This is a genomic window from Thalassospira marina (assembly GCF_002844375.1).
Classification (GTDB): Bacteria; Pseudomonadota; Alphaproteobacteria; order Rhodospirillales; family Thalassospiraceae; genus Thalassospira; species Thalassospira marina.
Window position 1 is genome coordinate 2,693,356 of sequence record NZ_CP024199.1, and the last position, 57,671, is coordinate 2,751,026.

Annotated in this window: 52 protein-coding genes (2 of these 52 only partly in view); 27 read left to right on the forward strand and 25 right to left on the reverse strand. The window is 54.9% G+C overall.

Annotated elements, in window-relative coordinates; genetic code table 11:
- The 3 genes in view from CSC3H3_RS12275 to CSC3H3_RS24830 are tightly spaced (at most 17 nt apart) and all read left to right on the forward strand, a layout consistent with a single transcriptional unit that may run on beyond the window.
- Positions 1-1,341 carry the 3' portion of a cytochrome ubiquinol oxidase subunit I gene (locus CSC3H3_RS12275; RefSeq protein ID WP_101264570.1) on the forward strand. The gene continues 45 nt to the left of window position 1, outside the view, so only the last 1,341 of its 1,386 coding nucleotides appear in the window; the start codon falls outside the window, past its left edge; its stop codon occupies positions 1,339-1,341.
- A gap of 17 nt (positions 1,342-1,358) precedes the next feature.
- Positions 1,359-2,351 (forward strand): cytochrome d ubiquinol oxidase subunit II, encoded by a 993-nt coding sequence (cydB, locus tag CSC3H3_RS12280; protein WP_101264571.1) that lies wholly within the window; start codon positions 1,359-1,361, stop codon positions 2,349-2,351.
- Positions 2,352-2,353: 2 nt separating this feature from the next.
- Positions 2,354-2,476 carry a DUF2474 family protein gene (locus CSC3H3_RS24830; RefSeq protein WP_114281400.1) on the forward strand — a complete coding sequence of 41 codons (123 nt, stop codon included), beginning with the start codon at positions 2,354-2,356 and terminating at the stop codon, positions 2,474-2,476.
- Positions 2,477-2,566: 90 nt separating this feature from the next.
- Here CSC3H3_RS24830 and CSC3H3_RS12285 read toward each other — a convergent pair whose 3' ends face one another.
- A complete protein-coding gene (locus CSC3H3_RS12285; RefSeq protein WP_101284992.1) occupies positions 2,567-3,760 on the reverse strand; it encodes an MFS transporter in 1,194 nt (397 codons plus the stop codon).
- Between the two features lie 425 nt (positions 3,761-4,185).
- Positions 4,186-5,406 (reverse strand): aminotransferase-like domain-containing protein, encoded by a 1,221-nt coding sequence (locus CSC3H3_RS12295; protein ID WP_101284994.1) that lies wholly within the window; start codon positions 5,404-5,406, stop codon positions 4,186-4,188.
- A 230-nt stretch (positions 5,407-5,636) separates the two neighbouring features.
- Between CSC3H3_RS12295 and CSC3H3_RS12300 the strand changes: the two genes are divergently transcribed.
- The 8 genes from CSC3H3_RS12300 to cysN all read left to right on the forward strand — a co-directional run bounded on the left by CSC3H3_RS12300 (position 5,637) and on the right by cysN (position 16,084).
- A complete protein-coding gene (locus CSC3H3_RS12300) occupies positions 5,637-6,878 on the forward strand; it encodes a hydrolase (RefSeq protein WP_101284995.1) in 1,242 nt (413 codons plus the stop codon).
- Positions 6,879-6,881: 3 nt separating this feature from the next.
- Entirely contained in the window at positions 6,882-7,901 is a 1,020-nt protein-coding gene (locus tag CSC3H3_RS12305) for an arginine N-succinyltransferase (RefSeq protein ID WP_101264574.1), read from the forward strand.
- 89 nt (positions 7,902-7,990) lie between these two features.
- A complete protein-coding gene (astD, locus tag CSC3H3_RS12310; protein ID WP_101284996.1) occupies positions 7,991-9,472 on the forward strand; it encodes a succinylglutamate-semialdehyde dehydrogenase in 1,482 nt (493 codons plus the stop codon).
- On the forward strand, positions 9,469-10,845 hold the full coding sequence (gene astB, locus CSC3H3_RS12315) for an N-succinylarginine dihydrolase (RefSeq protein WP_101284997.1): 1,377 nt from the start codon (positions 9,469-9,471) through the stop codon (positions 10,843-10,845). Before astD ends, astB begins: the two co-directional genes overlap by 4 nt.
- A gap of 128 nt (positions 10,846-10,973) precedes the next feature.
- Positions 10,974-12,383: an aminotransferase gene (locus CSC3H3_RS12320; RefSeq protein ID WP_101284998.1), complete on the forward strand. Its 1,410-nt coding sequence runs from the start codon at positions 10,974-10,976 to the stop codon at positions 12,381-12,383.
- Between the two features lie 214 nt (positions 12,384-12,597).
- Positions 12,598-13,059, forward strand: coding sequence for an Lrp/AsnC family transcriptional regulator (locus CSC3H3_RS12325; RefSeq protein ID WP_101264576.1), 462 nt, complete (start codon positions 12,598-12,600; stop codon positions 13,057-13,059).
- Positions 13,060-13,271: 212 nt separating this feature from the next.
- Positions 13,272-14,165: a sulfate adenylyltransferase subunit CysD gene (cysD, locus tag CSC3H3_RS12330; RefSeq protein WP_245881382.1), complete on the forward strand. Its 894-nt coding sequence runs from the start codon at positions 13,272-13,274 to the stop codon at positions 14,163-14,165.
- Positions 14,165-16,084: a sulfate adenylyltransferase subunit CysN gene (cysN, locus tag CSC3H3_RS12335; protein WP_101284999.1), complete on the forward strand. Its 1,920-nt coding sequence runs from the start codon at positions 14,165-14,167 to the stop codon at positions 16,082-16,084. Before cysD ends, cysN begins: the two co-directional genes overlap by 1 nt.
- Before the next feature lie 354 nt (positions 16,085-16,438).
- On the opposite strand, the gene CSC3H3_RS12340 is transcribed toward cysN, so the two are convergent.
- Positions 16,439-17,335: a hypothetical protein gene (locus tag CSC3H3_RS12340; RefSeq protein WP_101285000.1), complete on the reverse strand. Its 897-nt coding sequence runs from the start codon at positions 17,333-17,335 to the stop codon at positions 16,439-16,441.
- Positions 17,336-17,805: 470 nt separating this feature from the next.
- On the opposite strand from CSC3H3_RS12340, the gene CSC3H3_RS12345 reads away from it, so the two are divergent.
- Positions 17,806-18,999 carry an acyl-CoA desaturase gene (locus CSC3H3_RS12345; protein ID WP_101285001.1) on the forward strand — a complete coding sequence of 398 codons (1,194 nt, stop codon included), beginning with the start codon at positions 17,806-17,808 and terminating at the stop codon, positions 18,997-18,999.
- A gap of 133 nt (positions 19,000-19,132) precedes the next feature.
- Here CSC3H3_RS12345 and CSC3H3_RS12350 read toward each other — a convergent pair whose 3' ends face one another.
- Positions 19,133-20,335 carry a pyridoxal phosphate-dependent aminotransferase gene (locus tag CSC3H3_RS12350; protein ID WP_101285002.1) on the reverse strand — a complete coding sequence of 401 codons (1,203 nt, stop codon included), beginning with the start codon at positions 20,333-20,335 and terminating at the stop codon, positions 19,133-19,135.
- Positions 20,336-20,677: 342 nt separating this feature from the next.
- Between CSC3H3_RS12350 and CSC3H3_RS12355 the strand changes: the two genes are divergently transcribed.
- The 11 genes from CSC3H3_RS12355 (at position 20,678) to CSC3H3_RS12405 (ending at position 34,981) form a co-directional block, all read left to right on the forward strand.
- On the forward strand, positions 20,678-22,414 hold the full coding sequence (locus CSC3H3_RS12355) for a SulP family inorganic anion transporter (RefSeq protein WP_101285003.1): 1,737 nt from the start codon (positions 20,678-20,680) through the stop codon (positions 22,412-22,414).
- 265 nt (positions 22,415-22,679) lie between these two features.
- Positions 22,680-23,801: an ABC transporter ATP-binding protein gene (locus CSC3H3_RS12360; RefSeq protein WP_101285004.1), complete on the forward strand. Its 1,122-nt coding sequence runs from the start codon at positions 22,680-22,682 to the stop codon at positions 23,799-23,801.
- A gap of 4 nt (positions 23,802-23,805) precedes the next feature.
- Positions 23,806-24,696, forward strand: a complete 891-nt coding sequence (locus CSC3H3_RS12365; protein WP_101285005.1) for an ABC transporter permease — start codon at positions 23,806-23,808, stop codon at positions 24,694-24,696.
- Entirely contained in the window at positions 24,693-25,487 is a 795-nt protein-coding gene (locus tag CSC3H3_RS12370) for an ABC transporter permease (RefSeq protein WP_101285006.1), read from the forward strand. Before CSC3H3_RS12365 ends, CSC3H3_RS12370 begins: the two co-directional genes overlap by 4 nt.
- 107 nt (positions 25,488-25,594) lie before the next feature.
- Entirely contained in the window at positions 25,595-26,647 is a 1,053-nt protein-coding gene (locus tag CSC3H3_RS12375; protein WP_172963421.1) for an extracellular solute-binding protein, read from the forward strand.
- A gap of 13 nt (positions 26,648-26,660) precedes the next feature.
- Entirely contained in the window at positions 26,661-27,788 is a 1,128-nt protein-coding gene (locus tag CSC3H3_RS12380) for a nitrilase-related carbon-nitrogen hydrolase (RefSeq protein ID WP_245881104.1), read from the forward strand.
- 143 nt (positions 27,789-27,931) lie between these two features.
- Positions 27,932-28,657, forward strand: a complete 726-nt coding sequence (locus CSC3H3_RS12385; RefSeq protein ID WP_101285007.1) for a GNAT family N-acetyltransferase — start codon at positions 27,932-27,934, stop codon at positions 28,655-28,657.
- Between the two features lie 189 nt (positions 28,658-28,846).
- Entirely contained in the window at positions 28,847-29,482 is a 636-nt protein-coding gene (locus tag CSC3H3_RS12390) for a CDP-alcohol phosphatidyltransferase family protein (protein ID WP_101285008.1), read from the forward strand.
- Positions 29,483-29,643: 161 nt separating this feature from the next.
- The gene (locus CSC3H3_RS12395) at positions 29,644-31,908 is read left to right on the forward strand and encodes a two-component system response regulator (RefSeq protein WP_101285009.1); all 2,265 of its coding nucleotides are present in this window, start codon (positions 29,644-29,646) and stop codon (positions 31,906-31,908) included.
- 17 nt (positions 31,909-31,925) lie between these two features.
- Positions 31,926-33,035 (forward strand): ABC transporter substrate-binding protein, encoded by a 1,110-nt coding sequence (locus CSC3H3_RS12400; protein ID WP_101285010.1) that lies wholly within the window; start codon positions 31,926-31,928, stop codon positions 33,033-33,035.
- Positions 33,032-34,981, forward strand: a complete 1,950-nt coding sequence (locus tag CSC3H3_RS12405; RefSeq protein ID WP_101285011.1) for a sensor histidine kinase — start codon at positions 33,032-33,034, stop codon at positions 34,979-34,981. The genes CSC3H3_RS12400 and CSC3H3_RS12405 overlap by 4 nt, the downstream gene beginning before the upstream one ends.
- A gap of 158 nt (positions 34,982-35,139) precedes the next feature.
- On the opposite strand, the gene CSC3H3_RS12410 is transcribed toward CSC3H3_RS12405, so the two are convergent.
- From CSC3H3_RS12410 to cyoA, 13 genes are all read right to left on the reverse strand, one after another.
- Positions 35,140-35,487, reverse strand: coding sequence for a hypothetical protein (locus CSC3H3_RS12410; RefSeq protein ID WP_101285012.1), 348 nt, complete (start codon positions 35,485-35,487; stop codon positions 35,140-35,142).
- Between the two features lie 76 nt (positions 35,488-35,563).
- Positions 35,564-35,824: a GIY-YIG nuclease family protein gene (locus CSC3H3_RS12415; RefSeq protein WP_101285013.1), complete on the reverse strand. Its 261-nt coding sequence runs from the start codon at positions 35,822-35,824 to the stop codon at positions 35,564-35,566.
- 8 nt (positions 35,825-35,832) lie between these two features.
- Positions 35,833-36,615 (reverse strand): SDR family NAD(P)-dependent oxidoreductase, encoded by a 783-nt coding sequence (locus tag CSC3H3_RS12420; RefSeq protein WP_101264593.1) that lies wholly within the window; start codon positions 36,613-36,615, stop codon positions 35,833-35,835.
- 73 nt (positions 36,616-36,688) lie between these two features.
- Positions 36,689-37,306: a 2-dehydro-3-deoxy-6-phosphogalactonate aldolase gene (locus CSC3H3_RS12425; RefSeq protein WP_101285014.1), complete on the reverse strand. Its 618-nt coding sequence runs from the start codon at positions 37,304-37,306 to the stop codon at positions 36,689-36,691.
- 43 nt (positions 37,307-37,349) lie between these two features.
- Positions 37,350-38,294 carry a 2-dehydro-3-deoxygalactonokinase gene (locus tag CSC3H3_RS12430; RefSeq protein WP_245881105.1) on the reverse strand — a complete coding sequence of 315 codons (945 nt, stop codon included), beginning with the start codon at positions 38,292-38,294 and terminating at the stop codon, positions 37,350-37,352.
- A gap of 281 nt (positions 38,295-38,575) precedes the next feature.
- Positions 38,576-39,568 carry an Ldh family oxidoreductase gene (locus CSC3H3_RS12435; protein WP_101285015.1) on the reverse strand — a complete coding sequence of 331 codons (993 nt, stop codon included), beginning with the start codon at positions 39,566-39,568 and terminating at the stop codon, positions 38,576-38,578.
- A 164-nt stretch (positions 39,569-39,732) separates the two neighbouring features.
- Positions 39,733-40,383 carry a TetR/AcrR family transcriptional regulator gene (locus CSC3H3_RS12440; protein WP_101285016.1) on the reverse strand — a complete coding sequence of 217 codons (651 nt, stop codon included), beginning with the start codon at positions 40,381-40,383 and terminating at the stop codon, positions 39,733-39,735.
- The gene (locus CSC3H3_RS12445; protein WP_245881106.1) at positions 40,383-40,859 is read right to left on the reverse strand and encodes a MaoC family dehydratase; all 477 of its coding nucleotides are present in this window, start codon (positions 40,857-40,859) and stop codon (positions 40,383-40,385) included. The genes CSC3H3_RS12440 and CSC3H3_RS12445 overlap by 1 nt, the downstream gene beginning before the upstream one ends.
- A gap of 238 nt (positions 40,860-41,097) precedes the next feature.
- On the reverse strand, positions 41,098-41,862 hold the full coding sequence (locus CSC3H3_RS12455) for an SURF1 family protein (protein ID WP_101285018.1): 765 nt from the start codon (positions 41,860-41,862) through the stop codon (positions 41,098-41,100).
- Positions 41,863-41,959: 97 nt separating this feature from the next.
- A complete protein-coding gene (cyoD, locus tag CSC3H3_RS12460; protein ID WP_101264599.1) occupies positions 41,960-42,358 on the reverse strand; it encodes a cytochrome o ubiquinol oxidase subunit IV in 399 nt (132 codons plus the stop codon).
- Complete coding sequence (gene cyoC, locus CSC3H3_RS12465) at positions 42,355-42,960, reverse strand: cytochrome o ubiquinol oxidase subunit III (RefSeq protein ID WP_425444962.1); 606 nt, start codon at positions 42,958-42,960, stop codon at positions 42,355-42,357. Before cyoC ends, cyoD begins: the two co-directional genes overlap by 4 nt.
- 28 nt (positions 42,961-42,988) lie before the next feature.
- Complete coding sequence (gene cyoB / locus CSC3H3_RS12470) at positions 42,989-44,992, reverse strand: cytochrome o ubiquinol oxidase subunit I (protein ID WP_101264601.1); 2,004 nt, start codon at positions 44,990-44,992, stop codon at positions 42,989-42,991.
- 75 nt (positions 44,993-45,067) lie between these two features.
- The gene (gene cyoA / locus CSC3H3_RS12475) at positions 45,068-46,180 is read right to left on the reverse strand and encodes a ubiquinol oxidase subunit II (protein ID WP_101285020.1); all 1,113 of its coding nucleotides are present in this window, start codon (positions 46,178-46,180) and stop codon (positions 45,068-45,070) included.
- A 393-nt stretch (positions 46,181-46,573) separates the two neighbouring features.
- Here cyoA and CSC3H3_RS12480 point away from each other — a divergent pair, with 393 nt between their 5' ends.
- A complete protein-coding gene (locus CSC3H3_RS12480) occupies positions 46,574-47,914 on the forward strand; it encodes an MFS transporter (RefSeq protein WP_101264603.1) in 1,341 nt (446 codons plus the stop codon).
- Positions 47,915-48,087: 173 nt separating this feature from the next.
- Here the strand turns inward: CSC3H3_RS12480 and CSC3H3_RS12485 are convergent, their stop codons facing one another.
- The 3 genes from CSC3H3_RS12485 to CSC3H3_RS12495 all read right to left on the reverse strand — a co-directional run bounded on the left by CSC3H3_RS12485 (position 48,088) and on the right by CSC3H3_RS12495 (position 51,163).
- A complete protein-coding gene (locus tag CSC3H3_RS12485; protein WP_172963422.1) occupies positions 48,088-49,293 on the reverse strand; it encodes a methyl-accepting chemotaxis protein in 1,206 nt (401 codons plus the stop codon).
- 170 nt (positions 49,294-49,463) lie between these two features.
- Positions 49,464-49,931 (reverse strand): RrF2 family transcriptional regulator, encoded by a 468-nt coding sequence (locus tag CSC3H3_RS12490; protein ID WP_101286225.1) that lies wholly within the window; start codon positions 49,929-49,931, stop codon positions 49,464-49,466.
- A 329-nt stretch (positions 49,932-50,260) separates the two neighbouring features.
- Positions 50,261-51,163, reverse strand: a complete 903-nt coding sequence (locus tag CSC3H3_RS12495) for a LysR family transcriptional regulator (RefSeq protein ID WP_101285022.1) — start codon at positions 51,161-51,163, stop codon at positions 50,261-50,263.
- Positions 51,164-51,302: 139 nt separating this feature from the next.
- Here CSC3H3_RS12495 and CSC3H3_RS12500 point away from each other — a divergent pair, with 139 nt between their 5' ends.
- Positions 51,303-52,151 (forward strand): oxidoreductase, encoded by an 849-nt coding sequence (locus tag CSC3H3_RS12500; RefSeq protein WP_101285023.1) that lies wholly within the window; start codon positions 51,303-51,305, stop codon positions 52,149-52,151.
- 105 nt (positions 52,152-52,256) lie between these two features.
- Here CSC3H3_RS12500 and CSC3H3_RS12505 read toward each other — a convergent pair whose 3' ends face one another.
- Positions 52,257-52,475: a DUF3126 family protein gene (locus tag CSC3H3_RS12505; protein ID WP_101285024.1), complete on the reverse strand. Its 219-nt coding sequence runs from the start codon at positions 52,473-52,475 to the stop codon at positions 52,257-52,259.
- Positions 52,476-52,778: 303 nt separating this feature from the next.
- On the opposite strand from CSC3H3_RS12505, the gene CSC3H3_RS12515 reads away from it, so the two are divergent.
- Both CSC3H3_RS12515 and hpt read left to right on the forward strand, forming a co-directional pair.
- Positions 52,779-53,522: a glutathione S-transferase gene (locus CSC3H3_RS12515; RefSeq protein ID WP_101285026.1), complete on the forward strand. Its 744-nt coding sequence runs from the start codon at positions 52,779-52,781 to the stop codon at positions 53,520-53,522.
- Positions 53,523-53,585: 63 nt separating this feature from the next.
- Positions 53,586-54,122 (forward strand): hypoxanthine phosphoribosyltransferase, encoded by a 537-nt coding sequence (hpt, locus tag CSC3H3_RS12520; protein WP_101264609.1) that lies wholly within the window; start codon positions 53,586-53,588, stop codon positions 54,120-54,122.
- A gap of 112 nt (positions 54,123-54,234) precedes the next feature.
- On the opposite strand, the gene CSC3H3_RS12525 is transcribed toward hpt, so the two are convergent.
- The 4 genes from CSC3H3_RS12525 to CSC3H3_RS12540 form a co-directional block, all read right to left on the reverse strand.
- Positions 54,235-54,858 (reverse strand): phage holin family protein, encoded by a 624-nt coding sequence (locus CSC3H3_RS12525; protein ID WP_101285027.1) that lies wholly within the window; start codon positions 54,856-54,858, stop codon positions 54,235-54,237.
- Complete coding sequence (locus tag CSC3H3_RS12530; RefSeq protein ID WP_101264611.1) at positions 54,855-55,154, reverse strand: ElaB/YgaM/YqjD family protein; 300 nt, start codon at positions 55,152-55,154, stop codon at positions 54,855-54,857. The genes CSC3H3_RS12525 and CSC3H3_RS12530 overlap by 4 nt, the downstream gene beginning before the upstream one ends.
- A gap of 120 nt (positions 55,155-55,274) precedes the next feature.
- Positions 55,275-56,447, reverse strand: a complete 1,173-nt coding sequence (gene pobA / locus CSC3H3_RS12535) for a 4-hydroxybenzoate 3-monooxygenase (protein ID WP_101285028.1) — start codon at positions 56,445-56,447, stop codon at positions 55,275-55,277.
- Between the two features lie 234 nt (positions 56,448-56,681).
- A protein-coding gene (locus tag CSC3H3_RS12540) for an OpgD/OpgG family glucan biosynthesis protein (RefSeq protein ID WP_101285029.1) crosses the window boundary here: on the reverse strand, positions 56,682-57,671 show its 3' portion. It continues 639 nt past the right edge of the window; 990 of the gene's 1,629 nt are visible here — the last part of the coding sequence; the start codon falls outside the window, past its right edge; it ends in the stop codon at positions 56,682-56,684.

Consider the following 57,671-nt stretch of genomic DNA (forward strand, 5'->3'; position numbering starts at 1 on the left):
ATGGCGTTCCATATTATCTTCCCGTCCCTGACTATCGGGCTGGCCAGTTTCCTGCTTGTGCTTGAGGCCCTGTGGCTGCGCACCGGTAACGACACCTATCTTTCGCTTTATAAATTCTGGACCAAAATATTCGCCCTCGCCTTTGGCATGGGTGTGGTTTCGGGCATTGTCATGTCCTATCAGTTTGGGACCAACTGGGGGCCATTTGCCAAACTTTCAGGGCCAATCATTGGCCCGCTGATGGCCTATGAGGTGTTGACTGCCTTTTTCCTGGAGGCGGGTTTTCTGGGTGTCATGCTGTTTGGCTTAAACAGGGTAGGTCCAAAATTGCATATCACGGCAACGGGTATGGTTGCAGTCGGCACGCTTTTTTCCGCCTTCTGGATTTTATCCGCCAATAGCTGGATGCAAACGCCGGCAGGCTACAGCATTGAAACCGGCCGGCTGGTGGTTGAAAGCTGGTTTGATGTGGTGTTCAACCCCAGCTTCCCCTATCGGCTGGTGCATATGGTACTGGCGGCCTATCTGACCACTGCCTTTGTTGTGGCCGGGGTTGGGGGCTGGCATTTGTTGCGCAACCGGGAAAATGCCGCAGCCCGCATCATGTTTTCCATGGCGATGTGGCTGATCACCATTCTTGCACCCTTGCAAATCCTGGCTGGTGACATGCACGGCCTTAATACCCTGGAACAGCAGCCCGCCAAAGTCGCCGCCATGGAAGGGCATTTTGAAACCAGCAAGGGCGGCACACCCCTTATCCTGTTTGGCTGGCCCGACATGAAGGCTGGTGAAACCCGCTATGCCGTTGAAATCCCCTATCTGGGGTCGATCATTTTAACCCATACGCTGGATGGCGAAATAAAGGGACTGAACGAATTTGCCCCTGAAGACCGTCCCAATGCGACCATTGTATTCTGGTCATTTCGCATCATGGTCGGGCTTGGGGTTTTGATGTTGCTGGCCGGGATCGGCAGCCTGTGGGCGCGTTACCGCAAAACCCTGTTTGAATGCCGATGGCTGCACCGTTTTGCCTTCATCATGGGGCCAAGTGGCTTTATCGCCATTCTGGCAGGCTGGTGCACAACCGAAGTTGGCCGCCAGCCCTGGGTGATTTACGGCATCCTGCGCACAGCCGACGCCGGATCACCGGTTTCGCCGGTTGCCATTGCGGGTTCCACCATCGCCTTCTTTGTTGCCTATGCAATCGTTTTCGGGGTTGGCACGGCCTATATCCTGCGCGCCATGCGCCAGGACCCGCGTCATGCCCATATTGCAGCGGGTGAAATCTACCGCGCTGACCATGCGCAGATTGTCGACCAGCTCGACAGCCACAAACATTAAGGCGCAGGAGAAAGATTATGGATTATCAACTTATCTGGGTCCTGCTGATCGCTTTTGCCGTGTTTGCCTATGTCACGCTGGACGGGTTTGATCTGGGCATTGGTATTCTTTTTCCCTTTGAAAAAAAGGCGGAAAACCGCGGCAAGATGATGAATGCCATCGCCCCGATCTGGGATGGCAATGAAACCTGGCTGGTGCTGGGGGGTGGCGGGCTCTATGCCGCATTCCCCGCTGCCTATTCCCTGCTGATGACGGCGTTTTATGTGCCGGTCATTATCATGTTGCTGGCCCTGGTTTTTCGCGGGGTTGCCTTTGAATTCCGGTTCAAAAGCCGGGATCATACCGCACACTGGGACTTTGCCTTTGCTGCCGGATCCATCATTGCCGCAGCCATGCAGGGCGCAATGCTGGGTGCCTTTATTGAAGGCATCGATGTGCAAAACGGCCATTTTGTTGGGGGACCGCTGGACTGGATCAGTCCGTTTTCCCTGTTTTGCGCCACTGCCGTTATTGTCGGCTATGCCCTGCTGGGTGCGGGCTGGCTGATCATGAAATGCGATGGCCCCCTGCAGGGCAGGCTGCGCGCCATTGCCAAGCCTGCGGTTATCTGGATGGCGGCCAATCTGGGTGTTGTCTCGCTGATGACAACCTATCTGAACCCGGCCTATGGCGAACGCTGGTTTTCAACGCCCAATATCTTCATCCTCGCGCCTATTCCACTGATCACCGCTGGTTTGTTGTTCTGGCTGTGGCATGCGGTGAAACGGCGGGAAAAAACCGTGTTTGGCATTACACTGTCGGTCTTTTTCCTGTGTTATCTGGGCTTTGGCATTACCCTGTTTCCCCATATCGTGCCACCAATCATGGGCTTTCGCGAGGCGGCATCACCCGATAACAGCCTGTCTTTCATGCTGGTGGGTGCGGCAATATTGCTGCCAATCATTCTGGGCTATACGGCCTATGCCTATTATGTGTTTCGCGGCAAAATCGACGATGCGGGGTATCATTGATCATGGCGAAACAGGCAAACAGCAAAACCAGCCGTCTTTTATGGTTTGCCGGGCTTTATCTGGCGGGACTGGTCACCATCACCATTGTTGCCTATGGCCTGCGGGCCCTGATGGGCATTAACTGACGCCTGACTACACACCAAACACCACATACCAAACGGGCCGCGTGATGCGGCCCGTTTGCGTATAAATGATAGGGGGTATGGTTTGTGCGGTCAGGCCGCTGCCACTGGTTTGCGCAGGCGTGCGCCCACAGTCATGGCAAGGCCCGCGATCATCATTAAAAATGACAAAGCCAGAATAACCCAGCCCGTTTCCGCCGGGCTGCCAGCAAGACCGACAATCAGACCTGATAATGGCAGGCTGAGATTGTTAAACAAAATCACCACGCCAGTTGTTTTGCCAAGGTCGCGTGCCGGAATAATCCTTTGCCGGGCAGTACGGATATAAACCGCATACATGCCATCAAACCCAAGGATCAGCACGAAACCCAGGGCATAAACCCAGTAATTGGGACTAAACGCCGTGATGATGCCGCCAATAATGACCATCACATAACCAATGGTGCCAATGCGACCAATGCCCAGATTAGTCACAGCAATCAGCAACAAAACCGATACGGTCGCCAGCGCCCCCATGGTTTGCAGCAACGCATAATAATTGCTGGGCAATTCAAACAGGCCGGTCACCACCGCCGCCGAGGTTGCCAGTGTCGCCCCGAAAACCAGATTGATCGCTGCCGTTAACACCACCAGGCGCCGCAGGCCCGGCAAATACATCACATGGTGAAACGCCACGCGCAGCGGTGCCATAAACGGCGTTGTTGTAACTTCGGGTTCGATCAGTTCGACGGTATTGATCCGCCGCCACAAAATCATTGCCCCTTCGCCCAGCATGAACAGCACCACTGCCCCACCAACAACAACCTGCCAGTTGCTGATGCCAAACAGCGTTGCCGCGGCAAGCGGCCCGATGATGATGCAGCATTGATCAACCGTTTGCGACAGGGACTGAACCCGGTCAAACCGGGCAGTGGCAAAAATTTGCGGCAGCATGACTTCGCGCGCCATAAAACCCTGGCTGGCCAACACCCCGCAAAGGGCAGAAATCAGCACCACCCAGACCGGGTTGGGATAAAGCGCAAAACACACAAGCCCAAGGGTCGCAATCGCCGCCCGGCCCAACTGGGTAATACGGATCAGGCGAATGGGCGAAACGCGGTCAGACAGGATGCCGCAAAATGGAAAGCACAGGGTACGCGGCAGGGTTTCCACCGCATAGGCAAGCCCGGAAAGGGCAACGCTTTCGGTCGTCTGGTAAACGACCAAAGGCACGATAAACAGTAAAAACTGATCGCCCAAACGGGCAGAAAACATCGAGGCAAAAAACAGTCTGGCATTAAGGGACATGGGGCGGGACTTTCGCGGGAACGGCGTTGGTGGCGCCAAAAACGATAAATTGACGATATACCCGTCCTGCGTGCCGTCAATTGAATCAGCACCGTAAAAAAGGCCGCCCTGCCATGCATTTAGCGCGCATATTCAAACGGATATACCCCGCCCATCCAATAGGCACACAACCGGATGGGGCCGTGTTTTCACAGGCAGTTCACAAGCAGCACAGCTAAATACATGAAAAATATGTGTTATTGAAAAAGCAACCTGCCAGGCCTTTGGTGAAAAGGTCCCCTCCACAACCATGTTCATGGAAAACTCAACGGTGACCTGAAGCCAATTCTTCACGCACAAAGCAATGGCGCGAACAAATCGCACCATTGCTTGGCTGCTATAAAGGCAATCCTTTCAGCGCAGCAGGCCTGAACCAGGAACCGCAATCAATACTGATTATGTACCCGCTTAATCAGGGCTGCCAACCGTTCGATACCGGATCGGATACGGTCGGGCTTTTCTGTTGCAAAGCTGAGCCGGGCCGTATTGGTGCCGGAATGATCACAGAAAAAAGCCTGGCCCGGCACAAACGCGACTTTTGCTTCCTCAAGGGCGAGTTCAAGCAATCGGCGGCTGTCGATATTTTCAGGCAAAGTCAGCCAAATAAACATGCCGCCTTGCGGGCGGGTATAGGTCACGCCATCGGGCATGAAATCATCAAGGGCGGCCAGCATGGTATCGCGTTTATGGCGATAGGCATCGCGCAGGCCATCAATATGGCCGGGAAACAGGCGACCAGCCGCGCGTAAGGCCACTTCCTGATTAACCGTTGAAACATGCAGATCACCCGCCTGCTTCATCAATACCAAACGTTCAATCACCGGGCGCGGGGCCGTAACCCAGCCAATGCGCAAGGCTGGCGCCAGCGTTTTGGAAAATGTACCAAGTTGAATAACCGTACCTGCGGCCAGATCACCCCCGGTATCATCAAGTGCCAGCAATGATGGCAAACTGGTTCCATCATAGGAAAGTTTGCAATATGCGGCATCTTCAAGAATGACCGCTCCATATTTGCGAGCAACATCCAGAACCGCCAAACGGCGTTCCAGCGAATAGGACCGCCCGGTGGGATTTTGAAAGTCCGGGGCCAGATAGGCAATGCGCGCGCCATTGGCAAAGGCGGCTTCCAACTGCGCAATGATCGGGCCGTCATCATCCATATCAACACCCACATATTCCGGGCGGCGCATTGAAAAAGCCTGCATCGCGCCCAGATAGGTCGGTTTTTCCACCACAATCTGGCGGCCCGCTTCCAGCAGCAAACGGCCCAGCATATCAAGGCCCTGCTGTGCACCACAGGTAATCAGGATGTTGCTGATATCGCGCACGGCACCATTGGTGGCAAGGTCATCAACAATCCACTGGCGCAGGGCAGGCAAACCCTCGCTGATCGAATATTGCAGGCTGCGGCGACCTGCGGTGTCATCGTCCATCAGGTCGCGGTAAACACTGTTAAAATCGCCGAGCGGAAACAGCGCCGGGTCCGGCACGCCGCCCGCAAAGGACGTAATTTCCGGCCGTTCAGCCACCTTTAACAAATCCCGAATTTCCGATGCCGTCAGGGCGCGGGCATCACGCACGATCAAGTCATTCCATTGGACGTCCATGGCGCTTCTCTTTAGGTCAGTTTTGCTGTCCTTATTAAGAAAGCAATACTGACCTAAATCAATATTATTTTTCACACAACGACAATTTTGAAATAAAATTACCAAACAGCCCAAAATGGCGACCGCAGGTAATTCCGTTTCCCGGTGAATATCCCGCAGCACCTGCCGGGTGGATTTTGGCACCCTGATCCGACCACAGATTTGCCGCCCCATTGCCCCGCAGGTTTTAAATGACTGATTATGCAAAATTCCAACCCTGGCTGGACTGGCTTGATCCGCGTCACGAACAGACGCTTGATCGCCTGAAGGCTTGGTCGGCAATCAATTCCGGCTCGGCCAATATTGATGGCCTTGCGCAAATGGCAGATGCCATTTTGCCCGCCTTTGCCGAACTTGATGCAAAAACCAGCATCATTGACCTGCCCGATGGCGAAGCCGTCTCACCGGCGGGCGATGTCGTCCCGGTTCGCTTTGGCAAAATTCTGCATTTTCACAAGCGCCCGCAGGCACCTGTTCGTGCGCTGCTATGTATCCATTACGACACGGTCTTTGGCATCGACAGCGCCTTTCAAACCCCGCGCATGGTCGATGACAACACCCTTAATGGCCCTGGCGTTGCCGATGCCAAGGGCGGCATTCTCACCATTCTAAATGCCCTTGCCGCCCTGGAACGCAGCCCCTTTGCTAATGGCATTGGCTGGGATGTTATCCTGAACCCCGATGAAGAAACTGGTTCGATGGGGTCCGCCCCCTTTTTGGCAGAACGCGCACGCACTGCCGATTTCGGCATGATTTTTGAACCGGCATTGGCCGATGGCACATTGGCCGGGGCACGCAAGGGATCAGGCAATTTTTCGGTGCGTATTCGCGGCAAGGCCGCCCATGCAGGCCGCGAATTTTATGCCGGGCGCAGCGCCATGGTTGCCGCAGCACACTGTGTTAGCGCCCTTCATGCCCTAAATGGCAGCATTGGCGATGCCACCTTTAATATCGGCAAAATTGATGGCGGCGGGCCGGTTAATGTGGTGCCCGAAAATGCCGTCGTCCGGTTTAACGTGCGTGTTGCATCCCACGATGAACGCCACCGGGCCGAAGCTGCCATTGCCAATATCATCAACGATCTCAACAATCTTGATGGCATCAGTGCGGAGCTGCATGGCCGCTTTGGCCGCGCGCCCAAGGAAATGGCGGGCAAAACCCGGGACCTGTTTGAATGGGTCCGTGAACTTGGCGGCGATCTGGACCTTGATATCGCCTGGAAGGCCACAGGGGGCTGTTGCGATGGCAACAACCTGGCCGAAGCAGGCCTGCCCAATATCGATACCCTGGGGGTACGCGGTGGCTTGATCCATTCCGACCAGGAATTTGCCAAAACTGACAGCCTGATCGAACGGGCCAAACTTTCGGCACTGATTTTAATGAAGGCCGGCGCGGGTGCGCTGCCCGCCAGTTTTATGAAGACGGAGAACTAAAAAATGATGCGCGTGCGTCCCGCAATCATGGCCGACCTGGACCGACTGGTCGATCTGGCATCAAGTGCATCAAAGGGGCTAACCACCCTGCCCGCCAATCGCGATATCCTTGAAGCCCGCATTGCCGATTCCATCATTGCCTTTGAAAGCGACGTTGAAGGCCCCGGCGGGGAAAGCTATTTCATGGTGCTTGAAGATACCGAAAACGGCAAAGTTGCCGGCACCTGCGCCATTTATGCCGGGGTGGGCCTTTCCAAGGCCTTCTATAACTATAAAATCCTTAAAATCACCCAATATTCGCACGAACTTAACGTCACCTCGACCTCGCACCTTTTGAACCTTGCCAACGATTATCAGGGCGCAACCGAGGTCGGAACGCTTTATCTGGACCCGGAATATCGCAAGGATGGCAACGGGCAGCTTCTGGCGCGTTCCCGCTATTTGCTGATGGGGTGCTTTGCCACGCGCTTTTCCGAAATCGTGATGGCCGAAATGCGCGGCTGGCAGGACAAGGACGGTAAATCGCCCCTGTGGGAAGCATTGGGATCGCATTTCTTCCAGCTTCCTTTCCCCGAGGCGGATTATATTTCAGGCATTGGCAATAACCAGTTCATCGCCGATCTGATGCCGAAATTCCCCATCTATGTCGAATTGCTACCCAAGGCAGCACAGGAAGTTATCGGTAAAACCCACGATGAAACGCGCCCGGCTTTGAACCTTCTGAAAAAGGAAGGTTTCCGGTTTTCCAATGCGGTTGATGTGTTTGATGGTGGCCCCTGTGTTGATGTCCGTCTGGAGGATATCCGCACCATTCGCCATTCGCGCCTTGCAACCGTGCGCAAACTGGTGGACCGCAACAAATCCATGAGCCGCCATCTTGCCTGCACCATCGCACTAAAGGGTTTTCAGTCAAGCTGGCTGCACATGCTGCCAATCAACCGTGACAGCGTTGATCTGGACATCGCCGAAGCCGAACGCCTTGGCATCAAGGCAGGCGACCAGATCCGCTACGTCACGGATTAAGCTTCGCTGTTTCATCGCTGATACATCGCATTTTCGCCCGCCCTGCCGTTTTACGCAGGTTTCGGGCACCAAACAGGAAAGGACGCGCAATGTCCGACAAAATGCATTCCGGCCTTTTTATTGCCGGCACCTGGGCCAGCGCCAATGGCCCGGCTTTTTCATCGCTTAACCCGGCAACGGGTAAACCCGTTTGGCAGGGCAATGCCGCAAACAGCAACGATATTGATAATGCCGTTGCCGCCGCACGCGCTGCCTTTGGCGCATGGTCGGCCCTTGCCGTTTCCGAACGCATCGAAATTCTGGAACGGTTTGCAAACCTGCTGGTGGATTATAAAGACACCATTGCACGCGCAATCAGCGATGAAACCGGCAAACCCCATTGGGAAGCCCTGACCGAAGCCAGCGCCATGGCGGGCAAAATTGCCATTTCCATTCGCGCCTATCATGAACGCACCGGCACCAAAAATGGCGATGCACCGGGTGGCGGCCGGGCTGTATTGCGCCATAAACCGCACGGTGTTGTAGCCGTATTTGGCCCTTATAATTTCCCCGGCCACCTGCCAAACGGGCATATCGTCCCGGCCCTGCTGGCGGGCAATTGCGTGGTTTTTAAACCATCCGAACTGACCCCGCTGGTGGCCGAAGAAACCGTAAAGCTCTGGCAGCGTGCCGGGTTGCCTGCCGGTGTTTTAAACCTGACCCAGGGCGAACGCGAAACCGGCATTGCCCTTGCCAACCATGCAGGCATTGACGGGCTGTTCTTTACCGGCAGTGCTGCCACCGGTCGCCATCTTTCACGTGCCTTTGCCGAACAGCCGCAAAAAATTCTGGCCCTTGAACTGGGTGGCAATAACCCGCTGGTGATTTGGGATGCAAGCAATCTGGGGGCGGTTGCCCATCACGCCGTAATGTCGGCCTTTATCACGGCGGGCCAACGCTGCACCTGTGCGCGCCGCCTGATCATTCCATCAGGCGCGGCTGGCGATCAAACGCTTGATGCCATTCTGGCACTGACCGACCGCTTGATTGTCGCGGCCCCCAGCCATAATCCCGAACCTTTCATGGGGCCGGTTATTTCCAATGCGGCGGCGACCAACCTTATGAATGCACAGGACAGCCTGATTGAAAAGGGTGCCATCGCCCTTCGTGCCATGACACGCCCCGATCAGAACCTGCCCTTCCTGACGCCGGGTATTATTGATGTCACCCATGCCACCGAACGGGGCGATGATGAACTTTTCGGTCCGTTATTGCAGGTCATCCGGGTGGATGATTTTGACGCCGCGATGATTGAAGCCAACAATACCCGCTTTGGCCTTGCGGCAGGTTTGCTATCGGATGATGCCCGGTTGTGGCAACGGTTCCTGCGCGAAAGCCGCGCTGGCATTGTGAACTGGAACCGCCAGCTAACCGGTGCCTCAAGTGCCGCGCCCTTTGGCGGCATTGGCGAAAGCGGAAATCACCGCCCATCGGCCTATTACGCGGCGGATTATTGCGCCTGGCCGGTGGCATCGCTTGAAACCGAAACATTATCCGCGCCCGATACCCTGCCAAACGGAGTCCGCCCATGACCACGTCACACAACGCCAACACACCGTTTGCCATTGAAGCCAATTTTGACGGGCTGGTCGGGCCGACCCACAATTATGCAGGCCTCAGCTTTGGCAATGTTGCCTCGACCAGCAATGCCACCGCCATTTCCAACCCGAAATCAGCCGCCCTGCAGGGCCTGACGAAAATGAAGGCCCTGCATGATATGGGCTTTGTCCAGGGGGTCTTGCCGCCACACGAACGCCCGCACGTCAAAACCCTGCGCGATGTGTTTGGCTTTACCGGGTCTGATGGCGAAATCCTTGCCAAAGCCTGGCAGATCAACCCCAATTATGTTCTGGCCAGTTCATCGGCATCGCCAATGTGGACGGCCAATGCGGGCACGGTATCACCCAGCGGCGATACCGCCGATGGCAAGGTGCATTTCACCCCGGCAAACCTATGTGCCATGTTCCACCGTTCCATCGAACACGAAGTCACCGGCCGCGCCCTTGCCGCGACATTTGCCAATGAAAAACATTTCACCCATCACCCTGCCCTGCCGGGTGTTGCGCATTTTGGCGATGAAGGTGCCGCCAACCACACCCGTTTCTGCGGGGATTACGGCCATCGCGGGGTGGAATTTTTTGTTTATGGGCGACATGCCTTTGGCAATAACCACCTGCAACCCACACGCTTCCCTGCCCGCCAGACATTTGAGGCCAGCAGCGCCATTGCCCGCTTCCATGGTCTAAGTGACGATCATGTGGTTTATGCCCAACAAAACCCGGACCTGATCGATGCTGGCGTTTTCCATAATGATGTGATTGCCGTGGGCAATGCCAATGTGATGTTTCACTATGAAAACGCCTTTGCCAATACGCCGGATGTCATCGGCGAAATTCGCCGGAAAATGGATGGCATAGCCGATTTCACCGCCATCGAAGTCCCGCAAAGCCGCGTATCCGTCGATGATGTGATCAAAAGCTATCTGTTTAACTCTCAGCTTTTGCGCCTGCCCGAAAATGGCGACATGATGCTGATCCTGCCGATTGAGGCCGAAGAAACCATCCCGGTACGCGATTACCTTTATGACCTGATTGGCAAGGGTAATACGCCAATCAAACAGGTGAAATTCTTTGATTTGCGCCAAAGCATGCGTAATGGCGGCGGCCCGGCCTGCCTGCGCCTGCGCGTGGCCCTGACCGAAGCCGAACTGGCCGCCACCAACCCCAAAAGCCTGCTGGATGATACCGGTTTTACAAAGCTTGCCGCCTGGGTTGAAAAACACTATCGCGACCGCCTAAGCGCCGATGATTTCTGTGACCCGCAGCTCCTGTCCGAAGTCCGCACCGCCCTTGATGACCTGACCCAACTGCTTGATCTTGGCCCGATCTATGATTTTCAGCGGTAATTGAGCATACGGCAATGCCCCGCCGCATACCCTGCCGGGGGATGGCATGGCTTCAAAATTTAATGCCGTCGGGGGCATGGCACTATGACCGGGAAGAATAAAACGCCACCCTATCCGGGAGACCTGCCATGTCGACCCTTTACGACACCGAACGCCTGAAAAAGGCGGATTCTGCCAGCATTTTGCATCCGGCCACCGTGGTTGCCGATGTTGCCGAAAAAGGCCCGCGCATCATTGCCGAGGGCAAGGGATGCTTCATTACCGACACCGAAGGCAAAAGCCAGCTTGATGCCGTTGGCGGGCTGTGGTGCATGAATATCGGCTATGGCCGCCCGGAAATTGGCGATGCCATGAAAAAGGCATCCGACCAGCTTGGCTATTTCCATACCTTTGCCGGCAGCTCAAACCCGGCGCAAATCCAGTTGGCCGAACGGCTGGTTGCCAAGATGCCCGACCACATCAACAAGGTGTTTTTTGGCAGCTCCGGGTCGGATGCCAATGACAGCCTGATGAAGATCGTGTGGTATTATAACGGTCTTCGCGGGAAGCCGGAAAAACGCAAAATCATTTCGCGCCGCCAGGCCTATCACGGCACCACCATTGCCTCGGCCAGCCTCACCGGCCTTGCATCCTTCCACCGCAATTTTGGCCTGCCAATTGCCGAGGTCAAACACACATCCCTGCCGCATTACTACCGCGAAGCCAAACCGGGCGAAAGCGAACTGGACTTTTCCAACCGCCTTGCCCGCGAACTCGAAGACCTCATCATCGCGGAAGGCCCGGAAACGGTTGGTGCCTTCATTGCCGAGCCAATCATGGGTGCTGGTGGCGTGATCACCCCGCCAGAAGGTTATTTCAGCGCGGTGCAGAAGGTTCTTAAAAAGCACGACATTCTGTTTATCTGCGATGAAGTGGTATGTGGCTTTGGCCGCCTGGGTGACTGGTTCGGGCATCGCGTTTATGACATTCGCCCCGATATGGTCGCGACGGCCAAGGGTATTACCAGCGGTTATTTCCCGCTTTCTGCTGCCTTCATCAGTGATGAAATCTGGAATGTGCTGCGCGACGGGTCGGCAACACTGGGTGCCTTTGCGCATGGCTTTACCTATTCCGGCCATCCGGTCGGCTGTGCGGCGGCCATGGCCAACCTCGATATTCTGCAAAATGAAAACCTGATCGGCAATGCCGCCGATGTGGGCGCCTATCTGCATACCTCGCTTCGCGAGGCACTGGGGGATCACGCCCATATTGGTGAAATTCGCGGGCATGGCCTGATTGGGGCCATCCAGCTTATGGCAGACCGCGACACCAAAACCGGGTTCGACCTGAAACACAAAATCGCTGCGCGCTGTGTCGCCGCGATTGGCGAACTGGGTGTAATTTACCGCCCGCTTCCCACTGCAGATAGCCTGGCATTCTCGCCGCCCCTGTGCCTGACCCGGAACGAAGCCGACCAGATGGTTGATGCCCTGCGCAAGGGTCTTGACCAGGTAATTGGCGGACTTAACAGCGAAGAACGCAAGGGCCTTGCTGCCTGATTGCCGCTGAATACCACCGAACGCCAGTGCCGGCGAAGAATTGACCGTGTCTCCCGATGGATGGGGTGCCACCTGTTATGCGCTCCTTATGCGCTCTTTACGCACCCTGTCCATCACTCCAACAGCCTGCCCCGGTTTGCTTTTTGCAACCGGGGTTCTTTTTTTCCGTATCAATCCTCGCTACAATGCGCCGCACCTCACGAGATTGGGCACAATGATAAAAATCGACGCGATCAACCTTAAAATCCTGCGCGCCTTGCAAGCCAATGCCAAGCTGACCAATCTTGCCCTGTCAAAGCTGGTGGGGTTAAGCCCCAGCCCCTGCCTGGACCGGGTCAAGAAGCTGGAAAAGGAAAAGGTGATCAAACGCTATCGCGCGGTCATCAACATTGAAAAACTGTGCCCGCATGTGCGCGTCTTTGCCGAGGTTACCCTCGAAGGCAAAGGGGTGGATGATTATAAAAAATTCGCCGAAGCCATCCGTGAGATTCCCGAAGTCGTTGCCGGCTACCGCATTTCCGGCCCGTACGACTATATGCTGTGCCTGGTCTGCCGGGATGTGCAGCACTACCATTCCCTGTCAGAAGACATGATTCACGGTAATCTGGGCATCACCAAATTCATTGGTCACGTCGCCCTTGCCCAGACCAAAGCCTTCAAGGGATTCCCGGTTTAATTTCCTGAAATGACAATCACCTACCGCATTCGGGCCGTTTAATTGCACAAATTAAAACTGGAATTCGCCATAGAGACAACAAATTTACTGTGAATTCTCAAATGGCACTTGCATCGGAACGCATTCCGTATTACCCGGTTTGTAGAAGTGAAATTAATTCAATAACACTTTAATTGTGTTATTTACCGTCAGGAAAGACAATGCAGCCTAATCTGACCCATCTCCGCCAGTTAGAGGCAGAGAGCATTCATATCATCCGCGAGGTGGCCGCTTCCTTTGAACGCCCGGTGATGCTTTATTCCATCGGCAAGGATTCATCGGTTTTGCTGCACCTGGCCCGCAAGGCATTTTACCCGGCACCGCCACCCTTTCCCCTGATGCATGTCGACACGACATGGAAGTTCCGCGAAATGATTGCGTTTCGCGACCGGGTGGCAAAGGAATATGGCTTCGAGCTGATTGTTCACATCAATGAAGAAGGTGTGAAACAGGGTGTCGGCCCGTTCACGCATGGCTCCAGCCTGCATACCGACATCATGAAAACCCAGTCCCTGAAACAGGCGCTCAACAAATACAAGTTTGACGCGGCCTTTGGTGGTGCCCGGCGCGACGAGGAAAAGGCACGTGCCAAGGAACGTGTTTTCTCTTTCCGGACCGAAACCCACCGCTGGGACCCGAAAAACCAGCGCCCTGAATTGTGGGATATTTACAATTCCCGCATCAACAAGGGCGAAAGCATCCGTGCCTTCCCGATCTCGAACTGGACGGAGCTTGATATCTGGCAATATATCTATCTGGAACAGATTCCCATCGTTCCGCTTTATTATGCGGCCAAACGCCCGATCGTTGAACGCGATGGCACCCTGATCATGGTCGATGATGACCGTATGCCGCTGCGCGATGGCGAAGTGCCGGAAATGAAGTCGGTCCGCTTCCGTACCCTTGGCTGCTATCCGCTGACAGGTGCTGTCGAGTCCGAAGCCGCAACCCTGCCCGAAATCATTCAGGAAATGCTGCTGACCCGATCCAGCGAACGTCAGGGTCGCATGATCGACCATGACGAAGCCGGTTCAATGGAAAAGAAAAAGCAGGAAGGCTACTTCTAATGGCACACAAGTCTGATCTGATTGCCGATGACATTCTGGGCTATCTCAAGGCCCAGGAAGAAAAAAGCCTGCTGCGTTTCATCACCTGCGGCAGTGTCGACGATGGCAAAAGCACCCTGATTGGCCGCCTGCTGTGGGATTCCAAGCTGATTTTCGAAGACCAGCTTGCCGCGCTTGAGGTCGATTCCCGCAAGGTTGGCACCCAGAATGGCGAAATTGATTTCGCCCTGCTGCTTGATGGTTTGCAGGCCGAACGCGAACAGGGCATCACCATCGATGTTGCCTATCGCTTTTTCTCGACCGACAAGCGCAAATTCATCGTTGCCGATACGCCGGGCCACGAACAATATACCCGCAATATGGCAACCGGCGCCTCGACCGCCGATGTTGCCATCATCCTGATCGATGCGCGCAAGGGCATTCTGACGCAAACCCGTCGTCACAGCTTCATTACATCCCTTCTGGGTATTCGCAATGTGGTGCTGGCGGTGAACAAAATGGACCTGGTTGATTATGACCAGGCCACGTTTGATCGTATCGTTGCCGAGTATCAGGAATTCGCCAAACAGCTGAATTACAAATCCATTCAGGCAATTCCGATTTCCGCCCTGCGTGGCGATAACATCATTGAAGCCAGCCCCAATACCCCCTGGTATGATGGCCCCACCCTGCTCGCCCACCTTGAAACGGTCGAAGTGGAACAGGAAGCGATTGAAAAACCCTTCCGCCTGCCCGTTCAGTGGGTAAACCGCCCCAATCTGGATTTCCGTGGTTTTTCCGGCACGGTGTCGTCGGGCGTGGTCAAACCGGGTGATGCGATTATCGTGTCGTCATCGGGCCAGACCAGCAAGGTCAAGGAAATCGTCACCTTTGATGGCAATCTGGACCAGGCCATTGCCGGACAGGCCATTACCCTGACGCTGGAAGACGAAATCGATATTTCCCGTGGGGATGTTCTGGCTGCCGCCGATGCCCGCACCGATTATGCCGACCAGTTTGAAGCCAAAATCATCTGGATGCATGAAGACCAGATGCTGCCGGGTCGCCCCTATCTGATCAAAATGGGTGGGCAGATTTCAGGCGCACAGATCAGCACCCTGAAATACAAGGTCAACGTCAATACACTGGAACATATGGCGGGTAAAACGCTGGAACTGAACGAAGTTGGCATTGCCAACATCGCCGCAGACCGCGCCCTTGCCTTTGATCCCTACGACGATAACCGCCATACCGGCCGCTTCATCATCATTGACCGCTATACCAACGCCACCGTTGGGGCGGGCATGATCAACCATTCCCTGCGCCGTGCGACCAATATCAAATGGCAGGAAATGGACATCAACAAACAGGCACGTGCCACCCAGAAGGGACAGAAATCGGCTGTTCTGTGGTTTACGGGCCTGTCAGGTGCGGGCAAATCTACCATTGCCAACCTGGTTGAAAAGAAACTCAACGCCCTTGGCAAACATACCTACAGCCTTGATGGCGACAATGTCCGTCACGGCCTGAACAAGGACCTTGGCTTTACCGATGCCGACCGGGTGGAAAATATCCGCCGCGTCGGTGAAACGGCAAAGCTGTTTGTTGATGCGGGCCTGATCACGCTGGTTTCCTTTATTTCACCGTTCAAAAGCGAACGCCAGATGGCGCGCAACCTGCTTGAAGACGGCGAATTCATCGAAGTCTTCATCAATACCCCGCTGGCGGTGTGTGAAGAACGCGACGTAAAGGGCCTATATAAAAAGGCACGCGAAGGCAAAATCGCCAATTTCACCGGGATCGACAGCCCCTATGAGGCCCCCGAAAACCCGGAAATCACGGTCAACACCTCGGATCAATCCGCCGAGGACGCCGCTGAAATGGTTGTCAGCAAACTCGAGGAATTCGGCATCCTTGCCGCCTGGTTCCCTGAAATCTGACCAAGACGCAACCTGCTTGCAAAAACACCCGGCAATGAATTTTGCCGGGTGTTTTTATATCGCGCTTAATAAATATATTATTTGAAACATTTTGATGCGCACTTTCATGTCCTCTAAGCACACGCAACAATCAGCACATGACTTTCTGGAACCATTGTGATGCTGCCTCCGACTTATTCAAAAAATAAAACAAGCCAACAACACCAACAATAGTGAAAGTAAAAATTTCAAAGTCAAATATCGCAAAAATGCAGACAACAGCAATCACGATTAAAAAGACTATCCACATCACAGCCCTCTATATTTACTTTTAAAATATAGTCACCTCGGCAAAAGAAGTATCGGCCAATTTCTCTATTGTTGTTTCGACCTGTTCCCAATCGCAAGCGCCTGATCGAGCATGGGTTGGCAGCGGGTGATATCAAGCCGCAGGCTGGTTTTGCGTGCATCGGCAAACAGGCTGCGCAGGGCATCATCGGCTACCGGTTCGGCCAATGCGCCAAATTCGTTTTGCAAAAAGGCGTGATACTGCGCGGGCAAGGGCTCGCCATAGCTTTTGCGGTTAAATAGATACAATTCCGCCAGTTTGAAGTTCTGTTCCATATTGCGATACAGGATGGTCTGGTAATTGGCCTGCAATTCCACCTCGCCATAGCGGTTCACAAAAATGATCGGGAACATCACCGCAAGTTCAGGCAGGTAACGGTTTGGGTAAACCTTTCCGCCCCAATATGCTTCGGCCAGCAGGGCGTATTTCGTGTAATCGCGAATGGCATAAAAGCCCGATTTCGCCCATGGCAGGATTTCCACCTGTGGCTTGCTGGGATTGACCGTATCATTGGCAACGTCGACATAAAGGCTGCCAAACTGATAGGCATTCTGGAAATAGCTGTTGCGCAGATTGCCCCATATACGCTTTGCCACCCCACCCCGCATGCAAAATTCGCGCAGGGCCTGCATTGCCGGTGTTGTCGGATTATTGATCTGGGCCTGCAGCAGGTTTTGCACACCCTTGCTGATTTCCAGGCAGTAGCCCTTGGGATATGTCCGGCGCGGGTTTTGCGTTACTTCGGGTGAATTGCGATAGGCATTGTCAAAGGCCGTGCGCAATTGCTGCAAATCGGCATAAAGGGCATCAAGATGGGGCAACAGCCATGTCTTGGTCAGATTAATCTGTTTTGATGTGATTTCGACGGGGGTTTCCTCGTTGGCACGGGTTGAAATCTGTTCAAGGGTCAGTCCGCCAGACATCGGGAAACCTTTTATTTAATCTTTCAAAACATTTCCCAACCATACACAGCCTGGCCCGCATGATCATGTGGAAAATGGTGCCAGCGCAACAGCCTGCAACATTATGCAATCCGCACTGCGTTTGCCCGGGCATGACGCAAAAAATTCTTGGTGCAATAAACCGCCATTTTCCGGGTGACGCAGGTCACAAATGGTGCAAACAGGCATTCATCAACCGTGGTTTTTCATTGCATCGGGGGGGCATAACCCCCATGTTCCATCCAAGCCTTTTGGACAGGGTCCAATACCGCAAATTCAGGATCGCACACGAAGCATATTTCATAATGGCCCCACACCCTTCCCGGTTGCAACCGGCACTTTGGCAGGCATCAATGCCTGTTTGATCAGGGTGTTTGGGCCGATGCGATCCATGACGGGCCTGTGATAATGGCCCTGAAATTCCCCGAACGGTAGAACTGGAATTAACGACCATGCCTGTGACGACCTCCGCCCCGGCACCCGAACCAAGCCAGCACCATGATGATATCATCTATCCGGCGCTGATCCCGTTTTCGCTGGTTCATCTCGCCTGCTTTGCCGCGATCTGGACTGGCATCACCTGGCAGGCCGCCATTTTGGGCATTGTGCTTTATGTCGTGCGCATGTTTGGGGTTACAGGCGGGTATCATCGCTATTTTTCCCATCGCGCCTATAGCACCAGCCGGTTTTTCCAGTTTGTTCTGGCCTGCCTTGCCCAAAGCAGCGCCCAGAAAAGCGTGATCTGGTGGGCAGCAAAACACCGCCATCACCACAAATATTCCGACATGGAAAACGATGTGCATTCCCCACGCCATCGCGGTTTTCTTTATAGCCATGTGGGCTGGATCTTTGCCCGCCAGCATGACAAAGCCGACCTTTCCACCGTTGGCGATCTAACCCGTTATCGTGAACTGATGTGGCTGCACAAATTTGAAACCGCCCCGGCAATTGTGCTGGCTGTCGCCTGCTTCCTGTTTGCTGGCTGGTCGGGCCTTGTTGTTGGCTTTTTCTGGAGCACGGTTGCCTGTTACCACGGCACGTTTGGCATCAATTCGCTGGCCCATGTCAGCGGGCGCAAACGCTATGTCACGGGTGATGATTCACGCAATAACTGGTTGCTGGCAATTTTCACCCTGGGCGAAGGCTGGCACAATAACCACCATGCCTATCAAAGCAGCGCACGCCAGGGCTTCCGCTGGTGGGAATATGACCCTACCTATTACATGCTGTGCATCCTGTCCTGGATTGGCTTGGTCCGCGATTTGAAACAGCCGCCCCAGCAGGTTTTACGCAACGAACAGCGCCTGGGCACCAAGGTTATCAACCGTGCTGCCGAACAGCTTGCCGCCCATTTTGACCCGGACCGCATTGCCAAAACCATCAGCGCGACATTGCATGGCCCGGAATTGCAAAAACTGCAGGATGCACTGGAAAATGCGCGCCACCGCACCGGCGATGCCATGGCGGCCTTTCATCTGCCGCACCTGCCCAGCCGCGATGAATTCATGGCAACCGCCCGCCAGATGTTTGCCAAAACCCGCTCGCTTGATGACATTATCGACCGCGCCTATGACTATTTCCTGGCAGCCGTTGGCACCCGGCTTGCTGCCGTTCCCGTCCCGGCAACAGCAGGCATGACGCGTTAAGCCCGGCTTAAACCTGCTTGTTTCCGCCTGTCCGGCATAGGCACCAAAGCCACATAAAATACCCCCGGCAAATATGCTGCCGGGGGTATTTTCATATCCGTCATAACCGAACCGGGCCGTAAAACAACGCCGGTCAGTTTTTCGCCAAAAACCGTTCCAGCCCGTCCATCGCCTGGTGAATACGGTCTTCCGACACCGCATAACAGGCGCGGATAAAGCCCGCACCTTCGGGGCCAAATGCCTCACCCGGTGCAAGGCCAACACCTTCGGAAAGCAAAAGCTGCTTGGCAAATCCAAGCGTGTCACTCACCCCATCAATCCGGAAAAAGGCATAAAAGGCGGCTTCGGCCTCGGGCAGCATGACACGCGGCATGGCAGATAGGCGTTCAACCAGCACTTTGCGCGACCGTGCGTAACGATCGCGCGAACTGGCAACAAATTCCTCGCCATCGCGCAGGGCGACAATCCCGGCCTGCTGCACAAAACCCGCCGGGCAGGACACGTTAAATTCCATCAGCTTTTCAAGCTCGCCCGTGGCGGCAGCCGGTGCCGTGATCCAGCCCAGGCGCCAGCCCGTCATCGCCCATGCCTTGGAAAAACTGTTAATCACCATGATGCGGCTGTCTTCGCGCATAAAAGGCACAAAAGACGGTGCAAAATTCTGCCCGTTATAGACCAGACGGGCGTAAACCTCGTCAGCGACAATCCAGATACCGCGCGCATGGGCAAATTCAACCAGTTTTGCCTGGTCTTCCGCCGGCATCATCCAGCCGGTGGGATTGTTGGGGGTATTTAACAAAATAACTTTGGTTGCCGGGGTGCAGGCATCAAACAGCGATTGCACATCAAGCTGCCAGCCACCACTGGTATCCGCCTGCAATGGCACCGTGCTGACCGAGGCCCCCAATACCTGCGGGATCGCCACAATATTGGGCCAGATCGGCGATGTGGTTACCAGATGGTCGCCCGCCCCCAGCACCGATTGCAACGTCACCATAATCGCATTCAGCCCCGACACCGTGACAATCACATTATCGGGCGCAAGCCCGGTGCCATAAAGGCCGTTCATATAACCTGCCAGTGCTTCTCGCAGCGGGGCGATACCCGCATTGGGCTGATAAAATGTGTCACCGGCGGCAAGCGCATCCATCGCAGCCTTGCGAATAAATTCCGGCGTGGGCTGGTCAGGTTCACCAAACCACAGGGGCACAACATTGTCGCGGCCCATGCCCAAATGCGCGACTTCGCGAATTTGCGATGGCGTAATATCACGCACCACCTTGCGAATACCTTCATGGACAAACGGGCTGCGGGCGGCGAAGTCGGCGGTGCTCATGATGTGTAATCCATTTATGAAAACAGGCTGTTACCCGATATCACCGTGAAACAAGCCACCGCGTCAACCACAGTCCGCACGTGGTTTGAAAAATCCAGCAAGATTGTGAAAAACCAGCAACAGCCCCCTACCGCAGTGCGCATGCCCCCTCAAAAATCAGCAGTAACGTTTCCCACCCCGAACCGGTGTTTAGGATGCCTTTTACAATATCGCGATGCCACCCATTCGATTTGCACATGGGTAAATTGTGCATGCCATGATTGACATTTTTATTTCGGTAAATGAATAATCAACCACACTACTTTTAGTGGACAAATCACCCATACGATCGGACCTGCCCCCATGAATGACATCTCAGCGCGCAAATCCTCTGGCTGGAACCTGTTTTTACCCAAACTGGTCACTGTATTTCGCGAGGGTTATTCGCTGGCTAACCTGCGCCAGGATGCCATTTCGGGCATGACGGTTGCCGTGGTTGCCCTACCGCTTTCGATGGCGCTGGCGATTGCCAGCGGGGCCACGCCCGATAAGGGGCTGATTACGGCAATTATAGCCGGATTTTTCATATCAGCCCTGGGGGGTAGCCGGTTTCAAATTGGCGGGCCGACCGGTGCCTTTGTGGTGGTGGTGTTTAACGTCATTGCCCAATTTGGCTATGACGGCTTGATCATTGCCACCCTGATGGCAGGCATCATGCTGATCATTGCCGGGCTGGCGCGCTTTGGCACCTGGATCAAATATATCCCCGAACCGGTTGTAACAGGTTTTACATCCGGCATTGCCGTAATCATTTTCACCAGCCAGATCAAGGATCTGTTTGGCCTTAAAATGGCGGAAATGCCTGCTGAATTTATCGCCAAGATCGAGGCCCTGTGGCAGGCCCGCGCAACGCTGGACCCGGTCAACCTTGCTATCGCCCTAGGTGCGCTGGCCATTATCATCATCGCCCGGCGCACAGCCCCCAAACTGCCCAGCTTTCTGATCGCGGTTGCCCTGGCATCGCTGGTGGTCGCCATTGGCAATTTGCCCATTGATACCATCGGTTCGCGGTTTGGCGGCATTTCCGCCGATATCAGCCTGCCTACCCTGCCCGTCATTACAACCGCGCGCATTATGGAACTGATGCCCAGCGCCTTTACCATTGCCTTTCTTGCCGGGATCGAAAGCCTGCTTTCCGCCATGGTTGCCGATGGCATGACCGGGCGAAGGCATCGGTCCAACTGTGAACTGGTTGCGCAGGGTGTTGCCAATCTGGCATCCGGGCTGTTTGGCGGGTTACCGGCAACCGGGGCCATTGCGCGTACGGCCACCAATATCCGTTCCGGGGCAAAATCGCCGGTATCGGGCATGTTACATGCTGTTTTCCTGCTGGTTTTCATGCTGCTGTTGGCACCACTTGCCAATTACATCCCGCTGGCCGCCCTTGCCGCCGTCCTTATGGTCGTCGCCTGGAATATGAGCGAGATTGACCGCTTCGCCCGCCTGCTGCGCGGCCCGCTGGGCGACAGGCTGGTTCTGGTGTTGACTTTTGGCCTGACGGTAATGGTTGACCTGACAGTTGCCATTCAGGCCGGTGTGGTGCTGGCGGCCATTTTGTTCATGCATCGCATGTCTGAAAGCGTGATCATTGCGCAAACCCCGACCAATGGTGCCAACACCGCGTTGCCAAACCGGGGCACCGCCAACGGCACACTTATTCGCCAGGACCAGCCCGATGCCCTGTCAGACAACCCGATTGCACGTGATGGCATCCCCGATAATCTTGAAATTTACCGCCTGTCCGGGCCATTATTTTTTGGTGTTGCCAACCGCCTGACCGACGTGATCGACAGTGTCGCCGGATACCCGCGCGACTTTATCCTGTGTATGGATGATGTCCCCATGATTGATGCCAGCGGCGCTTCACGCATTGAACATTTCATCTCCACCTGCAACCGTCACGGCACAAGGCTGTTTCTGGTTGGGTTGCGCCCGCAACCGCAAAAGGTGCTAGCGGGCATGGGCATCCTTGATCAAAGCGCACTTCAGGTTGAAACCGATATTGCCAGCGCCCTGCATAAAATCCGCCCGGCGGCCTGACCGGCCGTTCCCAACGGCAAACGATCCGTCACCAATACCCCAATCCATACCGCGCAGGCCCTGATTGCGCGGTATGGACGCATATGCCTGCTGCCAAAACCATGAATTGCGATAAAACGCTGCTTTGGCGCAGTTTTTTGGAAACCATTCGCCCATTACAGCGTTAACCCTGAATGCAGCCTTCCCGCCAAGGTCGAAAGAACCGCCCATTTTGAACGAGGCAGGCGCGCACCAAAGTCAATAATTGGCAATTCAGGGAACTCTTATGTCAGACAGGGACGTTGTGATTTCCGCGCGCGCGGTCAGCAAACGCTTTGGTACGGGCCCCCATGCGGTCCATGCCCTTGATGATGTTTCGGTTGATATCTTCCAGAACGAATTTTTCACCATGCTGGGCCCGTCAGGCTGCGGCAAAACCACGCTTTTACGCCTGATTGGCGGGTTCGAGCAGGCAAGCGATGGTGAAATCGCCCTTGAAGGTAAGGCGTTAAACGACCTGCCCCCCTTCAAACGGCCGATCAACACGGTGTTTCAGTCCTATGCGCTGTTTCCGCATTTAACCGTGCGTCAGAACATCACCTTTGGGCTGGAAATGCAAAATATGCCCAAGGATGCCGCCAATCGCCGGGCAGATGAAATGCTGGAACTCGTGCGCCTGGCCCAATTTGGCGACCGCCAGCCCAGCCAGCTTTCCGGTGGGCAACAACAGCGCATTGCCCTTGCCCGCGCATTGGCCCCGGCGCCAAAGGTTTTGCTGCTTGATGAACCGCTTTCTGCGCTTGATCTGAAACTTCGCAAGGAAATGCAGATCGAACTGAAACGCCTGCAAACCGAAACCGGCATTACCTTTGTTTTCGTGACCCACGATCAGGAAGAAGCCCTTGCCATGTCAGACCGCATTGCGGTGATGCAGGCGGGTAAAATCCTGCAAATCGGCTCGCCTCGCAAAATATACGAAAACCCGACCCACCGCTTTGTTGCCGATTTCATTGGCGACAGCAATTTTCTGCAGGGCGATATCCTGCCCGATGCCACCACCGGCATCCCGGCCAGCCTTGCCTTGCCGGGTGGTCAGAATGTCAGCCTTGCCGGGGTAATTCAAAATGGGTCCTCGTCCCCCACACCGGCCCCGGCCAGGGCCACCATTGCCATCCGCCCGGAACGCATCATGCTGCAACCACGTACCAACAGCGAAACCGCCCTGCATGGCCGGATTGATGATGTCGTTTATTTTGGCACCGACACCACCTACCATATCAGCCTGGATGACCAAACACGCCTGTTAACCCGCGTGCAAAACCGCGACGGTGCCGCCATGCCCTTTGCGCGCGGCGATCAGGTTGATGTCACGCTGCCAGCCGCCGCCATCCGTATTCTGGTGGACTAGGCCGATGGCATTTTTCACCCGACATAAACGGTTCTGGCTGATTGCTCCGGCGGTTGTCTATATCGGCTTTTTCATGGGCCTGCCGCTGGTGCAGATGGCCTATGTTTCCATTCTGGAACGCGGTGTAAATGGCGGTGTGGATTGGGGCAGCCTGTCCTTTGAATCCTATATATCCTTCATTTTTGAACGCGACCTGATGGATAACCTGATGGTCAATACGGACTATCTGCAAATTTTCCTGCGGTCCTTCGGTCTTTCGGGGCTGACAACAATTCTGGCACTTTTGCTGGGGTTCCCCACTGCCTTTTACATTGCCATGCAGCCGCAAAGCCGGCGCAACATGTTCATCTTCCTCGTCACCATCCCGTTCTGGACCAATATTCTGGTGCGCAACTATGCCTGGATGCTGCTGTTGCGCAATGGCGGGCTGATTGACAATCTGCTTAATGCCATTGGCCTCGATACCGGCGGGCTGGATATTCTTTACACACCCTATGCCGTCGCCATCGGTCTGACTTACACCTACCTGCCTTTCATGGTGCTGCCGATCTATGCCAGCCTTGAAAAACTTGATCACCGCCTGGTCGAGGCAGCCTTTGACCTGGGGGCCAATAAACGCAAGGCCATGACCCGCATCATTCTGCCGCTAGCAATGCCGGGCATTATTGCCGGGTCCATTCTGGTTTTCATTCCGTGCCTCGGGGCCTATGTAACGCCCGAACTTCTGGGTGGCGGCAAATTCATGATGATCGCCAATCTGATCGGCAGCCAGTTTGGCGCGGCGCGCAACTGGCCCTTTGGTGCGGCACTCGGTTTTGTTCTGCTGGCATTGGTGCTGATTGCGATGATGGTTTATTCGCTGAAATTCAAAAAACTGCCGGAGGACGCATCATGAAAATTGATCGCGCCAACCCGCTTTGGCGGTTTCACGGCATTACACCGATGGCGATTTTCTTTTTCGCCTATTTGTATCTGCCCATCATTGTGCTGCTGGTTTTATCATTCAACGAAAACCGCCTTGCCACCATCTGGACGGGGTTTTCCACCCACTGGTACAGCGTGGTGCTGGATAATACCGATATGCTGCGCGCAGCTAAAAACTCGTTAATTGTGGCACTTTCGGCCACGGTCATTGGCACTTTGGCTGCAACACTGGCGGCTATGGGCATGGCACGCGGGCGGTTTCGCGGGGAAACCGGCGTCGCTGCAATGCTGACATTGCCCCTGCTGGTACCCGAAATCGTCACCGCCATTGCCACGCTGCTTTTTTTCATCGTCATTGGCGTCAAGCTGGGGCTGATCAGCATCATTATCGCGCATACGGTATTTTGCATTCCCTTTGCCTATCTGCCCATCCGTGCGCGCCTTGATGGCATGGACCCCGCATTGATCGAGGCCGCAAACGACCTTTATGCCAATGAATGGCAGGCCTTCAAACGCATCACCTTTCCGCTGTTATGGCCGGGTATTTTGTCGGGCGCGATGCTGTCGTTCATCATCTCGCTTGATGATTTCGTGATTTCCTATTTTGTCGGCGGGGCCGGCTCCACCACTCTGCCAATCTATATTTTCGGCATGATCCGCGTGGGCATCACACCAGAGGTCAATGCCATTTCCGCCCTGATGCTGATCATATCGATCATTTTTGTCAGCGTTTCATTTGTGATTGACCGGGTCCGCTACTAACCGCGCCTGGTTGCCCAACCCTGCGCCCGGGCCGGCCAGCAGGGACATAAACCCAAAAGGCCCAGCCAAGCAATTTGCCAACCAACACACCGATCAGGGAGACGAGAATGAAACTGAAAATGTGTTCTGCCATTATGGGGGCATCGCTATGTGCCCTGATGGGCGCAATGGCCGCCCCCGCCCATGCCGAGGGCGAACTTTATTTCTATAACTGGTCGAACTATTTCCCGCAGGAGCTGTTTGACAAGTTCGAAAAGGAAACCGGCATCAAGGTAACGCTGGATGTTTATGATTCCAACGAAACCATGCTGGCAAAATTACAGGCCGGGGCATCGGGATACGACATTGTCGTGGCATCCGATTACATGGTCGATGTCATGATCAAGGAAAAGCTGGCAACCGAGTTTGACGCCAAAAGCCTTGAGAATTTCAAGAATGTCGCCAAACCCCACGACACGATGAAATACGACCCGGACCGCAAATATTCGGTCACCTATCTGTGGGGAACGACCGGCTTTACCTATGATTCCGACGTAGTTGGCGAAAAACTGGAAGATAGCTGGAAAGAATTTTTTGAACCGCGCGAAGAACTGCGCGGTAAAATTGGTGCCCTGAATGACGAGGTCGAAATGTATGCCGCCGCGGCCTATTACGCCGGGGTGGATAAATGCACCGAAGACCCGAAAGAAGCGCAAAAGATCCTCGATATCCTGCTAAAGCAGAAACCCTATGTCGCGGTTTACAGCTCCGAAGGAACGATCGACCGGATGGCGGCCAAGGAAGTTGCCATGCATATGCAATGGAACGGCGCATCGCACCGCACACGCGAAAGCCTGCCCAGCGCGGTCTTTGTCTATCCCAAGGAAGGGCTTAGCTTCTGGTCCGATCACTTCGTCATTCCCAGTGGCGCGCCGCACCTTGATAACGCCAAAACCTTCATCAACTGGATGATGCAGCCCGAAAATGCCGCTGCTGCCTCGAACTATGCCGGTTACATGAACGGCATCAAAGGGTCGGACGCCTTCCTGGATGACGCCCTGAAGGCCGACCCGGCCGTGAACATGCCCGAAGAATATGCCGACCGGCTGGTGCCGGGCAAAAACTGTTCTGCCAAGGGCCGCGATTTGCGCAACCGTGTCTGGACCAAACTGAAAAGCTGATCAGGAACACTGCGTGAAATCCCGGATCGGGCCAGACACCGCCACCAAGGCCCAAACCGGCAATTCGCATCGCGCCACCCTAAACACAATGCCGCCGCCCTTGAATGCCACGCGCACCAGGGCGGCCCATAGCCACATTCACCAGCAGCCAGACATTGCCCAATTCCAACAGGTCAATGTCTGGCTGCCCGTTTCCCCGCCAGCCAACAGGGGCGTCACCATGACCCGCTTTCTGACCGATACCGTCAATATCGCCCTTTGGGCCACCAATCTGGGTGTTGCCATTTCCGGCATCGATGACTGGATCGCACATATTGACCGCAAAATGAAAAAGGCCCGCGCTGACGGTGCCGATATTTTTGTCATGCCCGAATATGCCAGCGAACAATGGATGGCCTTCAAGCCCGAGGGCCTGCGCCCGCAGGACGAAATTCCCTGGATGGCAGAAATGGCCCCTGCCGTGATCGATGGCGCATCAAACCTTGCCACCCGCCACGATATGATGCTGGTGGCCGGCTCCATGCCCTGGCATATCGGCGATGACCCGCGCCGTGGGCAGACAAACCGCGCCCTTGCCTTTTTGCCCGATGGCAAAATCATCATGCAGGATAAACTAAGCCTGACACCGGGCGAACAGGAACCCGATAACTGGAACCTGACACCGGGCAAGAAACTTTCGATCATTGAATGGCGCGGCCTTCGCATTGCCATTCTGATTTGTCTGGATATCGAAATGCCTGCCCTATCCTGCCTGCTGGCCCGTCAGAATATCGATCTGGTGCTGGTCCCCTCCATGACCAGCAAGCCTTCGGGCTATCATCGCGTTTTTGGCTGCGCCAAGGCCCGCGCGGTTGAACTGATGTGCACAATTGCCGCCTGTGGCACCACCGGCGCGGCCATAAACACAACCCAAAACCCCACCAATTACAGCGGCTGTGCTGTTTATATCCCGTGCGAGGCCGAACTGGGCCATACTGGTATATTCGCCATGACCACCCCGGATGGTGGCGACGATGGCGATGGCCCGGTATTGCTGGCACATCATGTACCCATTGGCACCATTCGCCGTCTTAGGTCCGGCGGGGCCGAGGTCTGGCCCGGTAACTGGTCCGCCCGCGAGATCGAGGTAACACAGGCCTGAATGTGATGGGGTCATTGGTATGGGGGCGTTAACATAAAATCCCGCCCATCAATTGGCCCCATAAAATTTATCAAACTGGTCCTTCGCGTGGGTCCGCTTATACATCACATTGGCTGAACTGCGTATCATTCAGGATAAAGACCATGACCACCGCGCCACAACATAACCAGTTTGAACAACCCATTGGTCGCTCTATCGAAGGCTGGCAACCCTGCGCCCTGCCCCCTCATACCGCCATGACCGGCAGTCACTGTCAGGTCGAACCGATCGATCCAGCCAAACACGCCAAAGACCTGTTTGAAGGCAACCGCGTTGCCGCAGCGGGCGAACGGTTCACCTATCTTGCTACCGAAGCGTTTGAGGATATCGACAGTTATCGAACCTGGCTTGAAAGCATGCGCGGACCGGACCCGATGCTTCATGCCATCATCGACCTTGCCAGTGGCAAAGCCGTTGGGATTGCCGCCTTTATGCGTATTGATACTACGCATGGCGTTATTGAAATTGGCAATATCAACTATACCCCGGCCCTGTCGCAAACTGTTGCTGGCACCGAAGCCATGTATCTGATGATGAAACGCGCCTTCGACGAGCTGAATTATCGCCGTTACGAATGGAAATGCGACGATCAGAATGCCCCGTCACGCGCGGCGGCGACACGCTATGGCTTTGTCTATGAAGGCACCTTCCGCCAGCACATGGTTTATAAAGGTCGCAACCGCGATTCAGCGTGGTTTTCCATCACCGATCTGGAATGGCCGCTGGTTCGTGCCGCATTTGAAGCCTGGCTTGCCCCGGAAAATTTCGACGCCAATGGCAAACAGGTCAAAAGCCTGCAAAACCTGCGCAAGGAACTGGCAACGGCCTGACCCGGCTTACAATGATTTTCAAATGCCGGTAGCAAACTGGCCGACCACTGCAGCACCCATATGAAACGCCGCCCCGCAGCACCCGGGCGGCGTTTTTACATCGCGCGCGACCGAATAACCTTCTGGTGATTATGAATTTGGGCAAAGTCACGCTATAACAGCGCAAAACCCTTATCGCCGGAGCCCCGAATGTTTGATGCCCGCCTGCGCCCGCTTATTGATCCGCCGCTTAATGCAGTGGCACGGCGCCTTTCTGGCAGTGGCATAACACCGAACATGGTTACGGGTTTTGGCTTTCTGCTGGGGCTGATGGCGGCCTTTGCCCTTGCCATCAACCTTTATTACATTGCCGCCGGGCTTATTATCCTAAGCCGCCTTGCCGATGGCATGGATGGGGCAATTGCCCGCCATGCCGCCCCGCGCAGCCGCCACCCCAATGCCAAAACTCAGGAAAGCGATATTGGCGGCTATTACGATATCGTTGCCGATTTTCTGTTTTATTCGGGCATGGTGCTGGCCTTTGCCATTGGCCGCCCGCAGGATGCCCTGATGGCCGCCTTTCTGATTTTCTGTTTTGTCGGTACCGGCAGCAGTTTTCTCGCCTATGCCATTATCGCCGCCAAACGTGGCGATAATCATGAAAAACAGGGCAAAAAAAGTTTCTATTATTTAACCGGCATTACCGAAGGCAGCGAAACCATTGCCGTACTGTTGGCCTTCTGCATTTTTCCCCAATATTTTCAACTAATTGCCGCTGTTTTTGGCGCCCTGTGCCTGATCACGACCTTTGGCCGGGTCCTGCAGGCAACCCGCGATTTCGGCTGATTTTTCGTTCTGGTTGTGAACTGAACCTCACCTTCGCTTAAATCCATCCTGCTGGTCTTGACGTAACACATTCACGACACCTAATACATCTGTATAGGAAATCATTGTCTTGAAGATTGTGTTTCGCCGGTCACAGGCATTAAGCAGAAGGGCGTCCTTCCTTGAGTAACGACGAATTTGTTTTTCTTGAAGATGACGAAAGCACGCCGTCGCCTTCACAGCGAAAAATGGCGCATGGCATTATCACCGCCTGGCGAATTCTGATCGTCGACGATGATGCCGATGTCCATGAAATCACCGAAATGGCGCTCGATAACCTGACATTTCTGGGCCGCCCGGCAGAACTTCTGCATGCCTATAGCGCAGCCGAAGCCGCCAGCATCCTTGCCCACGAACAGGATATCGCCATCATCCTGCTTGATGTGGTGATGGAAACAAGCGACGCCGGGTTAAACCTTGTCGGTCATATCCGCAACGATCTGGAAATGCGCAATGTCCGCATCATTCTGCGCACCGGCCAACCCGGCCAGGCACCGGAAATGGATGCCATCACCAAATACGACATTGACGATTACAAAACAAAAACCGAACTGACCCGCAACAAGCTGTTTACCTCCATCACAACAGCATTGCGGTCGTTTGAGCGCATGCAAAAGCTTGATGCCAACCGTGCGGGCCTTGAAAAGATCATTGCATCGAGCAACGAATTTCTGTCGCGTCGTGGCCTGCGCAATTTTGCCGAAGGCGTCATTACCCAGCTTTCCGGGTTAATGGATGTAAGCCCGGAAGGGCTTGTTTGTGCCATTGGCGAAGGCGAACATCTTGACCTGATCGACGATGCCAGTGACACCAGCCACGGCCAGATCCAGATCATCGCTGCCGCCGGTCGCTATAGCGACATGATCGGCATGGATCTGGAAGAACTGCATGCCAGCGAAATTTCATCGGCCCTGCGCGAATGCATGATGCGCAAAGAAACCATTTTCCGCCCCGGCTGTGTGGTGCTGTATCTTTATGTGCGTGAAGGTTACGCCCTTGCCGCCTATATCGGTGCACCCGAACCCATCAGCAGCCTTGACCAGCACCTGCTGGAGGTTTTCTGCGGCAATCTGACGCTATGCGCCGAAAATATCCAGTTGGTCGAAAAGCTCAAACGCCGCGCCTATGTTGACGAGTTGACCAACCTTGCCAATCGCACCGCAATCCTTGATGCCATGAATGCGGTCCTGCATGACCCGGACCCCCAACCCAATTCCCTGATCCTGATTGACCTGCAGTTATTTGCCGAAATCAACGATGTGCTGGGGCATTCCTATGGTGATCGGCTGTTATGTTCGGTTGGTGAACGCCTTTCAACCGTGCTGCCCGACTGCATTGTCGGCCGCATCGCAGCCGACCTGTTTGCCGTGATTGGCCGCAGTGAAATGCTGACGCAAATTTCCATGTCGGCCATTTTCACCGCCCCCTTCAAAATCGACCATTTTGAACTGCCCATCCGTGTTGCGGCAGGTTCGACCGACCTGGTTGCCAATGGGCAAACCGCGCTGGATTACATGAAGCAGGCCTATATTGCGTTAAAACGTGCCAAATCCAGCGGATTTGGCCAGGTCACCAAATATGACCCGCAACTGGCCGCCATCACCCGTGACCGTGCCCAGCGCCTGGGTGATTTGCAAATGGCCATCGAACGTGACCAGTTTGAATGCCATTACCAACCCCTGATCGATTTTAAAACCGGCCGTCCTTGCGGCATGGAAGCCCTGCTGCGCTGGCGGCGCGAGGATGGCAAACTGGTGCCGCCCTGCGATTTCATCCCGCTGGCGGAATATTCCGGCCTGATCCGCCCGATTGGCGATTGGGTCCTGCGTGAAGCCATGGCAATGCTGGGCCAAATCCATGCTGCCGGTTTTGCCGATATGCGTGTGTCAATAAATGTCTCCAAGGTCCAGATGGTGGCCGACAACTTCATTGACAGCCTTGAACGCCTGATCGCCCTGGCCCCTGTTGCCCCCCAGGCGGTTGAAATCGAAATCACCGAAAGCGCCTGTGATCTGGGCATCGAAGACCTTGAAGTTCTGCTATCGCGCATTCGCAAACTGGGCTTTTCCATTGCAATTGACGATTTCGGTACCGGCTTTTCCTCGCTCGCCTATCTGGACCGCCTGCCCGTCGACAAACTGAAAATTGATCGCTGCTTTGTCACACCCCTTGATAACGACGAACAAAACAGCAGCCGCATCGCCGAACTGATTATTCCGCTGGGTCACCGGCTGGGGATGGCGATTGTGGCCGAGGGGATCGAAACCGAAAAACAGGCACAAAAACTGCGCGAAATGTCCTGCGACATCGCCCAGGGCTACCTGTATGGCAAGCCCATGCCGGCTGACGAATTAATGACATGGCTGAAAAACTTTAACCCCGTTTAATTACTTCAGGCACGCCAATGACCTATTTCTCCCGCTTCAAAACCTTCATTTTGCCTGCGGCCCTGTTGCTGGCCAGTTGCGGCGAACCCGAACCGGTGAAAATCGGCTTTGTCGCCGGTATTTCCGGTGCCGGCGCCGATACCGGGCTTGCCGCGCGTAACGCCCTGATGATGGTCGTTGACGAAGTAAATGAAAAAGGCGGCATCAATGGCCATCCGATTGAACTGGTCATTCGGGATGACCAGAAAAGCGGCGAAGTAGGCCGCCAGTTGATGAATGAATTTCACGAACTGGGTGTCACAGCGGTTATAGGACCCATCATCAGTTCGGTGGGTTATGGCATGCTGCCGGGCATTAACGAACACCAAATCATCACCATTTCCCCCACCGTTTCCGCGCTGGAACTGGCTGGAAAAGATGATCATTTGTTTCGCATGAATTCCACCACCAGCGAAAATGCCGGTGCCTATGCCCGCAAACAGGTTGAACTGGGTCGCAAAAAGGTAGCACTGGCACTGGACCACGCGAATGCCACCTTTACCGAAAGCTGGGCCAACGAATTCCAGCGCCAATATGTTGATTTAGGCGGCGAAGTCGTTGCCCGCATCCCCTTTAACCAAAAGGGTGAAAGCGGCTTTTCCGACCCTGCCGAGCAGTTGCTGGCATCGGGTGCCGATGCCTTCCTGCTGGTTGCCAACGGGTTTGACAGTGCACAGCTTTCCCTGCAAATCCGCAAACGCGGCGCAACACACCCCATTGCCGCTGCCGAATGGGCCGCATCCGAACAGCTTATTGCCATGGGCGGGGCGGCTGTCGAAGGGCTGGAAGTTTTGCAAACCTATAACCGCAACGACCAGTCCGCGCATTTCCTGAAGTTTGTTGATGCCTATAAGGCCCGGTTCAATTCCATTCCGGGCTATACCAGCGTTGCGACACACGATGCCGTCACCATGCTGATTGCCGGGCTGGAAAAACAGGCAAAGGACGATATCGCGCTAAAAGACGCCCTGTTGCAATTGCGCGATGTACAGGGTTTGCAACAGATGCTCAGCTTTAACGAATACGGGGATTCCGGGCGTCAAAGCTATTATCTCACCATCAGAAATGGCCAGTTTGTCGTTCAATGAAAATCATCCGGCCCTATCGTTTTCGGACATGGCTGATCCTGCTGTTGTTTGCCACATCGCTTTTCACCTTTCTGGTGGTGGGCAGTGTCATTCTGCTGGTCAAAATTCCGCAAATCAGCAATGCCCACCAGGCATCGATCACCAAGGCGGTTTCGGAAATTTCCGACCGGGTTGAGACGGTTCTCAATTTTCTGGAAGCCGACCTGGACCTGGTGGGGCATGCGCTGTCGCATTTACCGCATGATGAAATCCAGCATGCCATTTCTCATCCCAGCAAGGGTCGGTTTGATGCGTTTTATCTGGTCCATAAAAACGGCGAACTGGCTGCTGCCTATATCCGCGACGAAAGCGAAACCCGCTGGTATGAACTTGCAGGGCTGGATCTGTCGCAAAACATGCTGTTTCAGGAAGCCTCCCTGTCGAATGACGCCGTATGGAGCGACCGTTATCTTTCCGTTGTCAGCGGCCACGTGACCGAGGCCGTCGCTATGCGCATTTCCGATAATGGCGATGTCATCATTGGCGAACTATCCATTCGCAACCAGATCAATCTGGACCACAGCTTTGCCAGCAGCCAGTCGATCAGTTTTTCCGTGCTTGATAGCAATGGCGAAATCATCGCCGATAGTGACCCCGAAAGCCTGAAGCAAACCTTTCTGCCCCAGGTCAGCGCCCTGATCCAGAATGACCATCAGCAATCTATCGTGCGTCACGTCACGATCAACGATATCGAATATGATATCGCCTCGAAATTCTCCAATATTCTGGGCTGGCATTTTACCGCACGGATATCGACCGGCCGGCATAACCCCGAAATTTCCAGCCTCATCGAAATTGTGATTGCCTGTTTTGGTGGCTCGCTGATCATTGGTCTGATCATGGTGCCATTCTGGGCACGCGCAATGGTGTCACCGCTTAATGGCATTGTCGAACATGCATCACGCACCGCGCGCGGCGTTACCCTGCCGCCGCGCAAAAAGGGCGCGGTGCTTGAATTCAACCGCCTTCTGGCCGACCTGGACCGCCTGGCAACCGCCGTTCGCATCCGCCAGCAGGAACTGGGCCGCTTAAATGACGGGCTGGAAATGCGGGTGCGTGAACGTACGGCCGAACTTGAACATATCAATTCCGAACTGTCATCAACCGTTCAGGCCCTTAACCTGACACAGGATGAACTGGTGCAATCGGAAAAAATGGCCGCACTGGGCCGTCTGGTTGCCGGTATTGCCCACGAACTTAACACCCCGCTTGGCAATGGCCGCATGGCTGTCAGTACGCTTTCCGACCAGAATGCCGAATTCACCCGCCTGCTTGAACAGGGGCTGCGCAAATCCGACCTCAATGACTATCTCGCACAGGTGCAAAACCTTACTACCATGATCGAACGCAACATCATGCGCGCGGGCGATCTGGTCAGCAGTTTCAAACAGGTTGCGGTTGATCGTACATCATCTCACCGGCGCAAATTTTCGATCGCCGAAGTCATCGATGAAATCATCCTGACTTTGACACCATCGCTTAAAAACCGGCCCATCCGCATTCAAAAGCATGTCGATGCCGACATCACCCTTGATAGCTTCCCCGGGGAATTCGGCCAGATCATTACCAATCTGGTTGATAACGCCCTGATCCACGCCTTTGATGCCGACACACCTGGCACCGTTTCCATCCACGCATCCCCTGCGCCCGACCGCGACGATGCCATCCTGCTTGAAATTCGCGATGATGGCCGGGGTATGGAACAGGATGTGCTGGATCATATCTTTGACCCGTTTTTTACCACGCGTATGGGCACAGGTGGCACCGGGCTTGGCCTGTCGATTACGGCCAATGCTGTCAGTTCCCTGCTGGGCGGCACAATTTGTGCCACCAGCACACCGGGTCAGGGCACCTGTTTTCGGGTTATCTGCCCGCTGGTTGCCCCGGCCCATGCCAACAAGGCGTAATCATCCATTCGCGCCCTTCCAAATGGCGACTATCCAACACAAAACCCCGGCTGCCAGCCATCTGGCAACCGGGGTTTTATCTATCTACCTTCCGTCACAATCAGCACATATGCCAATGCACGGGATATGTCTGGCGGGCTATGTCAAACCGGGTCTGATTAATGGTCAGACGGGTCAACAAAATGTTCGGCAAGGCCGGTATCGTAATTCAGGCCTTCGGCGGTCAGGACGATGGATGCCGGGTAACCTTCGCGCACCAGGCCCTTGCGGGTCAGCGCCACCCAAACCGACGGGTTGTTAAAACCGCTGGCATCGCGGGCAGCAACAACAAATGCGCCCACATGCACATGGTCGCCATGGCCGTGCGGCAGGCGGGTAATGGTGGCTTCCCCGCTTTGCGCATCAATGCTGCCGGAATTCGGGTCTTTGGCCAAAATCTGTGCTAACGCCAGGGTGCGTGTCTGCAGGGCGTTCAGTTTTTTGGGGTTGGCTTTTTGTACCGGCATTGCTGTGTCCTTGGCAAAGGGTGAATGATTTATCGCCTGAATTAGCCGCAAACGCCGCCCCGCATCAAGCCCGATTTTACAGCGAAACAGATGCGACAAGCTGTTTTCTGAGCTTGCGGTCACGCTTTAAATACCATTCGCGGCTCATGGCCTGCCCGAAGGTGCGAAAACGTTCCATGTAAACCACTTCCCATTGTCGCCCGCGGGTAAATTTGGCCCCCTTGCCGCTGTTATGGGCGGCAAGGCGGGCCTCAACATCGGTGGACCATCCAACATAGGTGCGCGGGCTGCCGCTTCCGGTTTCCCGCAACACATACACAAAGGTCCAACTGGCCATTACGCCAATCAGCCCATTGTCGAATTGAACGCGCCACCATCAAGCAGCAGGTTCTGGCCGATCATGAAACTGGCATATTCGCTGCACATAAAGGCACAGGTCGCCCCGAAATTAAGCGGATCGCCAAATTTACCGGTCGGCAGGGCCGCCTGGGCACGGGTACGGGCTTCGTCCATCGAAATGTTTTCCGCCTTGGCACGGTTGCCCATCAGCGCGCTGATACGGTCCGTGTCATGCTGGCCGGGCAGCAGGTTGTTGATCACAACGCCATCCTTGGCCACCTGGCGTGCCGTACCAGCGACAAAACCGGTCAACCCGGCGCGCGCCGCGTTTGACAGGCCAAGCTGCGGAATCGGTGATTTGACCGAACCCGACGTAATATTGACAATACGGCCCCACTTACGCGCGATCATGCCCGGCAACACCGCCGTCGTCAGCAAAATCGGGGTCAGCATATTCGACTGAATGGCAGCCTGCCATTCATCCTGCCCCCAGTCGGACCAAACACCGGGGGGCGGACCACCGGCATTATTGACCAGAATATCAGGCTCCGGGCAGGCAGCCAAAACTGCGTTGCGGCCTTCTTCGGTGGTGATATCGGTGGCAACAATCTGCACATTCACGCCAAAAGTATCGCGAATATATTGTGCTGTTTCTTCCAGCGGGCCTTCGCTGCGGGCATTCAGCGTCAAATCAACGCCGGCTTCGGCCAGTTTAATGGCACAACCGCGGCCCAGCCCCTTGGACGAGGCACAAACAATGGCCTTGCGGCCCTTAATTCCCAGATCCAATGGATCCTCCCATGACTTGGTCGGTTTTATCGATGGCGCAAAGATAGCCTGCCGGACAATCCTGCGTCAAAGATCAATGACAACCTCGATAAACCGCATCATAGGTATAAACATAATCCAGCGCCCGGCGGCCGACTTCTTCGGCACTCATTCCCGGTTTGTAAATGCCCGATCCCAGGCCAAAACCGTTACAGCCTGCCTTGGCGAAATCTTCGAAATCAATCGGTTCGACACCGCCCACGGCAAAAACCGGCAGGTTTTTGGGCAAAACGGCGCGCATCGCGCCAATGCCCTTTGCCCCCACCTGGCTTGCCGGGAAAATCTTCAATCCGTCCGCCCCGGCCTTGATTGCAGCGAAACATTCCGTTGGTGTCATCACACCGGGCCAGGACCCCATGCCGCATTTTTTGGTATGCGCAATAACATCAATGTCGCAATTGGGCGAAACGACAAATTCGGCATTGATTTCCTTCAGGCGGTCAACATCCTCGACGGTCAAAACCGTGCCTGCACCAATTTTGGCAACCTCGCCAACGGCCTTTTTCATTACGGGGATCGCCTCGAACGGGTCCGGTGAATTTAACGGAATTTCGATCAGGGTAATTCCGGCATCCACCAATGCACGGGCAATGTCGCCAGCCTCGGACGAATGAACGCCGCGCAGAATGGCAATCAGATTACGATGTGACATCACATGATCCTTTCCGATCAGAACGTTTCCTTGGCGGGCCGAATTATTGGTTGGTTAAAACGGCATGGGCCCGGCGCAACCCGCCCAGGGTCGCGGCTTCTGCATCAATAATTGCTGCATCAAAATCATGCACCTGCAACGCCTGCCGGTAACGGGCGGCCAGTTTGCCATCCCCGATCAGGGCAATGCTTTCCCCCTTATCCAGCCGGGCAACGATATCGGCAATTTCACTGCCAATCACATATCCCGACAGCATTGCCGCCCCGGCCTTGCCCCCATCGGGCGACACCAGGCCACCGGCACGAATGCCAAACAGACAATGCAAAAAATCCCCCGGCTTGTCTGCCACATGGCGGATCGCGGTTTCAAACGCGGCGGCATCATCCGCGCCCTGCATGGAATGGCGCAATATCGACTGTTGCGATAATACGCCAAAAACTTCGCCGCTCATATAGGTGCGAAAACCGGTAATGGTGCCATTGGCAATGCGCGCCCATTTGCTGTGCGTGCCTGGCAGGCATACCCATCCGGCAAAATCCGGCTGGGCCGCCATAAAACCAACAAGCTGGGTTTCCTCGCCGCGCATTACATCGGGATCGTCGATCTGGCATAAACCGGGCAGGATATGCACATCCAGCCCGGCTTGTTGCAGGGCCGGTTTCACCGCCCCTGCCGCCAGTGTTGCGGGCTGTGCTGGCAGGCGGGCATAGGGGGCTTCGCACCAGCCCTGCCGTGCCCCGGCCATGCCACACACCACAACCGGCAGGGTCCGGCCCGGCGTAATACCATCTGGCAGCCAGTCCGCAATCAGGCCATGAAGGACGGCTTCAAAACCACCATCGGTAATTTTGTTCAGACCAAGATCGGATTCGCCGCGCGCCAGAATTTCACCATCCGCATCCATGGCCCACAGGCGCAGATTGGATGTACCCCAGTCAACTGCGATCCAGTCGATCTTCGATGAAATTTCTGTATGCGACGCTGACACTTGTACCTGCCCTAAATGTTTGATGGTCTTGTTTATTTCCTCATACAATTAAACCTGATTGCGGCACTTGTACATCCCGCATTTAGGATACATTCCTGATTGCAGGGCAAATACCGCAAGGCGACTGCCCCTGATCAAACCGCTCCCATTTGACCATAACTGGCAAAGTAGGGTTCCGTTGGCTTGTGCCCTGCGCGATGCCATCACACCGGGCAATCCAGCCCGATTGGCTCGATTGTTCCGATTTCCCCAATTGCCCCACTGGCCATCGCGCCAGACAATTACAGGCTTTTCACCAGGGCAATTACATCATCATCAACTTCGATGCCCTCAGCGGCGGCCTTGGCGCGTGTTGCCTGCCCGCGCCGGCCCGGCAGGCGTACATTCGGGTCCTGCGCAATTTCTTCTGCCAGATAACGAATACGCTCCAGCGGGTCAAAGCCCGGCGCGGTATTTCTCGGGTCTATCACAATAATGGTATGGCCCAATGCGGGCGGTGCGCCCTTGTCATCAAACAGCGACGTTGCCTCGTGCGAGAAATGCGCTGCACTCAGCCCGGCTGACAGTATTTCCACCATCAAGGCCAGGGCCGCCCCCTTGGCATCCCCCGTCGGGATCATGGTGCCTTCCATGGCTTCGCTGGAATTTGTCGTCGGCTGGCCGTTACGGTCCAGTGCCCAGCCTTCGGGAATATCCGCCCCCTTCTGGCGGGCCGCCATGATTTTACCGCGCGCCACCTTGGACAGCGCCATATCAACCACAATCGGGTCCTTGCCCAAAACCGGTGCGGCAAAGGCCAGCGGGTTGGTGCCATACATCGGGCGCAGCCCCCCCCAGGGGGCCATTGCAGCCGGGGCATTGGCCGTCATAATGGCCAGCAAACCCTGCTGGGCGAAACGTTCCACCGTCAGGCCCATCACCCCGGCATGGTGGGACCGGCGAATGGTCGCCATGGCAATGCCCTGTGTCCGGGCCATTTCCGGCAGTTCGGCAACGGCAATATCAATGGCGGGATAGGCATAGCCATGCGCCGCATCAATTGCCAGAATACCCGGTGCCGGGCGGGTGAAGGTCGGTTTCACCTGGCCGTCAACTTTGCCATTACGTGCCTGGGTGGCATAGGCTTCTATCCGGCGAAAACCATGCCCGCCCTGCCCCGATGCTTCTGCCGCGATCAGCGCGGTTGCCACAGAAGCCGCATTATCGGCCGAAACATTGTTACGAAGAAGGGTATCAATCACCAGTTGGCGGGCATCGGACAGGGTCAAAAGCATGTGGGAAAACCTTGGCGTCTGGGGCAGCGTACAAACCATACCCCGCCGGGTTTACCCCCCGAAACAAGGCATGTGTGAAAACGCTTTCACCTTATCCATTCCCGCCCCACATCACCAGCCTGATTCCATAAATTCCACAGGCAAGAGCCTCCAAAATCAGGCGCTTACAACCGCTGGCTGCGTTCTTTTAGGTGGTTCTTCGATGCCTCAAGAAATTCCTGCGACAGGGTATCATCCGTCACCAGCCGCGATAACAGCAACGCGCCTACCATCTCGGAAATCAATGAAAGGGCTTCCTGATGAAGGTCGTTCTTTTCAACGCTATTTTCGGTACGGTTTTCAATACTGCTCCCGTCATCTTCAGCCACACCAGATACCTCTGGCATTTCCCCGGCGATGGCCTGTTCGACCATGCCAATCAGGGGCTTTAACCCGTCGGAAAAGGCATCACGCACACCATTCCCCTGTCGGGCAGCATCCGGCGCAAGGGCGGCAAAAGCACATCCCTGCCCCGGGTCATCGCGATGGCGTACGGTCAAATAACCATCAACCAGCCCGGCAATCGGGTGGGTGCGGTCTTTTTCCAGCCGCTTTTGCCAAAGATCACGCGTATTGGCGAGGGTGCGGCGGCATGATTCCTCTTCCAGATCCTGCTTGGATTTGAAATGCCCGTAAAAGCCACCATGGGTCAGCCCGGCGGCTTTCATGATGTCGACAACGCCAATGCCATCAAATCCCTTTTCACGAAAAAGCTGCGATGCGACCTGCAATATCCGCAACCGGTTTTCGGCTGCCTGTTCCCGGCTGACACGCATCAGGCCACCTCGCCTTGTGGTTTGCGCGATACCAGTATCGTCGCTTCAAGTTCCTGCACCACATCGCCACGGTCATTAAGAGTCAGGCTTTTCATCACCAGACGCCCGCGGTCCGGCCGCGATTGCGATGGGGTGATGGACATGATTTCGCTTTCAACATGCAAAACATCGCCCGGCCGGGTTGGCATCGGCCATTTGACATTGGCATTGGTGCCAATCACCCCGGCAGGAAACGGCGTGGAATCAACAATCATGCGCATGGTCAGCGCCGCCGTATGCCAGCCACTGGCCGCCAGCCCCCCAAACAGGCTGGTCTTTGCCTGCACATCATCAAGGTGAAAATATTGCGGGTCAAACTGGCGGGCAAAGACCATGATCTGCGCCGCATCCAAGCTGTGCGTACCGCTTTTGAACCGCTGACCAACAAAAAGGTCATCCATATAAAGCGGGGCGATATCCTGTGTGCTATCGGGCAAAATTGGCTCCTTTCACAAAATACCGTACCCATAATGCACGGCATTATTCATGATGATCATCATTTTATAACAGGAAACCGACCCAATTGCACGTCTGATCGCGGGTTGCGCCGTGCACAACTGTAATGCTTCATGACCCGACAAAACAAAAGGCGGGGCCATGATGAACCCCGCCTTAAGTCCGGTTTCAGCTTTGGCGCCAACGCCGCCAAAAAAGAATGACTTATGATGCCTGAAATCAGTCCTGCTTGCGGCCGCGCAGGGCAAACCACGCCCCTGCCGCCACCATCAAAGCCAGCGAGAACCAGGTGATCGCATAAATCAGGTGGCTGTTATGAAAACGGATCTGCGTCAGCCCGCCCAAGGGTAAACCACCGTCATTTTTTTGCCCGTCCGCATCAATAAAAAACGGGGCGACCTTGCCCGTATCCAGGCCATCATGGGCCGCCATTGCTTTCACATCGCGCGAATACCAGCGATCATCGCCCGGCACATTATCGCGGAGCGCGGTGCCACCGGGTTCATCCATGCGCATCAGGCCATTGATGGTTACGATGCCATCAGGCTGGCCAGCGCTACGGGTGCTGGCATCCTTGTGATCGGTCGGGACAAAACCCCGATTGATCATGATGATATTACCCGAATCCTCGCGCAGAAGCGGCGTCATCACCCAGTAACCCGCACCATAATCGGTCGAGGTATAAACCAGCGTTTCGTTGTCATTCAGCAATGTGCCGCGCACACTGACATGGCGGTATTCATCGCGGTCGCGGCTAACAGCCGCCCAGTCGGCCATATGCGGGGCGGGCTGCACCGGGGCGCTGACACGGGTAGTCACCTTCTCGATCAGATCAAGCTTCCAGGCGCGCCGTTCGACCTGCCAGATGCCAAGGGCAACAAAGCCGCAAAACAGGATCACGGCGAGGATGGCAACAATGATCCGCGTGGTTTTTGATCGCGGCTGCGCCGTGCTGGCGCTATCGGGGGAAACGGGCTGCGTCATCAAACTTGCTTTCAGGAAAGAGCCGGAAAATCATCATAGACAGAAAAAAGGCGCGCCAGGTTCCCCCGCCGCGCCTTTCATCACAAAACTCTGCCGGTCAGGGCATGGTTTTCATCATGCTTTCGGGCATCTGCGGCATCATGTTCGTATTAAGATGGAACATAACCCACAGCGAACCGCTGATCGCAATGGCAACAACCACGATGGTGAAAATCAGCGCCAGCATGTTCCAGCCGCCTTCCGATTTTGCATTCATGTGCAGGAAATAGATCATGTGAACCACGATCTGAATCACTGCCAGGCCCATCACGGCAATGGCGGTTGCTGTTGCGCTTGAAAGCACATCAGCCATCACCAGCCAGAACGGAATGGCGGTCAGGATAACCGACAGGATAAAGCCGGTCATATATCCCTTGAAGGAACCGTGGGCGGCGCCATCACCATGACCGTGGTCATGATCATGCCCGTGGGAATGGTCAGTCGCGTGCGAGGTCATCCCAGAACTCCCATCAGATAGACAAAGGAAAACACGCCAATCCAGATCACATCCAGGAAGTGCCAGAACAGGCTGAGGCACATCAGGCGGCGCTTGTTGGCTTCACCCAGGCCATATTTGGCAACCTGGATCATCAGCGTGATCAGCCAGATGATACCGCAGGTGACGTGCAGACCGTGGGTTCCGACCAGCGTAAAGAACGAGGTCAGGAAGCCACTGCGCTGCGGGCCGGCACCTTCGGCGATCAGATGGGCGAATTCGTAAAGTTCAAGACCAACGAACGCGGCACCGAACAGACCGGTAATTGCCAGCCAGACCAGGGTCCCCTGCAGCTTGTTCTTTTCCATCGCCAGCATGGCAAAGCCATAGGTAATGGATGAAAACAGCAGCATCGAGGTGTTGATTGCCACGAGCGGCAGATCAAACAGGTCCTGCGGGCCGGGGCCACCAGCATAATTGCGGCCAAGAACACCATGCGTTGCAAAAAGGACCGCAAAGATGAGGCAGTCGCTCATCAGATAGATCCAGAAGCCAAGCATGGTGCTGCTTGGTGCGTGCGGCTCTTCCTTGACGAGGAAGACCGGGGTCTCCGTATTATTCACGGCAGTTTGCGTAGCCATTATCGAGTTCTCACGCCTTTTTTGCCAGAAGCCGGGTCCGTGCTTCTTCGGTCTTCACGACCTGCTCTTCCGGAATATAGAAGTCGCGGTCATAGTTGAACGAATGCCCGATGGCCACAGCGATCATCGCAACGAAAGCGACAAGAGCAAGCCACCAGATGTACCAGATCATTGCAAAGCCAAAGACAATCGCCAGGCCAGCAAGGATCGCACCGGTACCGGTACCTTTGGGCATGTGAATGGACTTGAACCCTTCGGTCGGACGGACAAACCCGCGCTGCTTCATGTCGAACCACGCATCGTGGTCATAGACAACCGGCGTAAACGCAAAGTTATATTCCGGCGGCGGCGACGAGGTCGACCATTCCAGCGTACGTGCATCCCAGGGATCGCCGGTTTCATCACGCAGCTTGTCGCGATTCTTGATGCTGACAAAAAGCTGCATCAGGAACGAACCGATACCAACCGCGATCAGCACCGCACCAAAGGCAGCAATGATGAACCAGATATGAAGCGACGGATCGTCAAAGTGGTTCAGACGGCGGGTAACGCCCATCAGGCCCAGAACATAAAGCGGCATGAAGGCGAAATAGAAACCGACAAACCAGAACCAGAAGGACATCTTGCCCCAGAACGCATCAAGCTTGAAGCCGAATGCCTTGGGGAACCAGAAATTGATCCCGGCGAACACACCAAACACAACGCCACCGATGATCACGTTATGGAAGTGCGCAATCAGGAACAGGCTGTTATGGAGCACGAAGTCTGCCGGCGGCACAGCAAGAAGAACACCTGTCATCCCGCCGATCACGAAGGTCAGCATGAAACCGACCGTCCAGAGCATCGGGACTTCAAAGCGGATGCGGCCTTTATACATGGTAAACAGCCAGTTGAACATTTTCGCACCCGTCGGGATGGAAATGATCATGGTGGTGATACCAAAGAAGGCGTTCACACTGGCACCCGAACCCATGGTGAAGAAGTGATGCAGCCAGACCAGATAGGACAGGATGGTGATCACCACGGTCGCATAGACCATCGAGCTGTAGCCAAACAGGCGCTTGCCACAGAAGGTCGACACGATTTCGGAGAAAATGCCAAAGCAGGGAAGGATAAGGATGTAAACCTCGGGGTGACCCCAGATCCAGATCAGGTTCACATACATCATCACGTTGCCGCCCATATCATTGGTAAAGAAATGGGTGCCGACATAACGGTCAAGCGTAAGAAGAACCAGAACGGCGGTCAGAACTGGGAAGGAGGCAACGATCAGAACGTTGGTGCAAAGTGCGGTCCAGGTGAAGACCGGCATTTTCATCATCGACATGCCCGGCGCGCGCATCTTGACGATGGTCGCAATCAGGTTCACGCCGGACAGCAACGTCCCCAGACCCGCAATCTGCAGGCCCCATATATAATAGTCAACACCAACACCGGGACTGTGAATAATGTCCGAAACCGGCGGATAAGCCAGCCAGCCGGTACGGGCAAATTCGCCGATAAACAGCGAAATCATGATCACAACGGCACCGGCAGTCGTCATCCAGAAGCTGAAATTGTTCAGATACGGGAATGAAACGTCACGCGCGCCAATCTGGAGCGGCACCACAAAGTTCATCAGACCGGTGACGAACGGCATGGCGACGAAGAAGATCATGATCACACCGTGTGCGGTGAAGATCTGGTCATAGTGGTGCGGCGGCAGGAAACCTTCATTGCCACCAAAGGCAATGGCCTGCTGAGCACGCATCATCAGCGCATCGGCAAAGCCGCGCAGCAGCATGATGACACCCAGGATCATATACATCACACCGATCTTTTTATGATCGACAGACGTAACCCATTCGCGCCACAGGTAACCCCATTTGCCGAAATAGGTGATACCACCCAAAACGACGAGACCACCGATCGCAACACCAAGGAAGGTCGCGATCAGGATGGGCTCGTGATACGGAATTGAATCAAGGGAAAGCCGACCAAAGATCAACTTTAACAGATCCGTGTTTGAAGACATCGGTTTACTCTTCTTTTCAGTGCGGCTGTGTCATGCACAGCCGCCAAGGTCCGATAAATCGGGATCGCGTTTCGATCAGAGCTTCGCAGCCGAAGAACCGCCAGCCGGTGCCAATTCACCAGTCGACAGATCAGCAGCCGGTTCCAGCCCAGCCGACTTTTCCTTTTCGGATGCAGATGCCGGGGAATAACCCTCAACCGAACAGATGCCAACTTCCGATCCATCCGGGAAAGGATAGAGCCCGGCATGTTCACCGTGGGCTTCGCCGCCATTTTTATTACGCATATGGTCAAGCATCATCATTTCGTCCATGCACATTGCGCCCTCTTCGACACAACGGTTCAGGATGGCATGATAAAGTTTAGGATCGACACTGTTGTAATATCCAACCGGGTTTGCCGTGCTCGGCTTTGCCAGATCCAGATATTCACCGCGACCAAGGGTCGTTGCACCGTCAGATTTGACCTTGGCAACCCACTGATCGAAATCAGCCTGGTTCATGCCATGGAATTTGAAGTGCATGTCGGTAAAGCCTTCGCCGCTATAGTTCGCGGAAAAGCCCTTATAGACACCTTCCTTATTGATCACGGCATGAAGTTTGGTCTCCATCCCGGCCATCGAATAGATCTGGCCTGCAAGTGCGGGAATGTAGAACGAGTTCATGATCGAGTCTGAAGTGATCTTGAAATTGATCGGAACATCAACCGGAGCAGCAAGTTCGTTGACCGTGGCAATACCCTGTTCAGGATAGATGAACAGCCATTTCCAGTTCAGCGACACAACTTCAACCGTCAGCGGCTTTACATCAGCCGCGATCTGGCGTTCTGCATCAATACGGTCAAGCGGGCGATACGGATCAAGCTTGTGCGTGCTTACCCACGTCAGCGCCCCCAGTGCGATAATGATCAGCAGCGGGGCCGACCAAATGACAACCTCCAGCTTCGTCGAGTGATGCCATTCGGGATCATACTCGGCGTCTTTGTTGGATTGACGGTATTTCCATGCGAAAAATACTGTCAGTGCCATCACCGGAATAATGATGAGCAGCATCAGAACAGTGGAGATAAGGATCAGGTCGCGTTGCTGCATTGCAACGTCACCCGAAGGCTGCATCACAACCAGATTGCATCCAGTCATCAGAAGCATCAGAGGTGCAATCAGCAGGCCGCGTGAAAGTTTTAATGACATACGCTTGATCTTTTGATCAGTCTCAGGACGAGACCATTTGCAAACAAAACAGCAACAACCGCATTGCGCCCCGAAAGCACCAATCACGTCTATTGCCTGTCGTTCCCGGATTCAGTTTCAAAAACACAACGGCAAATCACCGTCATATTTGACGAAAATTAAGCTGGAAAAATTCAAACCAGTGCCGGGATTGCTACATCCGGCTGGTGATTTTGTCAACCCCGACACCCCAGCTTTTCCGCCACATTTGCCATGCCTGTGCGTCATAAGTCACATTCCCAATCAAGAGGCGATTTGACACCAATGATTTACAGGCTCATAGTTGTTTTAAGACCAATTCCAAATCTGGCTTTGACCCAACCATAAAGGTCATAAAACAAAAGGGAGGGGTACATGAATTATCCCAGTCAGTCTTACGCAGCGGCTTCCTCTTCACAACTTGAAAGGGACGTCAGGCAGCTTTCCACACGCACCCAGGTCGACCCGGGCAAGATCGCATTGGGTGTTGTTATTGGTCGTACGTCGGAGTTTTTCGACTTTTTCACATATTGCATTGCAGCAGTAATTGTATTTCCCCGCCTTCTGTTCCCGGCATACGATCCGGTGACGGCAACCCTTTATTCCTTCGCCATTTTTTCGCTCGCCTTCATCGCCCGTCCTGCCGGGTCACTTCTTTTTATGGCGATCGACCGCAAACATGGCCGCGGCGCGAAACTCACGGTTGCAATGTTCCTGCTGGGTGGCTCCACTGTTGCCATCGCCTTTATCCCCAGTTTTGAAAGCGCCGGGGTGCTCGGCATTTATCTGCTGTGCGCGTTCCGTTTTGCCCAGGGTCTTGCCCTTGGCGGCGCATGGGACGGACTGGCATCCCTGCTGGCACTTAACGCGCCTGAAAACCGCAAAGGCTGGTATGCGATGATGCCGCAACTGGGCGCACCGCTTGGCTTTATTCTGGCTGCAGCCCTGTTCGCCTATTTCCTGATCACGCTTAGCGATGCCGATTTCATTGATTGGGGCTGGCGTTATGCCTTCTTTGTCGCCTTCGCCATTAACGTTGTCGCCCTGTTTGCGCGCCTACGTCTGGTCGCAACAACCGAATTTGGCTCTCTGCTTGATAAAAACGAACTTCAGGCGGTGCGGATTTCCGACACCTTCAAGGTTCATGGCCGCACTATTCTGACCGGGGCCTTCCTGCCGCTGGCAAGTTATGCCCTGTTCCACCTTGTCACCGTCTTCCCGCTTAGCTGGGTCAGCCTTTATACCGACCATTCCGTTGGCCGATTCCTTTTGATCCAGCTTCTGGGGGCGTTTATCGGCATGGGCACCATTGCGGCGTCCGGCATCATTGCGGACCGCATTGGTCGCCGGAACCTGCTGGGCATTTCCGCCATCATCATTGGTGTCGGCAGCTTTATCGCCCCCTTCCTCTATCAGGCCGGGGCCGTTGGTGAAGATATCATTGTTCTGGGTGGCTTTGCCGTGCTTGGCCTGTCATTTGGTCAGGCGGCCGGGGCGCTGGCATCGAATTTCCGCCAGCAATACCGTTATACCGGCTCCGCTGTCACATCGGATCTGGCATGGCTGATTGGTGCGGGCTTTGCACCGCTGGTCGCCCTGTTCCTGTGTGACCGTTTCGGTCTGATCATGGTTGGCGCCTATCTGCTTTCCGGTGCGATCTGCACGCTGGTCGCGCTGTATTTCAACAAGCAGATGGTCGAAACCCAGGCGGACTAGGGTTTGCTGCTGCCTGGCCCCGCCAGATAACGCACACTTTATATATCCTTATATGAAAGGGCCGCATCAAATCAATGCGGCCCTTTCACGTTCGGTCATGGGCAGAAACACCGCGCTCCCGTACGCCCATGCCCCAACATTACCGGCGCAAAACCGGCAATCCCCTGCCCGGCTTATATCCGCGTGCGGATCATGCGGCGCAGGCGCATCATCACATCATGGTTGCTGGCTTCCATCGCCCCCAATGCTTTCAGGGCTTCGGCATTGTTACCTGCGCGGTACTGACGCACAGCCTCGCGGGCATTTTCATGCACCCGGCGATGGGGTTCTTCCATGGCGGCAAAATCCGGCAGGCTGGCAAACTGTGCCTGCCCGGCAGCACCATAATACCATTGCCCCAGGCGACAATCGGTTTCTGGCGGAAAATCGGCTTCGGTCGCAGCCGAAAGGCCCATGAACACGCGATAAACCTCCAGCTTCAATTCCAGCTCTTCCAGATTGGCCAGCTCAATCTCGCTTAGCATTGCTGCCGTGGTCAGGGCACTGGCCGATTGTTCGGAAATTTCCACAACACGCCCCGTTCGCACCAAAAGCTGGCTGGCTTCGTCCTTTAAATGGTTGGCCGCACGCGAATTATCCTGCATGTCTTCGTCAGTGGTGCCGGCTGTCTTTTTGATCTGGCGAACAAGGGCACCAATATCGCTGGTAGCACTGGCCGCTTCACCAGCCAGGGTGCGCACTTCCGTCGCCACCACGGCAAAGCCCGCGCCAACCTCGCCTGCGCGGGCAGCTTCGATACTGGCGTTAAAGGCCAGCAGGCGTGTTTGGCGCGATACATTGTCAATCAGTGACAGAATGCTGCCAATGCGGTTGGCATCCCCATTCAGTTCCGAAATCCGGTGAGATGCCTGGCCGACCTTTGCGCTGATCGCGGCAATATCAGCAACCATGTCTTTTAACCCGGCCTGGCTGGCTTCGCTTTCGCGGCGGGAATCAATATTTGCGCGGCTATGGTCAATCAACAGGGACGACAGTTCAGCAAAGGATTCCCGCACCGACACCAGCGAATGCCCAAACCCATCAAGATTGCGAAACACCACGCGGTACAAGTCGCGTTCCTGTTCCAGCTCGGCAATGCGGGCGCGCAAACGTTCTTCCGTTTCCGGCGTGTGGCTGTCATCACCAATGCCGTTGTTGCTAGACCGTCCGTCTTTGACACCCGGCATTTCCACCCGCGCGTCAATCTGCCGCGGCACATTGCCCTGCCCGTCGCGAAAGGCCTGCAAATCGGTGATGGAGGCTTCCGATGTCATAACGGAACTGATTTGCGCAGGGCTATTCCCATCGCTTTTTTGTCCCAGCAACGCATGCATGTTCATCCCAAGCCTCCCCGCTATGGTTAAATCGACTTTCCGGCGATCTTCATCATGGCCGGAATGAAGCTTCAATAACATATATATTAAATACATGTTAAAGGTTAAATTGCATGGCTGCCCTGAACAACCACACAGGGCTGCAGGGTTTTGCCGTTTAACAGCAACAAAAACAGTTAAAGTGCCGGGGTGCCCAATGGCTCGTCCATGCCAATTCCCAGCATTTCGGCCATTCTCTGGCGGGGGCCAAGCAGGTCATCCAGGGTGTAATCGTCAAGCACGCCAAAAAATGCCTCGCGGGCTTTGTAAAGGGCGCCCTTCAGGCTACAGGCGGTGTCGATCTGGCAGCAACCGGCCCGTTCCGGGTCAAAGCATTCCACAACATGGCTGTCTTTTTCGGTTTCGCGCACAACGGCCCCAATATTGATTTCCTCCGGGGAACGGGCCAGCGTCATGCCACCACCCTTGCCCCGCACGGTTTTGACAATGCCGGTACGGGCCAGGTTATGAACGACCTTCATCAAATGATTGCGCGAAATGCCATAGGCCTTGGCAATTTCATCAATGGTCACCAGGCCATCCGTCCGCAACGCCAGATACAGCAATGTCCGCAGGGTATAGTCGCTAAAAACCGTCAACCGCATTGTCACACTTTCAATTCCACCGCCTTGTTCCGGCGATATGTTATTTATGCGGGCAATTTTATGCCGCCCGTTTAACGTCCCACCCTGAAAATATCCGAAATATGCATTCGGCGCCATATTTCCATCGCGCAGGTTTATTTGGCACCGCCGCTATAGGTCGCCCTGCGCCAAACATGTTGGCCAAATCACACTCAAAACACCCACTTTGGCAAAATCGGACACTTATATATATGCCATCAGCTGATATTGACGGCTGCGGGATACAAGACCAACCCCATCAACAGCAACCGGCACCAAACTGCCAGCGCCCCATATGAAACCAGTGACCGCTACTTATTGGCCGCCCGGAAAAAATCGATCACGGCACGCACGGCTGCGGGGGTTTGATGTTGCCGGGCGTAATACAGATACCAGCCAGGGAAATCCGGTGAATAATCCTCCAGCAGCGGCACAAGTTTGCCTGCATCGATCAGGGGCTGCATCCATTGTGATGACCAATAGGCAAAGGCAATGCCGGCCCCCTGTGCGGCGGCCTGCAGGGCGGTATCACGATGCGATACCGTCAGCGTGCCATTGACGGCCACGTTAAACCAGCGCCCGTCATCAAAAAATTCCCAGTTATAAATCTTGTTACTGCCCGGTTTACGCCAGTTAATGCAATTATGCGTCAGCAAATCCGCCGGGCTTTGCGGCGTACCGCACCGGGCAAGGTAATCAGGCGATGCCACGGCAAGCTGGCGTAAATCCGGCCCCATCTTCACCGCGATCATATCCTTTTCCAAAAGCTCGCCCAGTGTGATGCCAATATCAAACCCGTCGCCAACAATGTCGATCACGGCATCGTTAATTCCCAATTCCAGGTGAATATCCGGGAAGGCTTGGGCAAAAGCCCCCATATGCGGTTCGATCAACGATGCCAGGGCAAGGCGTGGCAACACCATGCGCACCGTACCCGAAACCGCACCCTGCAATTTGCGCACTTCGCCAAGGGCGGCTTCCATTTCCGAAAGGGCCGGACGAAAACGGTCAAACAGGCGCTGTCCCGCCTCGGTCACTGACATGCTGCGCGTGGTGCGAATAAGCAATTGCGCACCAATGCGTTCCTCGAACTGGCGGATCGTCTGGCTCAGGGTTGAGGGGGAAATACGCAGCCGCGCAGCCGCACGCGAGAAATTGCCTTCCTCGACAATGGCGACAAAGGCCCGCATATCGGAAAATTCACTTCCACGCATTATGCCAAAAAATCCAAATAGTCTTTTTCAATATTACACCATACACCAAACAATTGCTTTTCACTAGTCTGCGGCCATTCCCGATTGGCGCGGGCAACATTGTCCCGCGCCAACATTTGGCAACCTGAAAGGATCGCAAATGACGAACGCTTCCCCCAAAAAAACGTTCCTGATTACTGGTGTCAGCTCTGGTTTTGGCAAGGCATTTGCCACGGCTGCCCTGCAGGACGGCCACATTGTGATTGGCACCGTGCGCAACGAAACCGCCCAACAGGCATTTGCCGATATGGGCGAAAATGCCCATGCCATCCTGCTTGATGTCACCAAATTTGATGATATCGGCCCCGCGATTGACAAGGTGCAATCCGATATCGGCCCGATTGATGTGCTGGTGAATAATGCCGGTTACGGCCATGAAGGCATTCTGGAAGAAAGCCCGCTTGATGAACTGATCGCGCAATTTAACGCCAATGTTTTTGGCGCGGTTGCCATGATCAAGGCGGTATTGCCCACCATGCGCCTGCGCCGGTCCGGGCATATCATCAACATCACATCAATGGGTGGTTTCATCACCATGCCGGGAATTTCCTATTATTGCGGGTCGAAATTCGCACTTGAAGGCATTTCCGAAACGCTTGCCAGCGAAGTTGCCCATCTGGGCATTCATGTTACCGCCATTGCACCGGGGTCCTTCCGCACGGACTGGGCAGGCCGTTCCATGGTGCGCACGGATCGCAGCATCACCGATTATGACAGCCTGTTTGACCCCATTCGCGATGCCCGCAACCAGAAAAGCGGCCAGCAGGCCGGTGATCCGGCCAAGGCGGCACAGGCCCTTTTACATATCATCAACCAGCCCGAACCACCGGTTCACCTGCTGCTTGGCAGCGATGCGCTGGGTCTTGTCCGCACCAAACTGACCAATCTGGGCGATGAAATCAGCAAATGGGAAGATGTCACCACCAGCACCAGCTTTGATGCAGCCTGATTTCCAACAACGCTGACTGATCCCCTAAAGCCCTGCCAGATAAATGGCAGGGCGTATTCGTTTGCGCCTTTGATCACGGGCAAAGGCAAGCCGCACAGGCCTTCGTTAAACAAGCGGCGGCAGGTCTTCTTCAAGGATCATGATCTGCAGCGAATAGCTGACTTCGCCTTCGTCTTCATCACGGTGCAGAACGCCCAGAAATTCGTCGCCGATACGCATTTCAACCGGCTGGCCTTTGGCGCGCGGCGGGTCAATGGCAATGCGGTTGTTATCAAAGGTGCGACGCAGATAATTGGTTACCCGTGCAATTTCGGACGGTGTCATACTCAGCTTCCTTGTTTCAACTGTTGTCGTTGGTGCGCCCGGGTGGCACGACCATGGGCCGTTTACCTGCCCTTGTGGCGCAGAACGAAAAATTCCGTGCTTTTCCTTTCACAAACCGGGCAAACAAATCAAGCCCGTCGATTGCAAAACGATCAATTTTTTATTCTGTTCCCGGTGCGGTGCCCGTCATGGCACCAGCCCCGCTGTCAGAACATACTAACTATAACGGCTTTGCCCCCTGTGCGATACCCGCCTGAGGCAAAGTTGGTTGCAAAGAACGCCCCTTATGGTTAAGTCGAAAGAATGACCCAGCAAGCACAAACCCCATCTTCGGACCAGGACACATCACCGTCCCCGGCCCCAAACCCGGTATTATACAGCTTTCGCAGGTGCGCCTATGCCATGCGCGCCCGCATGGGGCTGGTTGCGGCTGGCATTGATGTTGAATTGCGCGAAGTTGTCCTGCGCGACAAACCATCTTCGATGTTACAGGCATCGCCAAAGGGCACCGTCCCCGTGCTGGTTTTAACAGACGGCACCGTGATTGACGAAAGCCTTGAAATCATGGTGTGGGCGCTGGCCGAAAATGACCCAAATGACTGGCTGAACCCGGAAGCGGGCAGTCTTGATGACATGCTGGTCATGATTGCGCAAAATGACGGGCCGTTTAAAACCCATCTGGACCGCTATAAATATGCCAGCCGTTATGAAGGTGCCGATCCCGACTTTCACCGGGAACAGGGCGAAAAAATCCTGAACCGGCTGGATGGCAGGCTTGCTGTTGGCAAATATTTATTCGGGTCGCGCCCGGCACTGGCCGATTTTGCCATTGCCCCCTTTATCCGCCAGTTTGCGCGCACCGATCAAGCCCGTTTTGATGCCCTGCCCTTTGTGCATTTGCATCGCTGGCTGCAAACCATGTTGCAAAGCCCGTTTTTTAGCGGCGTAATGACCAAATATGACCAGTGGCATGAAGGTGACAAACCGGTATTGTTACAGGCCGCCGACATAACCAGATCAGATATTCAACCGCAAGCAGGCTGGTAAAGCCCCAACGCCTGTGGTAGCAACGCCTGCATTGAACCATTCCACCTTCGGGGACCCGGACTGATGGCCGATTATGATGTCAAGCCGTTGATCACTGCTGAGGAAATTGCCGCGAAAATCGATACGCTGGCAGCCCAGATCAACGAGAATTTCAAAGATACCCAAAAACTGATCGTGGTCGGCCTGCTGCGCGGATCATTCGTGTTTATCGCCGATCTGGTACGTAAACTGACCGTACCGGTCGAAGTCGATTTCATGGTGGCGTCAAGCTATGGTGATTCGACCGAAAGCTCGCGCAATGTGCGCATCATCAAAGACCTTGATGGGCAGATTCGCGGCAAGGACGTGATGCTGGTCGAAGATATCATCGATACCGGCTATACCCTGTCCGAGGTTGTTCGCCTGTTGAAAACACGCGATCCCAACCGACTGGAAATCTGCACGCTGCTGAACAAGGCATCGCGCCGCGAAGTAGAAATTCCGATCGATTATTGCGGTTTTGACATTCCTGACGAATTTGTCGTCGGCTATGGCATCGATTACGCCCAGAACAATCGCAACCTGCCCTTTATCGGCACGGTGCATTTTCACGGCGAATAAGCCCGCACGCCATACCGGCCCATTCCAAGCGAATGAAGCGCCCTAAAATAAAACCGGCACAGCCAAGGCTGCCTGCCGGTTTTTTCATGCGTCAATCACATCGGATTTTGCCTTATCGGCCATTTTGCCCCGGATCACGCGGGAAAGGCTGTGATGCATCCATATCTGGCGCCCCTGCTGCGCTGTGCGGCTGCGGACCGACTGTGGCACTGTCGCGCAAATTGGCGCTGGCAGGATCTTCATGTTCTGCCGCGCGACGAAGTGCTGCTTCCTGGGCGGCTTCGGCGCGGGCAATGGCATCGGCCACCTGTTGCTGGCGTTCAAACGCGCCCAGCCCGTCCAAATCCTGCAATATGCGTTCAAAGCCCTGATGCATGGCGCGCTTATCGCCCTGCCCGGTAGCAAAACCGGCCTGGGCGGCATCAACCAGCAAATCCATGATGATATCATCTTCGGTGCGCGGGGTGCGGCGTTGCTGTGCTTCTTCTTCGCGTTCAAATGTCGGGCTTTTACCAAACCAGATGGCACATGCCACCAGCCCCAACACAATCAGCACAATGCCAATGGTCAGCGCGGAAATAAACGGCCCGAAATGGGCCGCAAGCCCCATGTAAATCGCGGCAAGAAGAAACCCGGCACCCACCAGGATCACCAGGCCAATCGCGGCGATGGCCGCGAGCCTTGCGGCTGCGGCCTGCGCCATGTCACCGATTGCCTCGATGAGCTGATCGATCATCGTTGCAGCAGACGGCCAATCAGCAGGCCGATACCAAAGGTTGCCGCAACCGTAGTCAACGGACGTTCACGCACCTGGCCAACCGCAACGTCACGTGCATGGTCAATATGTTCACGCGCCTGACCCGAAACTTCACGTACGCGCTGCGCTGCCTGCGCTGCGCGGGTTTCGCCAGCGTCGCGGGCCATGGTTTTCAGGGTCTTGGTCACTTCTGCCAGATCCTGACGAAGGATTTCGACCTCGGCCTGCAGCTTGGAAGTGTCAGTGCTCGTCTCGGCTTCATTCTTGGCCACCATTGGGACCTCCTGTATTGTTTTGAACCGTTGCCTCACACAACACACCTTAAACGCTGCGTCCCCCCTGCCTGTTCCTGTCCAAATGTGATGATTTAGTGGCACACCACGCGTACATAACCGTTAAAACGGCAAACCAACGTAATTTTCCGCCAGTGTGGTTTTCCCGGCATCCGATGATAAAACATAATCCAGTTCGGCCCGGCGCACCCGCCCATCAAAGCTGTCTTCATCGCCAAAGCGATGGAGCATCGATGTCATCCACCATGAAAAACGTTCAGCCTTCCATACCCGCGCAATCGCTTTTTGCGAATATTGCGCCAGCCCCTGTTCATCATTTTCACAAAACTTGGCAATCAGGGCTTCGGAAAGGTAATGCACGTCGCTCGCCGCAAGGTTCAGGCCCTTGGCCCCGGTGGGCGGCACAATATGGGCTGCATCCCCGGCCAGAAACAGCCGCCCGTGCGACATGGGTTCGGCGACAAAACTTCTAAGCGGCGCGATGCTTTTTTCAAAAACCTCGCCCTCATTGACCAGGCTGGCATCATCGGGGCCAAGGCGTGTGCGCAATTCATTCCAGAACCGGTCATCGGACCAGTCTTCGATTTTGTCTTCGCTAGGCACCTGCACGTAATGGCGCACCACCGTTTCGGACCGCATCGAACACAGGGCAAACCCGCGCGCATGGCTGGCATAAATCAGTTCGTCCGCCACAGGTTTAGCCTTTGCCAGCACACCTAACCAGCCAAAGGGATAAACACGTTCAAATGTTTTAAGGCGGTTTTCCGGCATCGTGCGCCGCCCCACCCCATGATAACCATCACAGGCTGCAATATAATCGCAGCTTAATTGATGTTCGGCCCCGTCTTTCACATATCGAACCGACGGCTTGTCGCTTTCAATACCCTGCAGGCTGACATCTTCGGCCTCGAAAACAATGTCGCCGCCATGGGCCAGTCTTGCGGCAATCAGGTCTTTGGTCAGTTCGGTCTGACCATAAATCATCACCGTTTGTCCGCCAGTCAGGGCCTTCATATTGATATGATGGCGTTTTCCATCCACGCTGATGTAAATGCCATCATGCAAAATGCCCTCGGCATTCATACGCTGGTCGACACCAATTTTGCGCATCAATCCAACTGTTCCCATTTCCAGCACACCGGCGCGAATGCGCCCTTCCACATGCTGGCGGCTTTTGCGTTCCAAAATGACCGACGCAATACCGCGAATATGCAGAAGATGGGATAACAGCAAACCGGACGGGCCACTGCCAATGATAACGACGGGAACATGCATGACGTTTTCCTGATGATCTTTTATCGCAAGCGGCCATGACCGCCTTTCTTATGATCACAGGATAAATCGCCACCCCACCGGGCTGAATGGACAAACCCGGAAAAGAACTGCACAAAACGAACATCTATAACCAAATGAATATGATGCTGTTTTGATTGCTTATAAAAGAAAACGGGCCGCATCAAACGGCCCGTCACATCCCGCTTTGCGGCGGGTTAAATCCGGCAAACCTGCTTAAAACTGGTGTTCACGATGCTCGAACACCCAGCTTTCGGTTAACAGGCGGTCGCCTTCTTTCAGGGCCGCACGCAAATTAACCGGGCCATTGCCATCGGGGAAAACATCAAAAACCAGTCGCCAGTAATCCTGGCCAACAACCCGCAGGCAATAGGCATTCTGGATGGCGGCATTGCTGGCCGATACATCCGGGCTGATCTTTTTGTCCTCGGTTTTGAAATTGGCAAGCTCGCCACCGGCAAAATCGATCGCATATTTAAGGCCCTTGTCCGGGCGTTTCTGCCCGGGCACACCGGCACGGCCGGTACGGCTGGCAATGGCATGACCAACATTGACCGCCCCAAACAGGCCGTCGGCCATCCAGTGCATGCGGTATTGATAGGCGCGTTCTTCCCCGGCAGGGACTTCCTCATCCGTCGTCCAATAGGCCACGATATTATCGTGGATTTCGTCGTCCGTCGGAATTTCCAAAAGCTGCACCATCCCCTTGTTCCAGTCGCCTTTGGGTTCGATCCACAAGGAAGGGCGACGGTCATAAAACACGCCGTCATCCTCGTAATTGGCAAAGCTGCGATCGCGCTGCATCAGGCCAAATCCCTTTGGCGACTGATCAACAAAGCTGCTGGTGCGCGTATGTTTGGGGTTATCAAGGGGCCGCCATAACCGTTCACCCGCGCCGGTCCAAATGGCAAGCCCGTCATTATCATGAATTTCCGGGCGCCAATCCACGGCTTCATCCCGGTTGATTTCCGAAAACCAGAACATGCTGGTCAACGGTGCAATTCCCAACCGGCGAATGGCCTGGCGGGTAAAGAACCGCACCGTAACATCCATAACAATGTCTTTGTCATTGGGCTTCTGGCAAACAATCTGCACCGCGCCCGTCAGGCTGGGGCCATCAAGCAGGGCATAAATATGCAACCCGCCATCATGAGTGGGTTCCAGCCAGAATTCGGTAAAGCGGGGAAATTCCTCGCTGCCATCTTC

Coding starts and splice junctions, on each gene's coding strand:
- cydB (WP_101264571.1), top strand. CDS start 1,359: ATGGATTATCAACTTATCTGGGTCCTGCTGATCGCTTTTGCCGTGTTT.
- CSC3H3_RS24830 (WP_114281400.1), top strand. CDS start 2,354: ATGGCGAAACAGGCAAACAGCAAAACCAGCCGTCTTTTATGGTTTGCC.
- CSC3H3_RS12285 (WP_101284992.1), bottom strand. CDS start 3,760: ATGTCCCTTAATGCCAGACTGTTTTTTGCCTCGATGTTTTCTGCCCGT.
- CSC3H3_RS12295 (WP_101284994.1), bottom strand. CDS start 5,406: ATGGACGTCCAATGGAATGACTTGATCGTGCGTGATGCCCGCGCCCTG.
- CSC3H3_RS12300 (WP_101284995.1), top strand. CDS start 5,637: ATGACTGATTATGCAAAATTCCAACCCTGGCTGGACTGGCTTGATCCG.
- CSC3H3_RS12305 (WP_101264574.1), top strand. CDS start 6,882: ATGATGCGCGTGCGTCCCGCAATCATGGCCGACCTGGACCGACTGGTC.
- astD (WP_101284996.1), top strand. CDS start 7,991: ATGTCCGACAAAATGCATTCCGGCCTTTTTATTGCCGGCACCTGGGCC.
- astB (WP_101284997.1), top strand. CDS start 9,469: ATGACCACGTCACACAACGCCAACACACCGTTTGCCATTGAAGCCAAT.
- CSC3H3_RS12320 (WP_101284998.1), top strand. CDS start 10,974: ATGTCGACCCTTTACGACACCGAACGCCTGAAAAAGGCGGATTCTGCC.
- CSC3H3_RS12325 (WP_101264576.1), top strand. CDS start 12,598: ATGATAAAAATCGACGCGATCAACCTTAAAATCCTGCGCGCCTTGCAA.
- cysN (WP_101284999.1), top strand. CDS start 14,165: ATGGCACACAAGTCTGATCTGATTGCCGATGACATTCTGGGCTATCTC.
- CSC3H3_RS12340 (WP_101285000.1), bottom strand. CDS start 17,335: ATGTCTGGCGGACTGACCCTTGAACAGATTTCAACCCGTGCCAACGAG.
- CSC3H3_RS12345 (WP_101285001.1), top strand. CDS start 17,806: ATGCCTGTGACGACCTCCGCCCCGGCACCCGAACCAAGCCAGCACCAT.
- CSC3H3_RS12350 (WP_101285002.1), bottom strand. CDS start 20,335: ATGAGCACCGCCGACTTCGCCGCCCGCAGCCCGTTTGTCCATGAAGGT.
- CSC3H3_RS12355 (WP_101285003.1), top strand. CDS start 20,678: ATGAATGACATCTCAGCGCGCAAATCCTCTGGCTGGAACCTGTTTTTA.
- CSC3H3_RS12360 (WP_101285004.1), top strand. CDS start 22,680: ATGTCAGACAGGGACGTTGTGATTTCCGCGCGCGCGGTCAGCAAACGC.
- CSC3H3_RS12365 (WP_101285005.1), top strand. CDS start 23,806: ATGGCATTTTTCACCCGACATAAACGGTTCTGGCTGATTGCTCCGGCG.
- CSC3H3_RS12370 (WP_101285006.1), top strand. CDS start 24,693: ATGAAAATTGATCGCGCCAACCCGCTTTGGCGGTTTCACGGCATTACA.
- CSC3H3_RS12375 (WP_172963421.1), top strand. CDS start 25,595: ATGAAACTGAAAATGTGTTCTGCCATTATGGGGGCATCGCTATGTGCC.
- CSC3H3_RS12385 (WP_101285007.1), top strand. CDS start 27,932: ATGACCACCGCGCCACAACATAACCAGTTTGAACAACCCATTGGTCGC.
- CSC3H3_RS12390 (WP_101285008.1), top strand. CDS start 28,847: ATGTTTGATGCCCGCCTGCGCCCGCTTATTGATCCGCCGCTTAATGCA.
- CSC3H3_RS12400 (WP_101285010.1), top strand. CDS start 31,926: ATGACCTATTTCTCCCGCTTCAAAACCTTCATTTTGCCTGCGGCCCTG.
- CSC3H3_RS12405 (WP_101285011.1), top strand. CDS start 33,032: ATGAAAATCATCCGGCCCTATCGTTTTCGGACATGGCTGATCCTGCTG.
- CSC3H3_RS12410 (WP_101285012.1), bottom strand. CDS start 35,487: ATGCCGGTACAAAAAGCCAACCCCAAAAAACTGAACGCCCTGCAGACA.
- CSC3H3_RS12415 (WP_101285013.1), bottom strand. CDS start 35,824: ATGGCCAGTTGGACCTTTGTGTATGTGTTGCGGGAAACCGGAAGCGGC.
- CSC3H3_RS12425 (WP_101285014.1), bottom strand. CDS start 37,306: ATGTCACATCGTAATCTGATTGCCATTCTGCGCGGCGTTCATTCGTCC.
- CSC3H3_RS12435 (WP_101285015.1), bottom strand. CDS start 39,568: ATGCTTTTGACCCTGTCCGATGCCCGCCAACTGGTGATTGATACCCTT.
- CSC3H3_RS12440 (WP_101285016.1), bottom strand. CDS start 40,383: ATGCGTGTCAGCCGGGAACAGGCAGCCGAAAACCGGTTGCGGATATTG.
- CSC3H3_RS12455 (WP_101285018.1), bottom strand. CDS start 41,862: ATGACGCAGCCCGTTTCCCCCGATAGCGCCAGCACGGCGCAGCCGCGA.
- cyoD (WP_101264599.1), bottom strand. CDS start 42,358: ATGACCTCGCACGCGACTGACCATTCCCACGGGCATGATCATGACCAC.
- cyoB (WP_101264601.1), bottom strand. CDS start 44,992: ATGTCTTCAAACACGGATCTGTTAAAGTTGATCTTTGGTCGGCTTTCC.
- cyoA (WP_101285020.1), bottom strand. CDS start 46,180: ATGTCATTAAAACTTTCACGCGGCCTGCTGATTGCACCTCTGATGCTT.
- CSC3H3_RS12480 (WP_101264603.1), top strand. CDS start 46,574: ATGAATTATCCCAGTCAGTCTTACGCAGCGGCTTCCTCTTCACAACTT.
- CSC3H3_RS12485 (WP_172963422.1), bottom strand. CDS start 49,293: ATGAACATGCATGCGTTGCTGGGACAAAAAAGCGATGGGAATAGCCCT.
- CSC3H3_RS12490 (WP_101286225.1), bottom strand. CDS start 49,931: ATGCGGTTGACGGTTTTTAGCGACTATACCCTGCGGACATTGCTGTAT.
- CSC3H3_RS12495 (WP_101285022.1), bottom strand. CDS start 51,163: ATGCGTGGAAGTGAATTTTCCGATATGCGGGCCTTTGTCGCCATTGTC.
- CSC3H3_RS12500 (WP_101285023.1), top strand. CDS start 51,303: ATGACGAACGCTTCCCCCAAAAAAACGTTCCTGATTACTGGTGTCAGC.
- CSC3H3_RS12505 (WP_101285024.1), bottom strand. CDS start 52,475: ATGACACCGTCCGAAATTGCACGGGTAACCAATTATCTGCGTCGCACC.
- CSC3H3_RS12515 (WP_101285026.1), top strand. CDS start 52,779: ATGACCCAGCAAGCACAAACCCCATCTTCGGACCAGGACACATCACCG.
- hpt (WP_101264609.1), top strand. CDS start 53,586: ATGGCCGATTATGATGTCAAGCCGTTGATCACTGCTGAGGAAATTGCC.
- CSC3H3_RS12525 (WP_101285027.1), bottom strand. CDS start 54,858: ATGATCGATCAGCTCATCGAGGCAATCGGTGACATGGCGCAGGCCGCA.
- CSC3H3_RS12530 (WP_101264611.1), bottom strand. CDS start 55,154: ATGGTGGCCAAGAATGAAGCCGAGACGAGCACTGACACTTCCAAGCTG.
- pobA (WP_101285028.1), bottom strand. CDS start 56,447: ATGCATGTTCCCGTCGTTATCATTGGCAGTGGCCCGTCCGGTTTGCTG.